Below are 57,671 nucleotides of genomic sequence, written 5' to 3'. Positions count from 1 at the left end.
GGCAGGAGAGGTTCTGCTCCATCTCCGGGGTGTGCCGGTGGACGCCGCCGACGCCGTACGCGCTGGCGGAGCCCATCACCTCGCTGCCCAGGAGGTTCGGCTTGGGCGCCCTGCCCGCCCCGCTGGTGCCGCTGGCGGCGACCACCACCACGTCGGGTTCGACGAGGCCGGCCGCGAAGGCGGGGAACATGGCCAGGGTGACGGCCGTGGGGTAGCACCCCGGCACGGCGATCCTCCGGGCGGCCCGCAGCTCCTCACGCCGTCCCGGCAGCTCGGGCAGCCCGTACGGCCAGGTGCCCGCGTGGACGCCGCCGTAGAAGTGCTCCCACGCGGCGGGGTCGGCGAGCCGGAAGTCGGCGCCGCAGTCGACCACGAGGGTGCCGTCGCCGAGCTGCTCGGCGACGGCGGCCGACTGGCCGTGCGGCAGGGCGAGGAAGACGAGGTCGTGGCCGCCGAGGGTCTCGGGTGTGGTCTCCAGCAGGATCCGGTCGGCCAGCGGGGCCAGGTGTGGCTGGTGGGCGCCGAGGGCGGTGCCCGCGCTCGAGGCCGCGGTCAGCGCGCCGATCTCGATGCCGGGGTGGGACAGCAGCAGGCGCAGGAGCTCACCTCCGGCATAGCCGCTGGCACCCGCGATCGCCGCTCTCATGCGTCCCCCCGATCTCTGCATGTTCATGCATTGCTACTCATGGACTTACTAGAAAGATTATGCATCTTGGAGGATTGCCATGCAAGCCGGTAACACGCGGCCCTGGCCGTCCGGAGGCACACGACGGGCAGGAGAAACCGCCGAGTCCGCGCTTTACCGGCCTGTGAACGCGGGCACGAGACCATCGGCCGCGTTTCGGCACTGTTGCACGTACCTACCGGTCGGTATCGTGACGTTTCCGGCCCCTCCACCTCCGGGAGTACGAACGCATGACTGTCACCCACGCCCAGGTCCAGGCCCAGCTCACCGCCCCGGGGCAGCTTTTCGAGACGGAAGAGGTCCCCAGCCACGGCGGGACCGTCAGAACCTGGAAGCACGCGCCCCGCGACTTCCGGGCCCTTCTGGAGACGAGCAGGTTCCATGGCGACAAGGTCTTCCTGACGTACGAGGACGAGCACATCACCTACGAGGAGCACTTCCGGCGGGCCGCCACGCTCGCGCGGCGCCTGGTGGACGAGTACGGCGTGGTCAAGGGCGACCGGGTGGCCATCGCCATGCGCAACTACCCCGAGTGGGTGATCGCCTTCTCGGCCGCGCTGGCCGCCGGGGCGATAGCCGTGCCGCTCAACGCGTGGTGGACGCCGCAGGAGCTGGAGTACGGCCTGTCGGACTCGGGAGCCAAGGTGCTGATCGCCGACGGCGAGCGGGCGGCCGGGCTCGCCGGCCTGGGCCCGGCGCTGATCGTGACCCGCGGCGCGGTGCCCGAGGGCGCCCGCTCCTACGCGGACGTGATGGGCGAGGTGGAGGCGGGCGTGACGCTGCCGCCGGTCGGCCTCTCCCCCGAGGACCCCGCGACGATCTTCTACACCTCCGGCACCACGGGCCGCCCCAAGGGCGCGCTCGGCAGCCACCGCAACCTCGGCCAGTCGCCGATGACTGTCGCCTACGGCCTGTACCGAAGCGTGATCATGGCGGGTAAGGACCCCGGCGACGCGGCCGGGCAGCGGCGGGTCACCCTGCTCACCGTGCCGCTCTTCCACGTCACCGGCTGCTTCGCGGTGATGACCACCACCATGTTCACCGGGGGCGGCCTGGTGCTGATGTACAAATGGGACCCGGGCCGCGCGCTGGAGCTGATCGAGCGCGAGAGGATCACCGGGCTCACCGGCGTGCCCACCAACGTGTGGCAGCTCCTGTCGCACCCCGATCTTGACAAGTACGACATCTCCAGCCTCAGCGGCCTCGGGTACGGCGGTGCCCCCGCCCCGCCGAAGCTGCTGGAGCGCATCACCGAACAGCTGCCCAACCGCGCCCCCTCCAACGGGTACGGCATGACCGAGACCACCGCGCTCGCCATCAGCAACGCCGGAGCCGACTACCTCGCCAAGCCCGACAGCATCGGCCTGCCGATGGCCGTGGTCGAGGTGAAGATCGCCGACCCCCTCGGCGGCGAGCTGCCGGTCGGCACGGTCGGCGAGCTCTGCCTGCGCGGCCCGAACGTCATCCTGGGCTACTGGAACCGGCCGGAGGCCACCGCGGAGACCTTCGTCGGCGGCTGGCTGCACACCGGCGACCTGGCCAGGGTGGACGAGGAGGGGTTCGTGTTCATCGTGGACCGGGCCAAGGACATGGTCATCCGCGGCGGCGAGAACGTCTACTGCGCCGAGGTCGAGGCCGCCCTGTTCGAACACCCGGCGGTCGAGGACGCCGCGGTGATCGGGATCCCCCACGACGAACTGGGCGAGGAGGTCGGCGCGGTGCTCCGGCTGTCGTCCCCGGTCACCGACGAGGAGCTGCAGGCCTTCCTGCGCGAGCGGATCGCCTCCTTCAAGGTGCCGGTCAGGTTCTGGACACGCGAGACGGAACTCCCCCGCAACCCCGGCGGCAAGATCCTCAAGACCCGGCTGCGCCAGGAGGTCCTGGGCCCCTGACGCCCGCCGGACGACGCCCCGCTCCGTCGCCGCCGTCGCCCTTTCATCGTCGCCGTCACCCCGCCCTGCCGCCCCGTCACCGTCCCCCGCGCCGGCGCCCGGTCACCCCCGCGGGCGCCCGGCACCGGGGGCGGCTTCCCGCGCCCGGCCCGGCCGTGACCTGCCGGAAAATGATTTGCCATCGCGAAGATCACCACCGAAACTAGCTGTTCGTGCCGGAAAACGCCGATCGACCGATCAAAACCCTGCTCCGCCGTCTGGCGATGGACCTCAGCCCTCTCCGCGACTCGCGCGACTTCCGGCTGCTCTTCGGCTCCGGCGTCATCACGATGTTCGGCACCTTCCTGACACTGGTCGCGGTGCCGCTGCAGATGAAGGAGCTCACCGGCTCCTACCTGGCGGTCGGCCTGGTCAGCGTGGCCGAGTTCGTCCCGATGGTGGTGTGCGGGCTCTGGGGCGGGGCGATCGCGGACGCCCTCGACCGGCGCAAGGTCATTCTTCTCACCGAGGTCGGCCTCTGCCTCACGGTCACGATCCTGACCGTCAACGCGCTGCTGCCGAAACCGCAGGTCTGGGTGCTCTACGTGGTCGGCGCCCTCTCGGCCGGGCTGGGCAGCCTGCAGCGGCCCAGCCTGGAGTCGCTGATGCCGCGCGTGGTCAGGCACGACCAGCTGACCGCGGCCGCCGCCCTCGGTGCCTTCCGGTGGAATCTGGGCGCCATCGTCGCCCCGGGCCTCAGCGGCCTGATCGCGGCCTGGTTCGGCGTCGCCGTCGCGTACGGCATCAACGTCGTGACCTTCCTGGCGTCCCTGGTCCTGCTCTGGATGGTCCGGGCCCAGCCGCGCTCGGAGGACACTCCCTCGGCCTCGATCAGATCCCTGGTCGAGGGGGTCCGCTACGCCGTGGGCCGTCCCGACCTGATGGGCACCTACCTGGTCGACATCGCTGCGATGATCTTCGCGTTCTCCACCGCGCTGTATCCGTTCCTCGCCGACGAGCTGGGCGCCCCCGAGGCCCTGGGACTTTTCTTCTCCGCCTCGGCCATCGGCTCGCTGATCGCCTCGGTCACCTCCGGCTGGACCGCGCACGTGCACCGGCACGGCCTCGGCGTGATCATCGCGGCGGCCGTCTGGGGAGTGGCGGTGGCGCTGGCGGCGCTGATGCCCAGCGTCTGGGGCATCTTCGCCTTCCTGGCCGTGGCCGGGGCCGCCGACATGATCAGCGGCGTCTTCCGCTCGACCATCTGGAACCAGACCATCCCCGACGAGTTCCGCGGCCGCCTGGCGGGCATCGAGCTGCTCTCCTACACCAGCGGTCCGATGCTCGGCAACGCCAGGGCCGGTCTGATGGCCGGCCTCGGCGGGACCCGCTTCTCCCTGGGCGCCGGCGGCCTGCTGTGCGTCGGCGCGGTGGCTGCGATGGCCGCGCTGCTGCCGAAGTTCCGCACCTACGACGCCCGCACCGACGAGCACGCGATCAGGGAGCGCGCCCGCCGCGAGGAGACCGCCCCCGCCTGACACCGGGCAGCGGCAAGTAACCTCACCGAACGGAATCCCATTGCTACTCTGAGGACATGACGGTCGACGTACGGAGCCCCGAGATGACGGAGTCCTCGCTGCCCGACTGGGCGTTTCCCCCGCCGGAGGGGTTCGTCGCGGAAGATCTCGATCGCATTCCGCAATTGCCCGCACACACAGAGTTAATCGATGGAAGCCTTGTCTTCGTGAGTCCTCAGGCTTCTTTTCACATGCGAGCGGTGGATCTACTGGTCGATGCTCTCCGCCATGCCGCGCCCGCCGATCTTCGAGCGCGCCGGGAGATGAGCGTCGTGCTGGGTACACGGCAGCGGCCCGAGCCCGACATAAGTGTCATCCACGCCTCTGCCGAGCACAGCCCGGAGCAGACCTTCTACCGGGCCGAGGACGTCGTGCTGGCCGTGGAGGTCATCTCCCCCGACTCCAGGACGCGCGACCGCGACCGCAAGCCGGTGCTGTACGCCGAAGCCGGCATCGCGCACTTCTGGCTGGTCGAGAACCAGTCGGGAAAGCCCGCGATCTACGTCTACGAGCTCGACCCGGTCGCCAAAACCTACGTTCTCACCGGCATCCACCACGACCGGCTCAAGATCTCGGCGCCGTTCGACATCGACATCGACCTGACGGGGATCGACCGGCTCTGAGGCCCGGTCTCGCGCGGCGCTCACCGCCCGGGCACCTCCAGACGCCCCGCCGCCCGTCACGGACCTCGCCTCCCCTCGCGGAAGTCCGCAGGACGAGGCCGCGTCTCACCCGTGCTCGCGCCAGCCGTCATACTCCTCGGCCAGCGCCTCCAGGCGGGCCACGCCCTCCGGCGGCAACATCCCGGAGGGATCCTCGACCACCACCAGCCACTGGGCGTCCTCGGCGTCGTCCTCGCCCGCGAGGGTCTCCCTGACCACCGCGGGCATGCCGATCACCGGAAACTCCCCGGCCACGGTCTCGGCGACCTCCTCGGCGTCGTCGCGCTCGGCGAACACCAGCAGATGCCTCATCGTCCCCTCCCGGGGAAAGGCTCTTCTCCGCTCCGGGCGAGCGATCCGCCCTGAGCGACCGGCGGGTACGTCATCGTCGCCTCCTGATGGAGAATCACCCGGGACGCGAACGATCCCGGCCCGGTACGGCGAAAAAAGGGGCCCGGGACGCGCCCCGGGCCCCTCGTGAACCGGTCAGACGCCGCGCTGCCGCGCCCCGGTGCGCTCCCCGGCCAGGGCCACGGCCGCGTCGCGGGCCGCGGTGGTCTCCTCCACGGTGAGCGTCCGGTCGGGCGCCCGGAAGCGCAGCGAGTAGGCGAGGGACTTCCCGCCTTCGCGGACCTGGGTGCCGGTGTAGACGTCGAACAGCCGGATCGACTCCAGCAGCGGGCCCGCGCCCTCGCGCAGCGCCGCCTCCACGGCGGCCACCGGGGTGGCCGCGTCGACGATGAGCGCGACGTCCTGGCCCGCGACGGGGTACGCGGAGATCGCCGGGGCCTGCGGCGGACCCGCGGTCAGCGGCTCCAGCCGGGTCAGCTCCAGCTCCATCGCGCAGGTGCGCGGGGGCAGGCCGTAGGCCTCGACGACGCGCGGGTGCAGCTCACCGGCGTGGCCGACGAGCACGTCACCGGCGTACAGCGCGGCGCAGCGGCCCGGATGCCAGGGCTCGTGCCGGTCCGCGCGGACATCGAGGGTGACTCCGGCCTCGGCGGCCACCACCCGGGCCGCTTCGACGGCGTCCGCCCAGCCGGCCGCCCGGCCCTTGCCCCACCAGCCGGACGGCTCGAGCTCCCCGGCCAGCACCGCCCCGACCCGGAGCGGCTGGGCGGGCAGCGCGGACTCGATCGAGGCGAGCTCCTCCGGGCTCGGCCTGCGGTCGACGCCCAGCACGGGAGCGACGGCGGGCGCGTCGGCCGAGGGCCGGTAGACCAGGCCCGCCTCGAACAGCGCCACGTCGCCGAAGCCCCGGCCCACGTTGCGGACCAGCGTCTTGAGCAGGCCGGGCAGCAGGGTCGTCCGCATCAGCGGCTCGTCCTCGCTGAGCGGGTTCGCCAGCCGTACGGCCAGGCGGCGCGCGTCGTCGGCGGGCAGCTGCAGGTTGTCGAAGTCGCGCTCCCCGTTGAACGGGTAGGCGAGGATCTCGACGTAGCCCGCGGCGGCCAGGGCGCGGCCGACCCGGCGGCGCAGGCGCTGGCTCTCGGTGAGACCGGCGCCCGCGGGGGCGGCCGGCAGGATCGAGGGCAGGTTCTCGTAGCCCTCCAGCCTGATGACCTCCTCGGCGAGGTCGTTCGGGTCGGTCAGGTCGGGCCGCCACGAGGGCGGGGTGACCGCCAGCATGTCGTCACCGGTGACCGTGAGCCTCGCGGCGATCCCGGCGGAGGCCGGGTCGCCGGTGGCCACAGTGCCGGTCGCGGTGCCGCCGGCCGTGCCGCCCGTCACCGGGCCGGTCGCGGTGGTGCTCTCGACCGTGCAGCCGACCTGCTCCAGGCGGCGGATCACCGTCTCGCGGTCGTAGGCGGTGCCCGCGACCCTGCCGGGGTAGCCGCTCGGGATGGCGACGCGGACCGGCTCGACCTCCACCTCGGCGTGGGTGACGCCCGGCTGGATCGTGCCGCCGCCGAGCTCGGCCAGCAACCGGGCCGCGCGCCAGGAGGCGTACAGGGGCAGCTCCCTGTCGACGCCCCGCTCGAAGCGCTTGGAGGCCTCGCTGACCAGGTTGTGCCGGCGCGACATGCGCGCGGTGCCGCTGGCGGAGAAGTGGGCCGCCTCGATCACGATGTCGGCGGAGGCGTCGGAGATCTCGGTGTGCAGGCCGCCCATGGTGCCGGCCATCGAGATCGCGCCCGACCCGTCGGTGATCAGGATGTCGTCCGGGTGGAGCTTGCGGACCACGTGGTCCAGCGTCTCCAGCGTCTCGCCCGGCTCGGCCCTGCGCACCACGATCTCGCCGGTCAGCTTGGCCGCGTCGAAGGCGTGCAGCGGCTGGCCGAGCTCCAGCATGACGTAGTTGGTGACGTCGACGGCGAGCGAGACCGGGCGCATGCCGGCGCGGGAGAGCCGCGCGCGCATCCACAGCGGGCTCGGCGCCGACGGGTCGAACCCGCGGATCTCACGGAGCACGAAGCGGTCGCAGGCCGACGGGTCGGCGATCGAGGCCGGGTAGGACGGGCCCGTCGCGGTGGGCGGGGAGACGTCGGCGGGGTCGATGAACGCCGAGCCGAAGGCGGTGGCGGCCTCGCGGGCCACCCCCCGGATGGAGAGGGCGTAGCCGATGTCCGGGGTGATCTCCAGCTCGATCACGTCGTCACGCAGGCCGAGAAGCTCGACCACGTCCGCGCCGATCGGGGTGCCGCCGGGCAGCACGAGGATGCCGGGCGACGACTCGGCCACGCCGAGCTCCGCCTCCGAGCAGATCATGCCGTCGGACAGCCGCCCGTAGGTCTTGCGCGAGGCGATCTCGAACCCGCCGGGCAGCACGGCGCCGGGCAGCGCGACCGGGACACGGTCGCCGGCCTCGAAGTTGGTCGCGCCGCAGACGATCTCGCGCGGCGCGGCCTCCCCCACCTCGACCTGGCAGTGGCGGATGGGCTTCTTGAACCCCTCCAGCGTCTCGATGGAGATCACCTCGCCCACGACGACGTTCTTGATGTCGTGGCCGTAGGAGGTGACGGACTCGAGCTTGAGCCCGGCGGCGGTGAGCTTCTCGGCGATCTCGTGCGCCGTGACGGCGGGGAGATCGACGTACTCCCGCAGCCATGAAAGCGGGACCTTCATCAGACCTCCATTCCGAAGGGAAGGGTGAAGCGGACGTCTCCCTCGACCATGTCGCGCATGTCCTCGGCGTTGTGACGGAACATCAGGGTGCGCTCGACGCCCATGCCGAAGGCGAAGCCGCTGTAGCGGGCGGGGTCGACGCCGCAGGCGATGAGCACCCGCGGATTGACCATGCCGCAGCCGCCCCACTCGATCCAGCCCTCCGACTTGCAGGTGCGGCAGGGCGGGTTGCCGGGCACCGCGGAGGCGCCGCGGCAGACGAAGCACTTCAGGTCCATCTCGGCGGAGGGCTCGGTGAACGGGAAGTAGTTGGGCCGGAACCGGGTGGTGATGCCCTCGCCGAACATGACCTCGGCGAACCGGTCGAGGGTGCCCTTGAGATGGGCCATGGTCAGGCCCTCGTCGATCGCCAGCCCCTCGACCTGGTGGAAGACGGGGGTGTGCGTGGCGTCGAGCTCGTCGGTGCGGAACACCTTGCCCGGCGAGATCACGTAGACCGGGAGCTCCCTGCTGAGCAGCGCCCGGATCTGGACCGGGGAGGTCTGGGTGCGCAGCACCTTGCCGGAGTCGACGGACTCCACGAAGAAGGTGTCGTGCTCCGAGCGCGCCGGGTGGTCGGCGGAGATGTTCAGCGCGTCGAAGTTGAACCACTCCCCCTCCAGCTCGGGGCCTTCCGCCACCTCGTAGCCCATCGCGACGAAGGCGTCGGCGATGCGCTCCTGGAGGGTGGTCAGCGGATGCCTGGCGCCGCGGGGGGTGCGGGCGGAGGGCAGCGTGACGTCGACGGTCTCCTCGACGAGGACCCGCTCGTCGCGCTCGGCCTCCAGCTGTGCCTGCCGCTCGGCGAGGGCGTCGGCGATCGCCTTGCGGGCGCCGCCGATGCGCTTGCCCGCCTCGGAGCGGGCCGCCGGGGGCAGAGCCCCGATCTCGCGGTTGGCCAGGGCGATCGGTGAGCGGTCACCGGCGTGCGCGAGGCGCACCTGCTTGAGTTCTTCGAGGTCGCGCGCCGCCTTGACGGCGTCGAGCGCTTCGGCCTGCATGCGCGCCATCTCGTCGGCGTGCAGCGGGGTCACCTCGACCGGGTCGTAGTTTGACAAGAGAGAGCTCCGAATCCAGGGCTTGAGCGGCCATGAGTCTAGTCGGATGAGCCCACCGGGCCGACATTCGCGATCAGACGAAGTCGGGGGTGCCGGTGGGCACCATAAATCGAAACTCGGCGCCGCCCTCGGGCCCGCGCTGCACGGAGATGGTGCCGCCGTGCGCCTCGATCAGCCCCTTGACGATGAACAGGCCGAGCCCGGTGCCGCCGCGGCGGCGGGCGTTGCCCCGCCAGAACTGCCGGAAGACGCGCGTGACCAGCTCGGGCGGGATGCCCTCCCCCTGGTCGCGGACGGACACGGTCACTCCCCATTCGCTCGGCTCGACGACTATTGTCACCGTACCGCGCCCGTGACGCACCGCGTTTTCCATCAGGTTGGCGAGCACCTGGTCGATCTTGTCCTGGTCGAGCCAGGTCTCGGGCAGCTCGCCGCGAACCTGGAGCACGAAGCGGTCCTCCGGCTCGCCCGCGGCCACCCGTCCCGCGATGATCCTTGCGACCCTGGCCGGGACGTCGACCACCTGGCGGTGGATCTCCAGCCGCCCCGACTCGATGCGCGAGACGTCGAGCAGCTCGGTGATCAGCCGGGTCACCCGGTCGGCGTCGGCGTTGACGGTCTCCAGCATGACGAGCTTCTGGTCGTCGGTGAAGCGGGTCCACTTGGCCAGCAGGGTCGCGGTGAAACCCTTGACGCTGGTCAGCGGGGAGCGGAGCTCATGGGCGACGGTGGAGACCAGGTCGGCGCGGCTGCGCTCCAGGCGGGCGCGGGCCCCGGCGTCGCGCAACGTGATGACCACCCGGACGACCTCTCCGCCCCGCCGCGGCTCGCGCACCAGCCGGGCGGCCACCAGCAGTTCCTGGCCGCCGGGGGTGCGCAGCGGCAGCTCGGGATGGCGGGCGCGGCTGGAAAGCCCGCCGTAGGTGTCGAGCCACTTCCACCAGTCGCGCCCGTCGTGGTCGCGGAAGGAGAACACGTCGCGCAGGTGCCGCCCGACGGCCCGCTCGCGGGTGACGCCGGTCAGCAGGGCCGCGGCCCGGTTGACGGTCAGCACGTGGCCGTCACCGTCGGTGACCACGAGGCCGTCGGGAAGCTCGTCGACGTCGATCACAGAAGCGGCATCGGTGCTCCGCTCGCCGGTGTGTTCGCCGTGCACGACCCCGCCTCCTCGACGCTACATGGCCGACAATAGCGGGTTTCCCGCACCGTACGGCAGCCTCGCCGGGCGGGGAGCCTCACCTGGAGCCGGGACCGGTGCGCTGAGAACGGGCAGATGCGTACAGACAGACCGCGGCGGCGGTCGCGAGGTTCAGGCTCTCGGCCCGTCCGTAGATGGGAACCCTGACGACCTCGTCGGCCAGCTTCAGGATCTCCTCGGGAAGCCCCCACGCCTCGTTGCCGAAGATCCAGGCCGTCGGCCCGGACAGGTCCACGTCGTCCAGGGTCTGCTTGCCCGCGCCGTCGGCGGCGAGCACCCGGAGCCCGGCCCCCTTCAGGTGCTCCACGGCCCGCGCCACCGGGACGCCCGTGCTGACCGGAAGGTGGAACAGGCTGCCCGCGCTGGCCCGCACGCACTTGCCGTTGTAGGGGTCGACCGAGGCGTCGGTGAAGACGACGGAGTCGGCGCCCGCGGCGTCGGCCGTACGCAGCACGGTGCCCGCGTTGCCGGGGTCGCGGACGTGGGCCAGCACCGCCACCAGCGCGGAGCCGGAGACGACGGAGGCGTCCAGGGGCACGTGCACGAAGCGGCACACGGCCAGCAGCCCCTGGGGGGTGACGGTCTGGGCCAGCTCGGCCATGACCTCGCCGCTGGCCCGGTGGACGGGTACTCCCGCGGCGGTGGCGGCGGCGACGACGTCGGCGTGACGCAGCTCGGCCTCGGCCGTGGCGAAAAGCTCCACCACGACGCCGTCCAGCGCCAGCGCCTCGCGGACCGCCTGCGGCCCCTCTGCCAGGAAGGAACGGTCGCGGTCCCTGAAGGCCCGCTTCGTCAGCCTCCGCGCGGCCTTGACCCGCGGCGACTTGATGTTGGTCAGCTCAGACCCGGCCATGCCCGTCCCCCAAGAATGCGAATGCGGCCCGCAGCGTGATCGCTGCGGGCCGCATGGTCGTCAGTGCCTCGCTCAGCCGGCGACCGGCGCGTTCACGTCGGCCGGGAGCGCCTTCTTGGCGGCCTCGACCAGCGTCGCGAACGTGGCGGCGTCGTTGACCGCGAGGTCGGCGAGGATCTTGCGGTCGACCTCGATGGAGGCGAGCCGCAGGCCCTGGATGAGCCTGTTGTAGGTGATGCCGTTCTGGCGGGCAGCGGCGTTGATGCGCTGGATCCAGAGACGGCGGAAGGTGCCCTTGCGGTCCTTGCGGTCGCGGTAGGCGTACGTCATCGAGTGGAGCATCTGCTCCTTGGCCTTGCGGTACAGCCTGGATCGCTGACCCCGGTAGCCCTTCGCCCGCTCGAGAACGACCTTGCGCTTCTTCTTGGCGTTGATCGCCCGCTTCACGCGTGCCATGTGTATCTATCTCCCCGGGGGCGGTTACTTAGCGAGCAGCTTCTTGATCTTCTTGGAGTCGGCGTCGGAGAGCACGACCTCGGGCTTGAGACGACGCGTCAAGGTGGACGGCTTGTGCTCGTTGTAGTGCGCACGGTTGGCGCGACGGCGCACAAGCTTGCCGGAACCCGTGAGCCTGAACCGCTTCTTCGCACCGCTGTGCGTCTTCATCTTCGGCATCTCAGCCGTCTCTCCCTCGATCGTGCCGATGTCCCGGGCCGGTAACCCAAGTCAAGGGCGTGCCTGACTACGAGACCGGACCCGGTCTCGGACTGATCTCGCGACTACCTGACGATCCAGGCTATGCGAGTTACTCCTGCGGAGCCGCCACCGCTCCGCTGACGGACACCTCGTCGTTGACGCGCGTCTCGTCGGCGGCCGGTGACCCGTCACCCGAAGGGTTCTCGTCATGCCGCGCCTTGGCCGCCGCCTTCTCGGCCTTGGCCTCGGCCTTCTTCTTGTGCGGGCCGATCACCATGATCATGTTTCGGCCGTCCTGCTTGGGCTGGGACTCGACGAAGCCGAGCTCCGTCACGTCCTCGGCCAGCCGCTGCAGGAGCCGGAAGCCCAGCTCGGGCCGGGACTGCTCCCGACCGCGGAACATGATGGTGACCTTGACCTTGTCGCCGGCCTTGAGGAACCGCACCACGTGACCCTTCTTGGTCTCGTAGTCGTGCGGGTCGATCTTCGGCCGAAGCTTGATCTCCTTGATGATGGTGTACGCCTGGTTACGACGCGCCTCACGTGCCTTCATCGCGGACTCGTACTTGAACTTGCCGTAGTCCATGAGCTTGCACACTGGCGGGCGGGCCGTTGCCGCGACCTCGACCAGGTCGAGGTCGGATTCTTGAGCCAGCTTCAAGGCATCGCCGATGGAGACGATGCCCACCTGCTCGCCGTTCGGGCCGACGAGGCGGACCTCGGGCACGCGAATGCGGTCATTGATGCGGGGCTCGGCGCTGATGGGGCCTCCTAGGTTGCGATCCGCGGCCTCCGGGAGGAGGCCGCAACATGCTCGATCGTGCCGGGAGGTCGTAGAACGCACACCCTGTTGAGGGCGTTCGAACGCAAGATGCCCCGCACGTCACGCATGCGGGGCCACATGAACTCGAAGGCTTCACGCCGTAAGCTCTCCGGGGATTCACCCCCGGTTGTGATCCTGACCTGTCAGCCTTGCGGCCGACGAGGTGGGAGGACGACCTCCGCTTGCGCGTCCAGCAGGCACGCCGGACCGATCGAGTCGTTACTCTACCACAACAGCGTGTTCACACAGAATCATCCCGGCCCCGGCGGCGGTCACCCCGCCGGGGCGGCACGCCTGACGATCTCGGCCTTTCCCGCCTCGCGCATCGCCTCCACCGGCACGTCCGCGCGGCCCGTCATCATCTCGACCTGCCGGACCGCCTGGTGCAGGAGCATCGGGAAGCCGCCGACGACGATCCCGCCCCGCTCTGCCACGGCCGCGGCCGGCCGGGTGGGCCAGGGCGCGTAGACCACGTCGAGGAGGGCGGGCACACCCGCCAGCGTCCCGGCGAAGGCGTCGGCCGCGCCGGAGGGCAGGGTCGAGACGACCAGGTCGACCTCCAACGCGGTCTCGAGCTTGTCGAGGGTCCGTACCGACAGGTCCATGCCCAGCCGCTCGGCGACCTCCGCGGTCTCCCACGCCCTGGCGGGGTCGCGGACCACGAGGATCGCCTCGCCGAGGCCGACTTCGCGCAGGGCCGCCAGCGCGGAGGCCGCCGTGGCGCCGCCGCCCAGGACGGTCGCCGCCCGCGGCGCGGCCACGCCCGCCTCGGCGAGCGCCTGGACGATGCCGTAGACGTCGGTGTTGTCCCCGTGCCTGGCGCCGTCGCGCAGGATCACCGTGTTGGCCCCGCCCACCTGGACCGCGAGCTCGGACACGGTGTCGAGCAGCGGCATCACCGCCCGCTTGAGCGGCATCGTGAGCGAGAGCCCCGCCCAGTCGCCGTCCAGCCCGTCGAGAAGGCCGGGGAGACCGGCCTCGTCGCACTCGATCGCCTCGTAGCGCCAGTCGTGCAGCCCCATGCCCTCGTGGGCGGCGCGGTGCAGGTGCGGGGAGAGCGAGTGGACGATCGGCGATCCCAGGACCGCCGCCCTCAGCACCCGTTCACCTTGTTCCTCTCGTATTCCTGCTTGAGCGCGAAGAAGTCCGACTCCACCGAGGCGAACTTGGTGATGCGCTTGCCCGGGCAGGTGGTGACGAAGTAGAGCCAGTCGCCCTTGGTGGGGTTGAGCGCCGCCTGGATGGCGTCGTCGCCCGGGTTGGCGATCGGCCCGGGGGGCAGGCCCGCGAACTTGTAGGTGTTGTAGCGCGAGGTGCTCTCGAGGTCCTTGTGGGAGGCCTCGATGCCGACCTTGTTCAGCGCGTACATCACCGTGCTGTCCATCGCCAGGTTGAGCGGCGGATCGCGGTCGAGCCGGTTGAAGATGACGCGGGCCACCTTGCCCATGTCCTCTTCGGTGCCCGACTCGGCCTGGACGATGCTGGCGATCGTCATGATCTCGTGCGGGGTGTGCCCGAGGGCCTTGGCCTTGCTCTTGAGGTCGTCCTTGGTGGCGGTCTCGTTGAAGCGGTCGACCATCTTGGTCAGGATCTCCGAGGCCGTCATCTTGGGCGTGAACTCGTAGGTGGCCGGGAAGGCGTACCCTTCCAGCTTGCCCCCGGCGTAGGAGGGCAGGCCGAGCTCGCGGACGTTCCTGGCGGCCTGCTGGAACTCCCGCAGCGGCTTGCCCGTCTGCTTGGCGAGCCGCTGGAGGGTGACGCTCAGGCGCAGCCCCTCCTCAAGGGTGATCTTCTCCCGCAGCCGCTTGTCCGGGTCGAGGAGCTTGACGGCCTCCGCAGCCGCCATCTGCTTGCGCATGGTGTACTCGCCCGGCTGCAGGGAGGCGCTCTTGCCCGCCGCGCCGACGGCGTTGACGAAGGCCTTGACGCTCTTCACCACGTCCTGCTCCTGCAGGGTCTGCGCGATGTCGGAGGCGCTCTGGCCGTCCTTGATCTCCACGACGATCTCGCCCGACCCCTGGCCGGTGTAGTCGTCGGGGGTCATCACGTCGCGGACCCAGGTGTAGCCGTAGAAGCCGGCGGCGCCGATGCCGCCGAGCAGGATGATGACCGCGAGCATGGGGGCGACGAAGCCGCCCCGGTTGCGGCGGCGCTTCCTGCGGCGTCCGCGCCGGCCGGAGTCACGGCCTGGGGACGTGTTGGATCCTCGGCGCGGCCGACCTTCGTCGTCGGAACCGACCAGGAAGTCCATATCGAGATCGTTCATAGCGTCGCTGGCCAATCTCCCGCTAGAGACGACCTGGCGTCAAGCGGGTGTGCCGAACCGAAGGAGGGCACCCGGCCGGACGTCCCGGTGCTCCGGGAGCCGTCGTCTGAACCGCGGGTGCGGGTCGCCGCCTGCGGCGGAACCGGGGGTATTCCGCCGGGCATCAACGCTTCCCGAGGTATCTGTTCAGCTCTTCCCGGTATCTCACAAACTCACTCTCTTTGTCAGTGAATTTCGTGATTCTATGCTCCGGATCGGTAGTGACAAACCAGAACCAATCACCTTGATCTGGCTGGAGTGCCGCGATCAACGCCTTCTCCCCGGGGTTCGCGATGGGCCCGGGCGGCAGGCCGGGCCTGAGGTAGGTGTTGTACGGAGACCTCACCTCTGTGTCCCTCTCCGAAACCTCCAGGGTCCTGCGCCCCTGTGCGTACAGCACCGTGGTGTCCAGCTGGAGCGGCGTCCGGGCCCTGATCCGGTTGTAGATTACCCTAGCGATCTTCGGGTAGTCCGGGTCCCGCCCGCCCTCCGCCTGGACGATGCTCGCCACCGTGACGGCCTCCCGGGGCGACAGGCCTTTCTTCGCGGCCCGTTTCCTGAGGTTTAGCTGGGCCGCCGCCTGCTTGTAACGTTCCACCATCGCGGCGAGCAGGGCCGGAGCGGTCGTGCCCGGCTCGATCTCGTAGGTGGCGGGGAACAGGAAGCCCTCGGCGTTCCCGGCGTACCGGGGCAGGCCCAGCGCCCGCCCGTCGGCCGCGGCCCTGACCAGGTCGGCCCGGCGCATGCCGGTCGCCTCGGCGAGCCGGTCGAGCAGCTCGGGCAGGCGGAGCCCTTCGGGAACGGTGACCGTGCGGACCACCCGCGACCCGGGCGCCACCAGCATGCCGAGCGCCGAGCGGGCGTCCATGCCCCTGCGGAGCCTGAAACGGCCGGGGGGCAGGGTGCCCGCCCTGGACTGCTCCTTCGCCGCCGTGACGAACGCCCCGGCACTGGCCACCACCCCGGCGTCGGCCAGCACCAGCCCGATCTGGCTCGCGCTCGCCCCCCGGGGGATCTCGACGACGACCGTGCCCGAACCCGGTCCCTCGAAGTCGGCGGGCATGAGATAGGGGCGGATCACGAGGAACCCGGCTGTCCCGGTGGCGGCGAGCACGGACGTCCCGGCCACCCACAGCCATACCGGCCGCAGGCGGCTCACCGAACGGTCCCGCCGCCCGGCCGCTCGGCGTTCCCCCCTCCCGGGGGAGGTCCGGCGGGAACCCCGGGAGGCCTGCCGGTGGCGCGTTCGGCGTCCAGCGCGGCTTGGAGCAGCACGATGGCGGCCGCCTGGTCCACCACGCCACGCTGGTTCTTCGCCTTCACCCCGCTGGCCCGCAGGCCCTGCTGGGCGGTGACGGTGGTCAGCCGCTCGTCGAACAGCCGCACCGGGACGGGTGCCAGCCGCAGCGAGATCCGGTTCGCGAAGTCGCGGGCGGCCTCCGCCGCCTGCCCCTCGCGCCCGGAGAGCGAGGTCGGCAGGCCGACCACCACCTCGACGACCTCGTACTCGGCCGCGATCTCCGCGAGCCGGTCGAGGTCGCCCTTACCGCGCCGGACGGTCTCCACCGGCGTGGCCAGCAACCCCGAGGGGTCGCTGCGGGCCACGCCGATGCGGACCGAGCCGACGTCGACGCCCAGCCGAATGCCGTTTCTCATCGTTCCCGTTTCCGCCCGCGCGCCGGACGCGGCGCGAGGGCGTCCTTCCTCGTCAGGTGAGCGTCTGCGCGATCGCCTGCTCGACGGCGGCGAGCGCCTCGCCGATCGCCTCGGGACGCACCCCGCCTCCCTGAGCGACGTCGTCCTTGCCGCCACCGCCACCTCCGAGAGCCTTCGCGGCGACACCGACCAGGCGGCCCGCCTTCAGGCCCCGGCCTCGCCCCGCCTCGTTGACCGCGGCCACCACGACCGGCCGGTCACCGGGGACACCGGCGACGACGACCACCGCGGCGCGATCACCCGGGAACCGGCCGCGCACGTCGAGCGCGAGCTTACGCAGGTCGTCGGGGGAGGTGCCATCAGGCGCGCGGTGCGTCACGACGGACACTCCGTGCAGGTCGACGGCACTTTCCGCCATCTGCCCCGCACCGGCGAGCACCTGGGCCGAGCGCAGCGCGCCCAGCTCCTTCTCCGCGGTGCGCAACCGGGTGACGATGCCCTCGATGCGCTCGGGCAGCTCCTCCCTGCGGGCCTTGAGCTGCTCCGACAGCTGGGCGACGAGCACGCTCTCCCTGGCCAGGAAGCGGAACGCGTCGAGGCCGACCAGGGCCTCCACGCGGCGCACGCCCGCGCCGATCGAGGCCTCGCCCAGCACCTTGACCAGGCCCAGCTGCCCGGAGCTGGCGACGTGGGTGCCGCCGCAGAGCTCGCGGGAGTACTCGCCGACCTCGACGATGCGGACGGTGTCGCCGTACTTCTCGCCGAACAGGGCGAGGGCGCCCATCGCGCGGGCCTCCGCCTGGGAGGTGTGGAAGGCGTTGACCCGCAGGTCGTTGATGAGGACGGCGTTGACCTCGTCCTCGACGTCGCGCAGCACGCTCGGCGGCACGGCGCCCGCGGCGGTGAAGTCGAAGCGGAAGCGACCCGGCGAGTTCTCGGAACCGGCCTGCGCCGCGGTCTCGCCCAGCGCGTTGCGGAAGCCCCGGTGCACCAGGTGGGTGGCGGTGTGGCTGCGGGAGATGGCCCGGCGCCGCTCGACGTCGATCTCGGCCTGGGCCTGGTCGCCCACCCTGATCTCCCCAGAGCGGACCTTGCCCCGGTGCACGACGACGCCGGGGACCGGGGACTGCACGTCCACGATCTCCACCTCGGCCCCGCCGGTGCGGATGACGCCCTGGTCGGAGAGCTGGCCGCCGCCCTCGGCGTAGAAGGGGGTGCGGCCCAGCACGACCTCGACCGAGGTGCCCGCGCCCGCCGCGGGCACGGAGGCGCCGTCGACGAGCAGGCCGACGACCTCGGCCTCGGCCGTCACGTGGTCGTAGCCGAGGAACTCGACCTTGCCGGTCTTCTCCAGGAGCGTGCCGAAGATCGAGATGTCGGCGTTGCCGGTCTTCTTGGAGGCGGCGTCGGCCTTGGCGAGGTCCTTCTGCTCCTTCATCAGCCGGCGGAAGCCCTCCTCGTCGACCTGCAGCCCCTGCTCGGAGGCCATCTCCAGGGTGAGGTCGATCGGGAAGCCGTAGGTGTCGTGGAGCTGGAAGGCCTGGGCGGCGGCGAGCGTGGCCCGCCCCTTGCGCTTGGTCTCCTCGGCCGCCACGTCGAAGATCGCACTGCCGGTGCGGAGGGTGCGCAGGAAGGACTCCTCCTCGGCGTCGATGACGCCGTGGATCTGCGGGGCGTCGGACCTGAGCTCGGCGTACTGCTCGCCCATCACGTCGACGGTCACGGCGGTGAGCTCGTGCATGTAGCGCTCCTCGCCCGCGCCCAGCAGGCGCAGGTTGCGGATGGCGCGGCGCAGGATGCGGCGCAGCACGTAGCCCCGGCCCTCGTTGGAGGGCAGCACCCCGTCGGCGACGAGCATCACGCCGGTCCTGACGTGGTCGGCGATCACCCGCAGCGACACGTCGGCGCGCTCGTCGCGGCCGTAGCGCGTCTTGGTGAGGTCGGCGGCCCGGTCGAGGATCTTGTACGTGGTGTCGATCTCGTAGATGTTGTCGACGCCCTGCAGGATCGCCGCCATGCGCTCCAGGCCCATGCCCGTGTCGACGCTCTTGGCGGGCAGCTCACCGGCGATGTCGAAGTCGATCTTGCTGCGTACCGCGCTGAGCTGGTACTGCATGAAGACGTTGTTCCACACCTCGAGGTAGCGGTTCTCGTCGGCGATCGGGCCGCCCTCGCGCCCGTACTCGGGGCCGCGGTCGTAGTAGATCTCGCTGCACGGGCCGCCGGGGCCCGGCACGCCCATGTGCCAGTAGTTGTCGGCCAGGTCGCGGCGCTGGATGCGCTCCTGCGGCACCCCGGCCTTGCGCCAGATGTCGGCGGCCTCGTCGTCGTCGAGGTAGACGGTGGCCCAGAGGCGCTCCTCGGGGAAGCCGAACCCACCCTCGGACTCGGGCCTGGTCAGCAACTCCCAGGCGAACGGGATCGCCTGCTCCTTGAAGTAGTCGCCGAAGGAGAAGTTGCCGAGCATCTGGAAGAAGCTGGCGTGCCTGGTCGTCTTGCCGACCTCGTCGATGTCGAGGGTCCGCACGACCTTCTGCGCGCTGGTGGCCCGCTTGTAGGGCGGCTTCTGCTGGCCCAGGAAGTAGGGCTTGAAGGGCACCATGCCCGCGTTGACCAGAAGCAGCGTCGGGTCCTCGGCGATGAGGCTGGCCGAGGGCACAACGGTGTGCCCACGCTCCTCGAAGAAGCGCAGGAAGCGGCGGGCGATCTCTGCCGACTCCATGTCAGCGGCCATCCTTTACGTTGGAGTGATAGGGGTTTTCCACGGTGTCGAGCCCGAACCTGGACCGCAACTCGATTTCCCGTTCGGCGGCGCCCCGCAGGGCGTCGGCGGCGAGGTCGCGTGCCTGCTCCAGGGCGCCGGCGGCGTTGTGCGCGGCCCTCCTGGCCAGGTGGTTCGGGTGCAGTGCCTGAAGCTTACGCATGACCCACACCGCGCCGAACGCGCCCAGCCCCATGTAGAACAGCCTGCGGATCATCGCGGACGCCTCTCCAGAGCCTGCGCGGCGGGCCTGGCCCGCCTGCGGGAGCCCAGGGCCCTGCGGACGCCGTGGGTGAGGGCCGCGACCTTGATCATCGGCCCGGTGACCAGGTTCTGGGTGACGTCGCTGACCTTGGCCACGTGCCCGCTGACCTGCTTGACGTCGCGGGTGATGGCCTCGATCGCGACCAGCTGCCGGTTGGTCTCGCCGACGGCGGCCGAGACGTCCTCCAGCAGCGGCACGACGCGGTCGCCCAGCTGGGAGACCATCTTGGTGGTCTCGGTGAGCAGCCGGGCCAGCCTGACCATGACGACGGCCGTGAAGGAGACCAGGATCGCCCAGGCCATCGCGGCGATCAGCCCCGCGACCTCTCCTGCGGTAAGCATCTGCGGACCCGCTCCCCTCATAGGTTCATAGGTGGCCCCGGCCATGGTCGGGCGGATTGCAAAACCCTATCGTGCCCGGTACCACTCATCCCCGCTTACCGCGCGCCCCCGGGCGCGGGGACCACTCGTACCGGGCCGGGATCGTTCGCGTCCCTGGTGACACGCGCCCCCGGGCGCGGGGACCACTCCCCGCGGCTACTCCCCGCGCAGGAACGCGCGGATCCTGGACCAGCGGTCGGCGATACCCGCCTCGGCGCCGTGCCGGGTGGGCTGGTAGTAGCGCCGCTCCCTGAGCTCCTCGGGGGCGTACTCCTGGCGTACCAGGCCGTGCTCGAACTCGTGGGGGTACTTGTAACCCCTGCCGTGGCCTAGCTGCTTGGCCCCGGCGTAGTGGGCGTCGCGCAGATGGTTGGGGACGTGACCGATGTTGCCGCGCCGCACGTCCTCGGCGGCCGCGCCGATGGCGTTGATCACCGCGTTGGACTTCGGCGCCAGCGCGCAGTGGATGACGGCCTGGGCCAGGTTGAGCCGCCCCTCGGGCAGGCCGATGAACTCCACCGCCTGGGCGGCGGCCACCGCGACCTGCAGGCAGGTGGGGTCGGCCATGCCGACGTCCTCCGAGGCGAAGATGACGATCCTGCGGGCGATGAACCGGGGGTCCTCCCCCGCCTCGATCATCCGGGCGAGGTAGTGCAGCGCGGCGTCGGCGTCGGATCCCCGCATGCTCTTGATGAAACCGCTGATCACGTCGTAGTGCTGGTCGCCCTGGCGGTCGTAGCGCACGGCCGCCTTGTCCACCGCCCGCTCCACCACCTCGACGGTGACCTCGCCGTCGGCGATCAGCGCGGCGGCCTCCAGGTAGGTGAGCGACCTGCGGGCGTCTCCACCGGCCAGCCGCACCAGGTGCTCGGCGGCCTCCGGCGCCAGGCTCACCCTCCCGTCCAGGCCGCGAGGGTCGGTGACGGCTCGCTCCAGCACCACCCGAATGTCGTCCTCCGACAGCGACTCCAGGGTCAGCAGCAGCGAGCGCGACAGCAGGGGCGAGATGACGGAGAAGAAGGGGTTCTCGGTGGTGGCGCCGATGAAGGTGACCCAGCGGTTCTCCACGGCGGGCAGCAGGGCGTCCTGCTGCGCCTTGTTGAAGCGGTGCACCTCGTCGACGAACAGGACGGTCTGGCGGCCGGACATGCCCAGCTCGCGCCGGGCCTGCTCGATGGCCGCGCGGACCTCCTTGACGCCCGCCGACACCGCGGAGACCTCCACGAACCGGCGCTTGGTGACGCCCGCCACCACGTAGGCGAGGGTGGTCTTACCGGTGCCCGGAGGGCCCCAGAGGAACAGCGACATCGGCGCCTCGGCCTCGACGAGGCGGCGCAACGGCGTGCCGGGGCCCAGCAGGTGCCGCTGGCCGATCACCTCGTCCAGGCTCCGGGGGCGCATCCGCACCGCCAGGGGCTCCTGGCCGCGATGGGCCTCCTCCGCCGCCGAGTCGAACAGGCTGTCCACGCCTGAGACAGTACCGCCGTCCGGCGGCGTGCCGGACGCCCGTGGCGTTCGGGCGCCGTGCGAGGAGCGGGGACCGCAGGGGCTCAGCTTCCCCAGACCGCGACGGCTCCGCTGTGCCCGCTCCGTACCACGTAGTAGAGCGCCACGACGGCAAGGACCACGGTCAGCGCCGAGACCGCCAGCCCGGCCGGGCGGCCGAACCTGTCGCCGCGGGTGACGTGGACGAGGGCCAGCGAGACCACTCCGAGGGCGAGGGTGACCAGCAGCAAAGGGGTGGCGAAGCCCGCGTGCTCGGCGATGCGCTCGCCGAGCTGTCCCTCGACGGAGGCGAAGCGGTCCTCCTCCAGCGCCTCCCCGCTCTGCCGCGCCGCGAAGACGCTCACCGGCACGACCGGGGCGAGCCCGACCACGGCCCAGGTGAGCACGGGCCGCGTGCGCGGCACCAGCGCGTACGTGGCGGCGAGCACCGCCAGGAGCGGCGCCAGGACCACGGCCGCGTGAACGATCAGGGGGTGAAGGGGGAGACCGAGGATCTCGTCGAACATGGGGGCGCTCCGGTGGTACGTGGTTCATCATCAGCAAGTACGGATCCCACCATGGGCGGGTTATGGGGAGTGTGAAGAGATCCCCCCTTCCTCTCTGTCCCCATCTGATGAATTCCTCCACTTACGTACAGCACATGTTGGGGCCGGTACTCTTTTCGCCAGCCCGTAACCATGGAACATCAATCTTGGAGGACATAGCGGTGAGCGCCGAGGACCGCCAGAGCCAGCTGGCTCGGGAACACAAAGAGCGGCAGGCGAAGCGTGCCGAGCAGGCGAGCGCGTCGAAGCGCAACGTCGTCATCGGAGCCGTCGCCGCGGTGGTCGTCGTCGCGGGGGGACTGTTCGCCGGGGTCACCCTCCTTGGAAACGACGGTGACAACGTGAAGGCCCAGAACGCCGCCACCAGTTCACCGGTTCCCTCGGAGACCGCGGCCGCGACGCCGGAGCCGACTTTCACGGCCGATCCGACCAGCACGAAGTGCTCCTATCGTAAGGACACCAGCGGCAGCCCGGCGAAGAACGTGGGCATGCCGCCCACCAAGCCCAACCTGAAGCTGAAGACCATGACGATCACCACCAACCACGGTGACGTCGTGATCGACCTGGCGACCGCGCAGGCCCCCTGCACGGTCAACTCCTTCGCGTTCCTGGCCAGGAAGAACTTCTTCGACAACACCAAGTGCCACCGCCTGGCCACCCCCGAGAACTCCGGCCTGAGCCTGCTGCAGTGCGGCGACCCCCAGGCCAAGGCCGACGGGAAGAACCGGACCGACGGCCAGGGCAGCTCGGGCTACGTCTACGACAGCGAGAACCTCGGCGGGATCCCGTACACCAAGGGCACGGTCGCGGTGGCCCAGGCCGTCGACGCCGTCAACCAGAACGGCAGCCAGTTCTGGATCTCGCTCGGGAACGAGACCGAGCAGGTGGAGAAGGCCTACACGCCTTTCGGCGTCGTCTCCCAGGGCATGGAGATCCTTGAGGAGATCTCCAAGGGCGGGTGGATCAGCAACCCCGAGGACATCACCGGTGACGGTGGTTCCAACGCCCCCAAGATCCCGGTGATCATCAAGAACGTGCGGCTCTCCTAGCCGGAACCGCGGCGGCCCGCCGCCGCAGGACGCCCCGCCGGTCGGACGACCGGCGGGGCGTTTTCGCGTCCGCGTCCCGGACACCCCGGACACCACCTCCGACACCCGGGACACGCCCGCGCCCCCACGCGCTCGCCCCTGCGCATTCGCACTCGCGCACTCGCGCCGGACCCCGGCCCCGCACATCTCAGAGGTCCCGCACGTCCCAGAGGCTTCGCACATCCCGGACGGGTCCCGCCTCACCCGCCCCGGACGATGCAGACCCCAGCGTGGCCGTGAGCGGGCCGCGACGCCTCCCCGCCCTTGTGGACCCGACGCCCACCGACGGTCGCCCAGGAGGCACGTGAGGGGCACTGAGAGGCACTGTGGGGCACTGCGGGGCACTGCGGGGCACTGCGGGGCACTGCGGGGCATCGAGGGCACTGAGGGCACTGAGGGCACTGAGGGGTACTGCGGGGCACCGCGGGGGTCATCGGCGGCTCACCTCCCGCGAAGCCGGGCCCCGGGCACGGCGAAGGCCCCCGGAACACCGTCCGGGGGCCCTCGTCGCACCTGGTTTACAGCCGGCTCACACCGCCTCACATCCGGGGAGGACCCGGGTCAGGCGTCGGCCTTGGGCCTGCCGTCGACGCCCGCCTCCTTGCGCTGTTCCACCGTGATCGGGGTGGGCGCGCCGGTCAGCGGGTCGAACCCGGAGGCCGTCTTCGGGAAGGCGATGACGTCGCGGATGGAGTCGGTGCCCGCCAGGAGCATGCAGATCCGGTCCCAGCCGTAGGCGATGCCGCCGTGCGGCGGGGGGCCGTACTTGAACGCCTCCAGCAGGAAGCCGAACTTGCTCTCCGCGTCCTCCTTGGAGATGCCCAGCACGTCGAAGACCCGCTGCTGCATCTCGGCCCGGTGGATACGGATCGAGCCGCCGCCGATCTCCATGCCGTTGCAGACCATGTCGTAGGCGTAGGCCAGGGCCTCGCCGGGGTGGTCCTGGAAGGTGTCGGCCCACTCGGGCTTGGGACCGGTGAAGGGGTGGTGGACCGCGGTCCAGCCGCCCTCGCCGTCCTCCTCGAACATGGGGGCGTCGACGACCCACAGGAAGTTCCAGGCCGACTCGTCGATCAGGCCGCAGCGACGGCCGATCTCCAGTCGGGCCGCACCGAGCAGGTCGCGGGAGGCGGAGGCGGCGCCGGCCGCGAAGAAGATCGCGTCACCGGGGGCCGCGCCGACCTTGGCGGCCAGGCCGGACGACTCGGTCTCCGACAGGTTCTTGGCGACCGGCCCGCCGAGCGTGCCGTCCTCGCCCACCAGCACGTAGGCCAGGCCCCTGGCGCCGCGCGACTTGGCCCACTCCTGCCAGCCGTCCAGCTCCTTGCGGGTCTGCGAGGCGCCGCCCGGCATGACCACGGCGCCCACGTACGGCGCCTGGAACACCCGGAAGGTGGTGTCGGCGAAGAAGTCCGTCATCTCGACGAGCTCCTGGCCGAAGCGCAGGTCGGGCTTGTCGGAGCCGTAGCGCGCCATGGCGTCCCGGTAGGTCATCCGGGGCAGGGGCGCCGGCAGCTCGTAGCCGACCGTCTCCTTCCAGATGCGGCCGATGAGCCTCTCGCCCAGCGCGATGACGTCGTCCTGGTCCACGAAGGACATCTCGACGTCGATCTGGGTGAACTCCGGCTGCCGGTCGGCGCGCAGGTCCTCGTCGCGGTAGCACTTGGCGAGCTGGTAGTAACGCTCGAGGCCGGCGACCTGGAGAAGCTGCTTGAACAGCTGGGGCGACTGGGGCAGGGCGTACCAGCTGCCCGGCTGGAGCCGGACCGGGACGAGGAAGTCGCGGGCGCCCTCCGGGGTGGAGCGGGTCAGCGTCGGGGTCTCGACGTAGGTGAACCCCTGCTCGTTCATCACCTCGTGGGCGAGGTAGGTGGCCCGGGAGCGGATGCGCATGGCGTGCGCGACCTGCTGGCGGCGGATGTCGAGGTAGCGGTACTTCAGCCGCGCCTCCTCCGAGATGCCCGCGGTGCCCTCGATCGGGAATGGCAGCGGCGCGGACTCGCTGAGCACCTCGACCTCGGAGGCGACGACCTCGATCGCGCCGGTCGGCAGCTCGGGGTTCTCGTTGCCCTCGGGGCGGACCCGCACCTCTCCGACGACCTTGACGCAGTATTCGGCGCGCAGGCCGTGGGCGTCGTCCTCCTCGCGGAAGACCACCTGGGCCGAGCCCGAGGCGTCACGCAGGTCGATGAAGACCACGCCGCCGTGGTCGCGGCGCCGCGCCACCCACCCGGCGAGCGTCACCCGCTGCCCGGTGTGCTCCTCGCGCAGTGATCCCGCTTCGTGCGTGCGGATCATTTGTCCAGTCTCTCCTTCAACATCGTGACGATCTCGGCGAGCGGTACGGCGCTCTGGTCCCCGCTGCCCAGGTCCTTGACCTGGGCGACCCCGGCGGCGATGTCCCGCTCGCCGAGGATCACCGCGTAGCCGGCACCCGAGCGGTCGGCGCCCTTCATGGCGCCCTTGACGCCCTTGCCGCCGAACGACATGTCGGCGGCCAGGCCCGCCCGGCGCAGCTCGGTGACGAGCTGGAACATCCGGCGGCGCGCCTCCTCGCCCAGCGGCACACCGTACACCTGCACGCGCGCCTCGGCGCTCTCGTCCCCGAACAGGCCCTCGGCCTCCATGGCCAGGACCGTGCGGTCGACGCCCAGCGCCCAGCCGACGCTGGGCAGGGCGGGCCCGCCGAGCATCTCGCTCAGCCCGTCGTAGCGGCCCCCGCCCCCCACCGCGGACTGCGAGCCGAGCCCGTCGTGGACGAACTCGAACGTGGTGCGCGTGTAGTAGTCGAGACCGCGGACCAGCCGGGGGTCGTCGGTGTAGGCGACGCCGGAGGCGGTCAGCAGCGCGCGGACCTCCTCGTGGAAGGCCTTGCACGCCTCGCACAGGTGGTCGACGACCAGCGGCGCCCCGGCCAGCTGCGCCTGCACCTCGGGGCGTTTGTCGTCGAGCACGCGCAACGGATTGATCTCGATTCGCTGCCGGGTGGGCTCGTCGAGGTCCAGGCCGCGCAGGAAGTCCTGGAGCGCGGCCCGGTAGACGGGACGGCACTCCCTGTCGCCCAGCGTGTTGATCAGCAGCCGGACCCCGGTGAGCCCCAGGGCGGCGTAGCCGTCGACGGCCAGCAGGATCAGCTCGGCGTCCAGCGCCGGGTCCTCGGAGCCCAGCGCCTCGGCGCCGACCTGCCAGAAGTGGCGGTAGCGGCCCTTCTGGGCCCGCTCGTAGCGGAACTGGCTGCCCGAGTACCAGAGCTTCACCGGCAGCTGCCCGTTGTGCAGGCCGTGCTGCAGGACCGCCCGCACCACCGACGCGGTGCCCTCGGGGCGCAGCGTGATGGAGCGCCCGCCCTTGTCCTCGAAGGTGTACATCTCCTTGGAGACGATGTCGGTCGACTCGCCGACACCGCGCACGAACAGCGCGGTGTCCTCGAAGACCGGGGTCTCGATGTAGCCGTAGCCCGCCCGGCGGGCGGGCGCGGTGAGCGCCTCGCGCACGGCGAGCGCCCGCTCGGAGCGCGGCGGAAGCCAGTCGAAGGTGCCCTTGGGCGCCTGCAAAGTCATTGTCTAAAGTCCCCTGCCGGGGCCGCGGTCGTGCCGGAGATCCGCAGGGCCCGCGCCCGCGGCCGCCTTCGCCTCCGCGAGGTACGGGTTGGTGGCACGCTCGTGACCGATCGTGGTCTGTGGTCCGTGGCCGGGCAGGACCACCGTGTCCTCCGGCAGCGGCAGGCACTTGGCCGCCAGGCTGCGCAGGATGGTCGGGTAGTCGCCGCCCGGAAGGTCTGTGCGGCCGATGGAGCCGGCGAACAGCAGGTCGCCCGAGAACAGCACGTCCGGGATCTCCTCGGTGCCGGGCAGCCTGAACGTCACCGACCCCCTGGTATGGCCGGGGGTGTGGTCGACGGTGAGCTCCAGGCCGGCCAGCCGCAGCACCTCGCCGTCGGCGAGCTCGCGCACGTCGTCGGGTTCGGTGAAGGTGAGACCGCCGAACATCTGCTGCTTCGTCGACAGCGACAGCCCCTTGCCCGGATCGGACAGCAGGTCGCGGTCCTCCGGGTGGATCCACGCGGGAACGTCACGCGCGCCGCAGACCGGGGCGACCGACCACATGTGGTCGATGTGCCCGTGGGTGACCAGCACCGCGACCGGCTTGAGCCGGTGCTCGCGCAGCAGGTCGTCGAGGTCGCCGACGGCGTTCTGACCGGGATCGACGACCACGCACTCCTCGCCCGCGGCGGGAGCGACGACGTAGCAGTTGGTCTGGAAGGACCCTGCGGGAAAGCCGGCGATGAGCATCTGCCTCAGCTGATCTCGTCAAGAATGCGGATGGGAATGTAACCGAAGGGTACCGGTGCGGGTCGGCGGGCTGCGAACCATTACCCATTGGCCGATACGATTCGCCCACCTCATTAAGTACTACTCGGCACTCGGGAGGGCGAAGCGGTGAGCGGCAAGGAGCGCCAGAAGCAGTTGGCGCGCGAGCACTACGAGCGGCAGACGCAGCGACGCGTCGAACGCGAGGCCAAGGCCAAGCGCAACGCGATCGTCGCCAGCACCTTCGCCGGTGTGGTCGTGGTGGCGGGTGTGATCGCCGCGACGACCCTGTGGGGGGGCTCCGACACGACGGCGACCGCGACCACCGACCCGGCCCCGTCGGACAACGCCTCGCCGGCCGCCTCGGAGGCCGCGGGCCCGCAGCCCAAGGCCTTCGACCCGGCGAGCGGCACCTGCGGCTACGTCGCGGAGGCGGGCGGCGGCCCGGCCAAGAACGTGGGCCTGCCCCCGGAGAAGGTCGACCTGACGCCCAAGAAGATGACCCTGAAGACCAACCTGGGCGACATCGTCATCAAGGTGGCGGCCGACAAGACCCCGTGCACGGTCAACTCCTTCGCCTTCCTGGCGCAGAAGAAGTACTTCAACGGCTCCAAGTGCCACCGGCTGGGTTCCGACCAGTTCCCGATGCTGCAGTGCGGCGACCCGCTGGCCAAGGCCGACGGAAAGAACCCCACCGACGGCCAGGGCGGACCCGGCTACCGCTTCGTGAACGAGAACCTGGAGGGCGCCAAGTACACCCGCGGCGTCGTGGCCATGGCCAACAGCGGTCCCGACACCAACGGCAGCCAGTTCTTCATGGTCTACGGCGACACCCAGCTGCCGGCGCAATACACGCCGTTCGGTACGGTCACCAAGGGCCTGGAGATCCTCGACAAGGTGAACAAGGCGGGCTTCATCCCCCCGGGGGACGGCGGCACCGGGGCGCCGAAGGAAACCGTCGAAATCAAAGACGTGACAATGTCCAGTTAGAGCTGACGTAATACATACAAGGGGCGGTAAGTCCCGAAAGGCTGATGAAAGTGCGGGAGGACACGGTGAGCACCGACCCGTGGGGCCGGGTAGACGACGACGGCACCGTCTACGTACGTACGGCTGAGGGAGAGCGGGCCGTCGGGTCCTGGAAGGCCGGCGAACCGGAGGAGGCGCTTGCCTACTTCCATCGCAAGTTCGACGAGCTGGCCGGGCAGGTCGCCCTGCTGGAACAGCGGGTCCGCGGCACCGACCTGCCACCCGCCCAGGCCGAGGCGACGATCGTCAAGCTTCGCGAGGCGATCACCGACGCGCACGCGGTCGGCGATCTCGACGCGCTGCTGAACCGCCTCAACACCCTCACGGAGCTGGTCGCCCAGCGCCGGGAGGAGGTCAAGGCGGCTCGCGACGTGGCCAGGGCCGAGGCCAAGGGCGTCAAGGAGCGGATCGTCGCCGAGGCCGAGCGCATCGCCGACGACACGACCCACTGGAAGACCGGTGGCGAGCGGCTGCGCCAGCTGATCGAGGAGTGGAAGGCCGCCGAGCGCATCGACCGGGTGACCGAGGCCGCGCTGTGGAAGCGCCTCTCGGCGGCCCGTACGGCCTTCGCCAAGCGGCGCAAGGCCTACTTCGCCGGGCTGGACGAGCAGCGTGAGGGCGTGCGTTCCACCAAGGAGCGCATCGTGGCCGAGGCCGAGACGCTGGCCTCGTCCACCGACTGGGGCGCCACCGCGTCCGCCTACCGCGAGCTGATGCAGGAGTGGAAGACGGCGGGCAGGGCCTCCCGCGAGGTCGAGGACGAGCTCTGGGGCCGCTTCAAGGGCGCCCAGGACCAGTTCTTCCAGGCACGGTCGGCCGTCTTCGCCGAGCGCGACGCCTCGCTGGCGGCCAACGCCGAGATCAAGGAACAGCTCCTGGTCGAGGCGGAGAAGATCCTCCCGGTCACCGACGCCCGCGCCGCCAGGGGCGCCCTGCGCAACCTCCTGGAGCGCTGGGAGGCCGCGGGCCCGGTCCCGCGCGAGCAGCGCGACCGCCTGGAGGGTGGCCTGCGCAAGATCGACGAGGCGGTCCGCAAGGCCGAGGAGACGGAGTGGAAGCGCTCCAACCCCGAGGCCCGCGCCCGCGCCCAGAACACGGTCGACCAGCTGCGCAAGTCGATCGCGCAGCTGGAGGGCCGCCTGGCCAAGGCCAGGGACGCGGGCAAGGACAAGGACGTCAAGGACTCCGAGGAGGCCCTGGCCGCCCGCCGTTCCTGGCTGGAGGAGGCGGAGCGCACGCTCGCCGAGTTCTCCTGACGCCCGGCGCCGTCACCGGCTGACGACGCGACCCCGGGGCCGCGGGGAGCACTCCCACCACGGGAGTGCTCCCCGCGGCCCCGCCGCCTGTGGCGGGCGGGCACGCCCGAGCCGGTCGCGGGACGGGCGAGGCCGCCGGAGAGGCCGCACGGGACGGGCGGGCGGGGAAGGCAGGCCGCGTGCGGGAGCCCCTCAGGCCCCTCAGGAACCGGCGCCGCTGACCCGGTAGACGTCGTAGACGCCCTGGATGTTGCGGACGGCCTTCAGGACGTGGCCTAGGTGCTTGGGATCGCCCATCTCGAAGGTGAACTTGCTGATCGCCACCCTGTCCCTGGACGTGGTCACCGACGCCGACAGGATGTTGACGTGCTGGTCGGAGAGGGTGCGGGTCACGTCGGAGAGCAGCCGGGGCCGGTCGAGCGCCTCGACCTGCAGCGCGACCAGGAACACCGAGTCGTCGGCGGCGGACCAGGCGACCTCGACCAGGCGGTCGGGCTCGGACTGGAGCTGGTCCATGTTGGGGCAGTTGGTGCGGTGCACCGACACGCCGTGCCCGCGGGTGACGAAGCCCACGATCTCGTCGCCGGGTACGGGGGTGCAACATCGCGACAGGCGTACCCAGACGTCGGAGTCGCCCGCGACGACCACTCCCGCGCCGCCACTGCCGCGGGGCCGCCCGCGCAGCTTGGTCGGTACGGAGGTCTCGGCGATGTCGTCCTCGGCGCCCTCGACTCCCCCGATGGACGTCACGAGCTTCTGCACGACCGTCTGCGCGGCCACGTGGCCCTCTCCGACGGCCGCGTAGAGCGCGGAGACGTCGGGGTAGCGCAGGTCCCTGGCGAGGGCCAGGAGGGACTCTCCGGACATCAGGCGCTGCAGCGGCAGGCCCTGCTTGCGCATGGCGCGGCCGATCGCCTCCTTGCCCGCCTCGATCGCGGTCTCGCGGCGCTCCTTGGAGAACCACTGCCGGATCTTGTTACGGGCCCGGCCGGACTTGACGAACTTCAGCCAGTCGCGCGAGGGGCCCGCGTCGGGCGACTTGGAGGTGAAGATCTCCACCGTGTCGCCGTTGCCCAGGCGCGACTCCAGGGGCACCAGGCGACCGTTGACCCTGGCCCCGATGCAGCGGTGGCCCACCTCGGTGTGCACGGCGTAGGCGAAGTCGACGGGCGTCGCGTTCTCCGGCAGGGCGATGACCTGGCCCCTGGGGGTGAAGACGTAGACCTCCGAGACCGACAGGTCGAACCTGAGCGACTCCAGGAACTCGCCCGGGTCAGCGGTCTCCTTCTGCCAGTCGAGGAGCTGGCGCAGCCACGCCATGTCGCTGGCGGGCTTCAGCTTCGTCCCGGGAGGACCTGAGACGGTCTCCTCCTTGTACTTCCAGTGCGCCGCCACGCCGTACTCGGCCCTGTGGTGCATGCCGTGGGTGCGGATCTGCAGCTCCACCGGCTTGCCCTCGGGACCGATGACCGTGGTGTGCAGCGACTGGTACATGTTGAACTTGGGCATCGCGATGTAGTCCTTGAACCGGCCGGGCACCGGGTTCCATCGCGCGTGGATCGTGCCGAGCGCCGCGTAGCAGTCGCGGACCGAGTCGACCAGCACCCGGATGCCGACCAGGTCGTAGATGTCGTCGAAGGCGACGTCCCTGGCGATCATCTTCTGGTAGACGGAGTAGTAGTGCTTGGGGCGGCCCTTGACGGCCGCTCGGATCTTGGCGTCGCGCAGGTCTCCGGAGACCTTCTCGATGACCTCCTGCAGGAACAGGTCCCTGCGCGGGGCCCGCTCCGACACCATCCGGGCGATCTCGTCGTACCGCTTGGGATAGAGCATGGCGAACGCGAGGTCCTCCAGCTCCCACTTGATGGTGTTCATGCCCAGCCGGTGGGCGAGCGGCGCGAAGATCTCCAGCGTCTCCCGCGACTTCTGGTGCCGCTTGTGCTCGGGCAGGTAACGCATGGTGCGCATGTTGTGCAGCCGGTCGGCGAGCTTGATCACCAGCACCCGGATGTCGCGGGACATCGCCACGACCATCTTGCGCACGGTCTCGGCCTCGGCCGCGGCGCCGAACTTGACCTTGTCGAGCTTGGTGACGCCGTCGACCAGCAGCGCGATGTTGTCGCCGAAGTCCGAGCGCAGCTCGTCGAGACCGTAGGCGGTGTCCTCGACCGTGTCGTGCAGCAGCGCCGCGCACAGCGTCTCGTCGTCGGTGCCGAGCTCGGCCAGGATCGTGGCCACCGCCAGCGGGTGGGTGATGTACGGGTCGCCGCTCTTACGCTTCTGGTCGCGGTGGTGGTAGGCGGCCACGTCGTAGGAACGCTCGATGAGCCGCAGGTCCGCCTTCGGGTGAGTCGCGCGGACCGTCCGGAACAGCGGCTCCAGGACCGGATTCATGCCGCCACCCCATTGCCCCCCAAAACGTGCGAGCCTTCGCCTTACCGCCGGCTTCTCCTCGGCGGCTCCGGACATGGCGGAACCGGCATCGCCTGCTGGGACGGCCGTCTCGGGACCGCCACCGCCGGCGGTCGCGTCGGGGACGACCACATCACGGGGCACTCAGACTCCTTACGTTCGAGTCCAGATCCCTCAGTGTATCCAGACAGGGTTGTGTGCATTTGTCCGCGGGGTCGATCAGACGACGACGAGGGGGTGCAGCTCCACGTCTGTCAGGCGCTCGCGGCCCTTGAGGAAGGCCAGCTCCATGAGCACGGCGATCGCGACGACGTCGGCGCCCGCCCTGCGGACCAGCTCCACCGCCGCGCGCGCCGTACCTCCGGTGGCGAGCACGTCATCGACGATGAGGACGCGCTCCCCGGGGGTGAAGGCGTCCCGGTGAACCTCGATGGTGGCGGAGCCGTACTCCAGATCGTAGGACGCCTCAAGCGTCTCAGAGGGCAGTTTGCCTTTCTTCCGTACCGGGACGAAGCCCGCGCCCGCCCGGATGGCCACCGGGGCGGCCAGGATGAACCCCCGCGCCTCGATTCCGACGATCTTGTCCACCTCGTACAGCCCGGCCAGTTCCTCGGTCACCGCGGTGAACGCCACCGGGTCGGCGAGCAGGGGGGTGATGTCCTTGAACAGCACTCCGGGCTGCGGGTAGTCGGCCACGTCGCGGATGCGGTCGAGGATCAGTCTGCTCAGCTCGGTCATGGTCAGCGCTCCTGTGGAGGTATCGGGACGAAGGACACCCGGGGGTGCCTGGAGAGCGAGGGGGTCGGAGAGTACGGGAGGGGCTCGGTGGCAGTGGTGACGAGGGCGGGAGGGCGCCGGGAGAAAAACCAGGGAGTCGGGAGAAAAGTAAGAAAGCCAGGAGGCCGGGAGAAAAGTAAGGAAAACGCCTCCGCTCCCTGTGCGGGGAGCGGAGGCGCGGACGTGCTCGTACTTACTTCTTCTTCCGCTTGTCGCCGACGGAGGTGGTCTCGCCGGTGATCGTGGCGGCGCCGTTGGAGGCTCCCGCGGTGACCGGCTGGCGCACCGTCTTGATGCCGGAGCCTCCCCCGTGGGCGGCGAGCCTGCGGGCGATCGCCTGGTAGCGCGGTTCGCGCTCCTTCAGCGTGACCAGCAGCGGCGTCGCGACGCACAGCGAGGAGTAGGTACCGACGATCATGCCGACGAACAGGGAGAGCGACAGGTCCTTCAGCGTTCCCGCGCCGAACAGCGTGGTGCCGATGAAGAGGATCGCCGCGACCGGCAGGATCGCCACCAGGGTGGTGTTCAGCGACCGGATCAGCGTGTGGTTCAGCGCGTTGTTGGCGGCCTCGGTGTAGGTGAGCTTGGAGGTCGTGCCGAGCTTGGCGGTGACCTCCTTGATCATGTCGAAGACGACGACGGCGTCGTACAGCGAGTATCCGAGGATCGTGAGGAAGCCCAGCAGGGTCGCCGGGGTGACCTCGAAGCCGGACCAGGCGTAGACGCCGGCGGTGATCACCAGGTCGTGCAGCAGCGCCACGACGGCGGCCAGCGCCATCTTCCACTCGAAGGCCATCGTCAGGTACAGGATGATCGCCAGCATGAAGACGATCAGTCCGATGACGGCCTTGTTGGCCACCTGGCCGCCCCACGAGGCACCGATGACCTGGAGGTTGACCTGGTCGGCCGGCATCTTGAACTCGGTGGCCACCGCCTTCTGGACCGCGGTGACCTGGTTGGCCGGGAGGCTCTCCGTGGTGACCCGCCAGCCGTTCTGGGTCGTCTGCGCGATGACCTGGTGCGCACCGGCGTCGGTGAACGTGGCGCGCACCTGCTCGATGTTGGCGGTCGGGGCCTTGAAGGAGAAGACGGACCCGCCCTTGAACTCCACGCCCAGGTTGAGCCCGTTGAAGACCAGACCGGCGATGGAGATCACCAGCAGAACTGCGGAAAGGGAGTACCAGAGCTTCTTGCGGCCGACGAAGTCGACGTCGACCTCGCCCCGGTACAGCCGGCGCGCGATGCCGGACATCAGGCCTCCTGCGGAACGGTCTTGGGCGTGACGGGGGCCTCGCTCATGCGCTCGGCGTCGAGCCCGGAGAGCTTGTGCCCCTTGGCGAAGAACTTCAGCTTGGCCAGCATCGCGACGAACGGCTTGGTGAACATGAACACCACGGCGATGTCGATGAGCGTGGTCAGGCCCATGGCGAAGGCGAATCCGGCCACGCCGCCGACCGCCAGGAAGTAGAGGACCACGGCGGCGATGAACATGACGGCGTCGGCGATGAGGATCGTCCGCCGGGCGCGGACCCAGGCGACCTCGATGGCCGTGCGCAGCGAGCGCCGGCCCTCCTTCATCTCGTCACGGATGCGTTCGAAGTAGACGATGAACGAGTCCGCGGTGATACCGATCGAGACGATCAGTCCGATGATGTGCGGCAGCGAGAGGCGGAAGCCCGCGAACGCGCCGAGCAGCACGACGGACTGGTAGGTCACGATCGTGGCCACCAGGAGGCTCAGCACCGACACGATGCCCAGACCCCGGTAGTAGAGCATCGAGTAGATGACGACCAGCAGGAGGCCGATCGCGCCCGCGATGAGGCCGCCGCGCAGCTGGTCGGCGCCCAGCGTGGAGGAGACCTCCTCGATGGAGCTCTTCTCGAACTTCAGCGGCAGCGCGCCGTACTTGAGCTGGTTGGCCAGCTCGTCGGCCGTCACCTGGGTGAAGCTGCCGGAGATCTGCGCCCGGCCGCCGGTGATGGGCTCCTGGATGACGGGTGCGGAGATGACCACGCCGTCGAGGACCATGGCGACCTGGTTGCGGGGAGCCTGCGAGTTGAAGGCGGTGGTGGTGACCTTCGACCACTGGTCGGGGCCCTGGCCCTTGAAGGCGAGCTGGACGAGCCACTCACCGGTTTGCGGCTCGACGCCGGAGGACGCGCTGTCGATCGAGGTGCCGGTCACGGCCGCCTTGTCCAGCACGAACTTGGTGCTGCCGTCCTGGCTGCAGCCGACGTACTGCTTGTCCGGCGCGTCCTGGGCGCCCACCCCCGCGTCCTTGGCGCAGTCGAGCGTCTGGAACCGCTTGAGCGCCGCGGGGTCGATCCCGGTGGGGTCGACGCCCGCCATGGGGTCGTCGGGCGCCGTCGGCGGGGCCGTCGGCGCGGCGCTGGCGTCCGGGGCCGCGCTCTTGCCCGGCTTGGCGGGCTTGTCACCCTTGTCACCGCTCGGCTCGGCGGAGGGCGCGGGAGTGGCGCCGGGACTCGGGTTGGTCAGCGCCGACGACAGGGCGCGGCCGGCCGGGGAGGCCCCCGTGTCGGGCGCGGCGGTCGCGCCGGGCTTCGGGGTCCCCGACTCGGCGGGCTTTGACTCCTTGTTGCCCTTGCGCCCGGAGGCGGTGGGCGAGGGAGTCGGCGTCGGCGCCTGGGTGGAGAGCTGACCCGGGGGCGGAGGCGACCCGGCCCCGATCGCCAGCACTTGGCGGAACCTCAGCTCCGCGGTGGTGCCGACCAGCTTGACGACTTCCTCCTGGCCGGCTCCGGGAACGGAGATGACGATGTTGTCGCCGGATTTGGCGACCTCGGCGTCGGAGATGCCGCTGCCGTTCACCCGCTCGCGGATGATGTTCACGGCGAGGTCGAGGCTCTCCTGCGAGGGAGCGCTCCCGTTCGGCGTGACGGGCTGCAGCGTCACGGTCGTGCCGCCGGCGAGGTCGAGGCCATACTCCGGCGTGTACGCCTTGTTGAGGAGCATCGCCCCGCCCATGGCGAGAATGATCGCCAGAAGCACCAGGAGCATGCGCCCCGGTCTGCTCTGGCCGCTGGTCGGTCGGGCCACTGGTCGTCAGTTCTTTCGGTTATAGGGGGTTGGAGGTGAGGCTACTCACGGCTTCTTGCTCGTCGTGTCGTGGTCTGCACCCTGCTGTTCCGCCGTCTCCACGACACCGTGGTCGACAGCCTTGACATTCTCCTCCTCCGCGTCGTCAACGGGAACCAGGACACGGCCGATGGCCGCCTTGACCCAGCGGGTCTCCACGCCGGGGGCGATCTCCAGGATCACGTCGTCGGCGTCGATGGCCACCACGGTCGCGAAAAGACCCGTCGTGGTCATGACACCGGTGCCCGGCGTGAGGCTGTTCTGCATCTTGACCTGCTCCTGCTGCCGCTTGCGCTGCGGCCGGATGAGCAGGAAGTAGAACACCACGACCATGAGAGCGATCATGATCAGGCTCGAATAGTTGCCGCCCACAGGGCCGCTCCCTCTCTTGAGATTGACCGGCGGAAGCCGGACGTCACATACGGCCACGCCGCTCAGCACGTCAGCCTACACAGCCAGCCAAGGCTCGGAGTTTAGGCGAGCTGTTAAGAGCGCGGCAACGAAGTCACGTTTTGGCGCGCAGGGAAGTTCCCATTTCGATACAGTTGTCATCGATCTGTGATCAATCCTGTACGTCTTCCCTACCGACTCCCAACGTTAGACGGCCCCGGGATCATCCTCAAGATCGATGAGAAACGAGGCTCCGAAGGCGTCCGGCGGGGGCACCAGCCCCATGTGGGTCCAGGCCGCAGCGGTCGCCACCCGGCCACGGGGGGTGCGGGCCAGCAGTCCCTGCCGCACCAGGAACGGCTCGGCGACCACCTCGACCGTCTCCGGCTCCTCCCCCACCGCGACCGCCAGCGTCGACAGTCCCACCGGCCCGCCGCCGAACTTGCGCAGCAGCGCCCCGAGCACCGCCCGGTCGAGCCGGTCGAGCCCCTCGGCGTCGACCTCGTAGAGGTTGAGCGCGGCGGAGGCGACATCCCTGGTGACGACGCCCTCGGCGCGCACCTCGGCGAAGTCGCGGACCCGGCGCAGCAGCCGGTTGGCGATGCGGGGGGTGCCCCGGGAGCGGCCGGCGATCTCGCGGGCGGCGTCGCCGGGGAGCGTGACGCCCAGCAGGCGGGAGGAGCGGTGCAGCACCTCCTCCAGCTCGGCGACCCCGTAGAAGTCCATGTGCGCGACGAAACCGAAGCGGTCGCGCAGCGGCGCGGGGAGCATGCCGGCCCGGGTGGTGGCGCCGACCAGGGTGAACGGGGCGATCTCCAGCGGGATCGCGGTCGCCCCCGGCCCCTTGCCCACCACGATGTCGACGCGGAAGTCCTCCATCGCGAGGTAGAGCATCTCCTCGGCGGGCCTGGCCATCCGGTGGATCTCGTCGATGAACAGGACCTCGCCCTCGGAGAGGGTCGACAGGATCGCCGCGAGGTCGCCGGCCCGCTCCAGCGCGGGCCCCGAGGTGATCCGGAGGGGCACGGAGAGCTCGGTCGCGATGATCATGGAGAGGGTCGTCTTGCCCAGCCCGGGTCCGCCGCTCATCAGCACGTGGTCCGGCGGCCGGTTGCGCCGCAGCGCGCTCTGCAGCACCAGCGACAGCTGCTCGCGCACCCGCGTCTGGCCGATGAACTCCTCCAGCCGCTTGGGCCGCAGCGCCGCCTCGATGTATCTCTCGTCGCCCTCGGCGTCCGGCGACACCAGATCACGGTCGGAACCCACGCCGCCCCTCCCCCTCTCGCCGTACGGCGGAACCGCCGGAGCCCTCCGGGGACCGCGCGGCCCCGCCCACCGTCTCGCGGCACACGTCCCGTACGGCGCGCCCGTCCCTCATCGCACGCTCAGCGCGCGGAGCGCGGCCTTGAGCAGGGCCGCCACCTGCGGGGTGCGGCCCTCGGCCAGCTCGGCGTCGGCCTGCGGCTCGACGACGGCGACCGCCTCGTCGGCGTCCCGCCCCGAGTAGCCCAGGCCGACCAGCCCGGAGTGGACCTGGGCGCGCCAGGCGGGCGCGGCGACGCGGCCGTCGAGGGCGGCGTTGACGGCCTCCTCCGGCGTGCCGAGCTTGTTCTTGAGGTCGACGATGATCCGCTGGGCACCCTTCGGGCCCACCCCGGGGACCCTGGTCAGCGCCTTGACGTCGGCGGAGGCCACCGCCACCCGGAGCGCGTTGGGGGTGTGCACGGCCAGCATCGCCAGGGCGACCTTGGGACCGACCCCGCTCGCCGTCTGCAGCATCTCGAAGATGCCGCGCTCGTCGTCGGTGACGAAGCCGAACAGGGTGAGCGACTCCTCGCGGACCACCAGCGAGGTGGCGAGCCTGGCCTCCTCGCCCGTCCTGAGCGTCGCCAGCGTGCCCGGCGTGCAGTGCACCAGGACTCCTACCCCGCCGACCTCGACGACCGCGCCGTCGGCGGCGATCGCGGTCACCTGCCCTCGCACCGAGGCGATCACTTCGCGGTTCCTCTCGGGTGTCCGGCCCTGCCACGGCCTCGGAAGTAGGCGGCGGGGGTGGTGGTGGCGCTCGCCGCCTTCGCGGCGGCCTCGGCCAGCCTGCTCTGGGCCCCGCCCCGCCACACGTGGCAGATCGCGAGGGCGAGCGCGTCGGCGGCGTCGGCGGGCTTGGGCATGGCGTCCAGCCGCAGCAGGCGGGTCACCATCGTGCCGACCTGCTGCTTGTCTGCCGTGCCGCTGCCGGTGATGGCGGCCTTGACCTCGGACGGCGTGTGCAGCGCGACCGGCAGGCCCCTGCGGGACGCGCACAGGATCGCCACGGCGGAGGCCTGCGCGGTGCCCATCACGGTCCTGAGGTTGTGCTGGGCGAAGACCCGCTCCACGGCCACCGCGTCGGGCCGGACCTCGTCGAGCCACCGCTCGATGCCCGCCTCGATCGCCACCAGCCGGGCGCCGATCTCGTCGTCGGCGGGGGTGCGGACGACCCCGACCTTGACCAGGCTCAGCGGCGCGCCGGGCCGCCCCTCGACGGCGCCGAGCCCGCATCGGGTAAGCCCGGGATCGACCCCCATCACCCGCAACTCGGGCAACCGCACCGACACGCCTCCGCTCGCCGAACACCTGTTCGGTGGCAGACTCTACCGCGTGGGAGCGGCCCGCGCACGGCTCTTCCCCGGCCCGCCGCGGGGGCCGGGCTCACAGGTGCTGGGCGGCGGGTTCCGCCTCCTCGTCGTCCTCGTCGCTCTTCCTGTCGCGCAGCCGGTCCAGGCGGTTCATCACCGGCGAGGCCGAGATGCCGTGGATCACCAGGGAGGCCAGCACGGTGAAGGCGACCACGGCCCAGAGTTCCTCGGCGGGCACGCCGAAGTCGGCCTGGCCGAGGGCGTAGGCGAGATAGAACAGCGAGCCGATGCCGCGGATGCCGAAGAACGCCGTCGCGACGCGCTCGCGCGGCCCGGCCCTGCCGCCCAGCTCGGCGAGCCAGCCGGCCAGCGGCCGGATGACCAGCAGCAGCAGGAGGCCGACCGCGGCGCCCTGCCAGGTGAGCGCGGACAGGCCGCCCATCGCGACGAAGCCGCCGAGCAGCACGATCAGCCAGGCGGTGAACAGCCGCTCGATCTGCTCTATGAAGCCGTGCAGCACCCCGTTGTAGCCGTGGCTGCGCTCGGCCGCCCTGATGGTGCAGGCGGTCACGAACACCGCGATGAAGCCGTAGCCGTGCACCAGCTCGGTGAGGCCGTAGGCCAGGAACGTCGCGGCCAGCGCCACGAAGCCGTCGCGGTGCTCGGCCAGCCGCAGGTCGGACTTCTGGGCGCGGAAGAACAGCCGCCCCAGCCCCTTGCCGATCAGCAGGCCGCACACCACGCCCGCGGCGCACCGGTAGAGCAGGTCCACCAGCGTCCACTCGGCGATCCAGCCGACACCCCCGGCAACGGCCAGCGTGATCGCCGCGTACACCAGGGGGAAGGCCAGGCCGTCGTTGAGGCCCGCCTCGGAGGTGAGGGTGAAGCGGACCTCGTCGTCGGCCTTCTCCGAGTCGACGGGCTCACCGACCTGCACGTCGGAGGCGAGCACCGGGTCGGTCGGCGCGAGCACCGCGCCCAGCAGCAGCGCCGCGGCCAGGGGCCAGCCGAGCAGGCCGTACGCGGCGGCGGCCACGGCCAGGACGGTCAGCGGGAGCGTCCACCCCAGCAGGCGCCAGGTCGAGGACCAGTCGCGCCGGCCGAAGGGCCGGTTGATGGCCAGCCCGGCGCCCATGAGCGAGATCAGCACGCAGATCTCGGTGGCGTGCTCGACCAGCGTCCGATGGGCCACCGGATCGGGATCGGGCAGCTCCAGCGGCAGGGCGTAGAGGAGGAGGCCGCCCAGCAGGCAGGCCAGGGGGAGCGAGAAGGGGCGGCGGTTGAGGAGCCGCGGGAGCGTGGCCGCGAGCAGCGCGGCGACGCCCGCCACGGCAAAAATCAGGTCAGGATTGCCCATTGTCCGCGTGATATGCCCTCGACCACGCGGACAAACCTCGCAGACCACACGAGATCACACCGAACAGCCCGAGCTACGCGTCGAGCTTCTCCATGACCTCGTCGGAGACGTCGAAGTTGGCCCAGACGTTCTGCACGTCGTCGCTGTCCTCGAGGGCGTCGATCAGCCTGAAGACCTTGCGGGCGCCGTCCTCGTCCAGCGGGACGTTCATCGTCGGCATGAAGCTGGACTCGGCCGAGTCGTAGTCGATCCCGGCCTCCTGCAGGGCCTTGCGGACCGGGACGAGGTCGGTGGCCTCGGAGACGACCTCGAACTGGTCGCCCAGGTCGTTGACCTCCTCGGCGCCCGCGTCGAGGACCGCGACCAGCACGTCGTCCTCGGCCAGCTCACCCTTGGGGACGAGCACGACGCCCTTGCGGTTGAACATGTAGGACACCGAGCCGGGGTCGGCCAGCGAGCCGCCGTTGCGGGTCAGCGCGACGCGGACCTCGGAGGCGGCGCGGTTGCGGTTGTCGGTGAGGCACTCGATCAGCACCGCGACGCCGCCGGGGGCGTAACCCTCGTACATGATGGTCTGCCAGTCGGCGCCGCCGGCCTCCAGGCCGCCGCCGCGCTTACGGGCACGCTCGATGTTGTCGATCGGGACCGAGCTCTTGCGCGCCTTGGTGATGGCGTCGTACAGCGTCGGGTTGCCGTCCGGATCGGGTCCGCCGGTCCGGGCCGCGACCTCGATGTTCTTGATGAGCTTGGCGAACAGCTTGCCGCGCTTGGAGTCGAGCGCGGCCTTCTTGTGCTTCGTCGTCGCCCATTTGGAGTGGCCGGACATCGCCTAGAGCTCCCTCACCATCTCAGCGAAATATGAATGCACACCGACATCCCCGGTAAGTTCCGGGTGGAAGGACGTGGCGAGCAGCGGTCCTTGGCGGACCGCGACGATCCTATCCCCAGGTTCGGCCAGCGCCAGCACTTCGACCCCCGAACCCACGGATTCCACCCAGGGCGCGCGGATGAAGACGGCCCGCATGCCGCCGCGGCCGGCGAAGTCGACGTCGGCCTCGAAGGAGTCGACCTGGCGGCCGAAGGCGTTGCGGCGGACGACCATGTCGATGCCGCCGATCGTCTGCTGACCTTCGATCCCGCCCTCGATCCGGTCGGCCAGCATGATCATTCCGGCGCAGGAGCCGTAGGCGGGCATGCCGGCCTTGATCCGCATGCGGAGCGGTTCGAGCAGCTCGAAGGTCTCGGCGAGCTTCCACATCGTGGTGGACTCGCCGCCGGGGATGACGAGGCCGTCGACCGCCTCCAGCTCACGGGGACGCCGTACGGTGACCGCTCTGGCGCCCACCGCCTCCAGGGAGCGCACGTGCTCGCGCACGTCTCCTTGCAGCGCGAAGACGCCGATCGTGGGGACGATGGTCACCGGTGGTCCTTCCCGTCCGGGTGAGATGCCCCTTCAGCGTATGGCCACCGCTCCTGCGGCCCCAAACCGGTTCACGCTCCGGCCCGGCGCGGGAATCCGGGCCGTGACGGCGTTCCGGGCGCCGCCGTTCTTCCCGGGAAAGACCCGGGTCTTCCCAGGAAAGATCCGCGCCTCTTTCTCAGGAAAGACCCGGGCCGGCCTCGGATCGGACCCGCCGGACCCGCCCGAACGCGGCGCGGGCGCCCCGGGGAACGTCCGGCGGGGCACCCGTGCCGGTGGGTGTCAGGTGACCTCCGGCGATCGCGACGAGGTCAGGGACGCTTGGTCTCCCGGTCCACGGTCTCCTGGATCCAGTCGATCCCGGGGGTCCTGGCGGCCGAGGGGTCGACCGGGCGCAGGTAGGTCCGCTGCACGCCGGGGACCCGGTCCTCGATCACGAAGGTCGCCTTGGTGTGCGCCGCCGCGCCCGGCTGCGTCACCTGCGGCAGCACCTTGAAGTCGGCGGTGAGCCGGTCGCGCTCGATCCTGGTCATCACGTAGCCGCGCTGGTTGTTGTAGAACTTCAGATGCGGGTTGATCGTCAGGTACGGGTGGGTCGCCGGGTCGGAGTCGAGGCCGTCGCCGCCCGTGGTGATGGACGAGGCGACCAGCTCGGAGCCGACCGTGCGGGTGGTGGGGTCGTCGTAGTCGAGCTTGAGGTCGCTCGCCCAGTGGGCGTGCACGTCGCCGGTGAGCACCACCGGGTTGCGCACCTTCGCGTCCACCCAGCCCTGGGTGATGCGCTGCCGCGAGGCGACGTAGCCGTCCCAGGCGTCCTGGCTGGTGATCTTGGCGGGCCCGGCGTTGTTGTCGCGCTGGGCGAAGAAGACCTGCTGGCCGATGACGTCCCAGCGCGCCTCCGAGCGCCGCATGCCGTCCAGCAGCCAGCGCTCCTGCGCCTCGCCGGTGATCGAGCGGGCGGGGTCGACCGCCGCCGGGCAGTCGCTGTAGCCGTCGCCGCAGCCCTGGTCGCTGCGGTACTGGCGGGTGTCGAGCATGTGGAAGGTGGCCGTCCTCCCCCACCGGACGCGCCGGTAGAGCTGCATGTCGACGCCCCGGGGGATGGAGGCGCGCCGCAGCGGCATGTTCTCGTAGTACGCCCTGAAGGCGGCCTCGCGCCGGGCGAGGAAGTTCGGCTGGGGCACCTCGGGCTTCTCGGGCACCTCGTCGGCCCAGTTGTTGTCCAGCTCGTGGTCGTCCCAGACGACCAGCCAGGGGGCGGCGGCGTGCGCGGCCTGCAGGTCGGGGTCGGTCTTGTACTGGGCGTGCCGCTGGCGGTAGTTCGCCAGGCTCTCGGTCTCCGGCCCCTCGTGGTGGCGGATGTTGCCGCCGGGGATGGTGTAGGTGTCGCGCCGGTACTCGTACTGGTAGTCGCCCAGGTGCAGGATCAGGTCGGGCCGCTCCTCCGCCAGGCGCCGGTAGGCGGTGAAGTAGCCGTGCTCGTACTGGGCGCAGGAGACGAATGCCATCGCCAGGGCCGAGCCGTGGGAGAGGGCGTGCGGGGCCGTCCTGGCCCTGCCCATCGGCGAGACGTACGGGCCGACCTTGAATCGGTACCAGTAGTCCCTGTCGGAGGGCAGCCCGTCCAGCTCGACGTGCACGCTGTGGCCCCACTCCGGAGCGGCCGTGGCCACGCCCCGGCGCAGCGGGCGGCGGCCCCTCTCGTCGCCGTAGACGTGCCACTCGACGGCGAAGGGCCGGGCGGGCATGCCGCCCAGGCCGTCCTCGGCGAGCGGCTGGGGCGCCAGGCGGGTCCAGATCACGAAACCGCCGGAGTCGGGGTCCCCGCAGGCGACACCGAGCGTGAAGGGGTCCGAGCGCAGGCCGCGGGAGGCCAGGGACGCCAGAGAGTCAGAGCCCTCCTGGACGGGCCCGGGATCGGCGTGCGCGGCGGCGGGGATGCCGGCCGCCGCGCCGGCCGCGATACCGGTGACGAGAAAGGACCGGCGGGTGAACTTCGACAAGGGAAACCTCCCGGGTGATCGGGCTCGAACGCCCGTCAGCCTCGCGGGGCACCATGACCGAGGAGTTAACTCCTCCTGTCAGGAAAAAGGCGATCTCCATGACGGAGATCGCCTTCTCCCGGTTTCCCGGAGTTCCCAGGGGGCCTCGGCGGCCCCGCCCGCTCTACCAGCCGCGCTCGGCGAGCCGGTGCGGGGCCGGGATGTCGTCGACGTTGATGCCGACCATGGCCTCACCCAGACCTCGGGAGACCTTCGCGATGACGTCGGGGTCATCGTAGAAGGTGGTGGCCTTGACGATCGCGGAGGCGCGCTCGGCGGGGTTGCCGGACTTGAAGATGCCCGAGCCGACGAACACGCCCTCGGCGCCGAGCTGCATCATCATCGCCGCGTCGGCCGGGGTGGCGATGCCGCCGGCGGTGAACAGCACGACCGGCAGCTTGCCGGTCCTGGCGACCTCGGCGACCAGCTCGTACGGCGCCTGGAGCTCCTTGGCCGCGACGTAGAGCTCGTCCTCGGGCAGCGAGCCCAGGCGCTTGATCTCGCCCCTGATCTTGCGCATGTGGGTGGTGGCGTTGGAGACGTCGCCGGTGCCGGCCTCGCCCTTGGAGCGGATCATCGCCGCGCCCTCGGTGAGGCGGCGCAGCGCCTCGCCCAGGTTGGTCGCGCCGCAGACGAAGGGCACCGTGAACTGCCACTTGTCGATGTGGTTGGCGTAGTCGGCCGGGGTGAGCACCTCGGACTCGTCGATGTAGTCGACGCCGAGCGACTGGAGCACCTGGGCCTCGACGAAGTGGCCGATGCGGGCCTTGGCCATGACCGGGATCGAGACGGCGGCGATGATGCCGTCGATCATGTCGGGGTCGCTCATCCGGGAGACGCCGCCCTGGGCGCGGATGTCGGCGGGCACCCGCTCGAGGGCCATGACGGCGACGGCGCCGGCGTCCTCGGCGATCTTGGCCTGCTCGGCGTTGACGACGTCCATGATGACGCCGCCCTTGAGCATCTCTGCCATGCCGCGCTTGACCCGGGCGGTTCCGGTGACGGTGGTCTCGCTGACTTCGGGCGTGCTGCTGGACACGGTCTCTACCTCACGACGGCTGGCTGCGGATCACGGGCCGTCCGCGGAGGACGGCCACTACGCTTCCATCGTAGGCGCTGGCGGCCCGCCCCCTTACACGACGCCTTGTCGCCGTCGGGGGATCTTCTTGGACAGGATGTAGGGCTCGCGCGTCAGGGAATGACGGGTTTCGCCGAGGCGAGCACGACCCAGACCTGTCCCGGGGCGAAGTTCATCGCCTCGCCCGCCTCCGTGGTGAAGACGGTGCCGTCCTTCTCCTCGGGCCGCGACCAGCGGGCCTTGAACGCCTGGCCGTCTCGGAGCACGATCGCCCTGCCCTTGCCGGTGCTGTGCACCAGCGGGGTGTAGCTCTGGTTCTTGTCGTGGAACTGCGAGCGCTCCGTCTTGGTGTACTGCACGACGATCGTGGGCGCGCCGAGCTGGCCGCCCTCGGCCGCCATGTCCTTCTTGCCGTCCTGCCAGATCAGCCACTTGCCCGCGGCCTCCGACCAGCCGAAGGTGAAGCGCGCCGCCGGGTACTTCACGCTGTACGTCTTGCGCGGCACGCCGCCCTCGGGCGGGTCGCCGAAGGTGAACCCGATGTCCTTGGCCCTGCTCGCCTTGGGCGCCCCGGCCAGCAGCCGCTTGGTGTCGGCGAACAGGTTGTATGGGGCGAAGCGTCCCGGCTGGCGGAAGTACGCGCCCGGCTGCCTGCTGTCGGAGACGTCGTGGAGCGGCGCCTCGGCGATGAAGGGGAGCATCTTGGTCTGCGCGCCCGAGTAGGCGAAGGCGGGCCTGCCGAACTGCGGGACGATGTGCAGGTCGGAGATGCGGGCACTGCGGACCGGGCCGACCTTGGCCGGGATCTTCGAGGAGAAGATCGCCATCAGGCGGGTCAGGCCCGCCTCGACCTGCTCGACGTAGACGACATCGGCGCTCTTCAGGCCGAGCTGCGGCTTGCCCGCCGAGGTGTTCTCGATCTTCACCGCGAGCACCGCCCTGCGGGCCGCGCCGGGCAGGCCGGTGAAGGGGTGCGTCGGCTCGGGCGTGGGCGTCGGGGCCGCGCTGGGCTCGTCGGCCGCGCCCGCGGGGCTGCCCGGGGCCGGATCGTCGGAGGAACAGGCGGCGGCGGGCGCCAGGACCGCGACTCCCGCCAGTGTGACGGCGATCATCCGGGACACCCGCACGGCTCATCTCCTCAAGTCGGCCACTCGGTCACTCGGCCACTCAGTCATGAATCGCCAAGAGCTTACCGGTGTCCGACTTGTCAGATACTCCGGTTTATATACGCCTTAATCATCCTTATTCGGCGGCCAGGGCCTTCGGGGGCGCGTCGTCGATCTCGAAGAAGGCCGGATACTCGGTGTGCCCGGCGAGCCGCAGCGTGCGGGCCAGCCAGCGGCGCTGCGCCGTCCGGGTGACGCCCACCGCGTTGTTGTAGAACCGGCGGGAGTAGAGGACCTTGGCCACCGCCGCGTCCAGCTCCTCCAGCAGGTCGGACCCCGCCGGGGTGTCGGCCAGCCGGTCGCGGAAGCGCTCCTGGTCGACGACGGCGCGCAGCGCGCGCGACAGGTCGCTCTCGGCGTGCTCGCGCTCCTCGGGACCCGCGGTACGGGCCTCGTGGGCGGCCGCGGCCAGCACCAGGCTCGTCGCCGGGTCCAGCAGCCGGGAGGCCGCCAGCTCCAGGCTGACGGCGGTCCGCCGCACCAGGGCGGCGTCCAGGGACTCCCGGGCCAGCTCCAGCCGGATGTGCATCCGGTCGAGCCGCCCGGCCCGCCAGGAGATGTAGACGGCGAGGAGCACGACGATCGCGCCCACCACCAGGATCAGCGTGGTCGTCACAGCGTGTCGCCCCTCACGGCCGTGCCCTCCCCGGCCCTCCCGGTCCCGGCGACGGCCCCCGCCGCGTCCGGCACCGTGCTCGCCGCGGAATCCGCCACGGAGTCCGCCACGGAGTCCGCCGCGGAGTCCTCCTCGACCCCGGCCGTGCTCGCCACGGTCTCGTAGACCCGCAGGACGTCGCGGGCGACCGTCGACCAGTCGTACTTGCGCACGGCGAGACGGGCCTCCTGCGACAAGCCGGCCCGGCGCCCGGGATCGTCGAGCAGCGCGGCGGCCTCGCGGGCGAGCGACCTGGCGTCGCCCGTCTCGAACAGGGCCCCCGCCCGGCCGTCGTCGAGCACCTTGCGGAAGGCCGGGATGTCGCTCGCCAGGACCGCCGCGCCGGCCGACATCGCCTCGGTCAGCACGATGCCGAAACTCTCACCGCCCAGGTTGGGCGCGCAGAAGACGTCGACCGTGTGGTAGGCGCGCACCTTGTCCTCCTCGCTGACCATGCCGAGCAGGCCGATCCGGTCGTGGAAGGCGGGCGGGACCCGCTCCAGCACCTCGTCGGCGTCACCGGGCCCGGCCAGGAGCAGGCGCAGCGCGGGCCGCTCGGCGGCCAGCAAGGCGAACGCCTCCAGCAGCACCGGCAGGCCCTTGCGCGGCTCGTCCATCCTGCCGAGGAAGCCGATCACCTCGCCCTCGTCCCAGCCGGGCAGCGGCTCGCCCTCGGCGTAGCGGCTCACCGTCACCCCGTTGGGGATGAGCACGGCGTCGCCGCCCATGAACTCGACCAGGGTCTTCCTGGCGGCGTCGGACACGGCGATCCTGCCGCCGATCTTCTCCAGCGCGCTCATGATCACCGGCACCCCGACCGAGAAGGAGCGGGAGTTGCCGTACGAGGCGTGGAAGGTGGCCACGATCGGCCCCCTGGCGACCCAGCAGGCGAGCAGCCCGAGCGAGGGGATGGCCGGCTCGTGCACGTGCAGCACGTCGAAGCGGCCCTCGCGCACCCAGCGGCGCACCCGGTTCGCCGACAGGAACCCGAACGACATCCTGGCCACCGACCCGTTGAACGGCACCGGGACGGCGCGGCCCGCCGAGGTCACGTACGGGGGCAGCGCGGCGTTCTCCGCGGCCGGGGAGATCACCGAGACGTGGTGGCCGTCGGCCATGAGCGCCTCGGCCAGGTCCTGAATGTGCACCTGGACGCCGCCCGGCACGTCCCACGTGTAGGGGCAGACGATGCCGATCCTCATGGCCTGGACTCCTGGGACTTCCGGGGCTCCAGGTCCTCGAGCCAGAGGCGCTGGAGCATGTGCCAGTCCTCGGGGTGCTCGGCGATGCCCTTCTCGAAGACGGTGGCGAGGCTCTGCATGACGACGGCCACCTTCTCCTTCCTGGTGCCCTCGGCCGGGATCGCGATCTCCTCGTGGAACTGCAGCCCCCAGCCGTCCGGCTCGAAGTAGGGGATCGCCGGGATGAGGGCGGCCCCGGTGTGCACGGCCAGCAGGCCCGGGCCGGCGGGCATCCGGGTGGCGGCGCCGAAGAACTGCACCTCGACCCCGTTCGCGGTCAGGTCGCGCTCGGCGGGCAGCGCGACCGGCAGGCCGGCGCGCAGGCGCTGCGCCAGGGTGCCGAAGGTGTGGCCGTCACCGCCGGTGAGCGGCAGCACCTCCATGCCGAGCCCCTCGCGGAAGGCGGTGTAGCGGTGGAACAGCGACTCGGGCTTGAGCCGCTCGGCGACCGTGGTGAACGGGTGGCCCGTACCGGCGAACCAGGCGCCCGCCTGGTCCCAGTTGCCCATGTGCGGCAGGGCCATGACGACGCCACGCCCCTTGGCGAGGTTGTCGTAGACGGGCTCGGCCCCGACCACCCGCATGCGGGAGACGATCTCCTCGATGGGGATCGAGGGCAGCCGGAACACCTCGTGGAAGTAGCGGAAGTAGGAGCGCATGCCGTCGCGGCTGAGCGCCCTGATCGCCGGATCGCCGGGCGAGGTGCCCTTCACCCTGGCGAGGTTGGCCTCCAGCCTGAGCACCGACTTCCCGCGGCGCTTCCACAGCCGGTCGGCGGCGGCGCGGAAGGCCCAGGCGGTGAGCCTCTCGGGCAGGCGGGGCACGACCGTCCAACCGGCGCCGAACGCCGCGGCGACGAGACGATCCTGGGGGGAGGGCTTGTCGGTCATCGATCTTTCCGATCAGCGGAGGGTCCGTGGCGGGTGGGAAACGGCCTGCCGGCGCACGTGCAGCAGGCGCTGGCCGACCGTGACCGCGCTGGCCGCGGCGAGCAGCCAGAGCCCCGCGGCCAGGATGTACGGCACGCCGAGGCCGCCGAGACCGGCGGAGACCAGGCCGACGACCAGGCGTTCCGGCCGCTCGGCGAGGCCGACGTCGCACGTCATGCCCAGCGCCTCGGCCCTGGCCTTGACGTAGGAGACCACGGCCCCAGCGACGAGGCAGAACAGGGCGACCCCCGCAAGCACCCGCTGCCCGCTCACGACGAACCAGAACACCAGCCCGGAGAAGATGCCCGCGTCGCCGACCCGGTCGAGGGTGGAGTCGAGGAAGGCGCCCCAGGTGCTTCCCGGGCCCGTCATCCTGGCCATGACCCCGTCGAGGAGGTCGGCCAGCACGAAGAAGGTGATCACCAACGTGCCCGCGAACAGCTGGCCCCGCGGGTAGAAGAACAGGGCCGCGGCGACGGTGCCGAGCGTGCCGGCGGCGGTGACCGCGTTGGGGCTGATCCCGCGGCGGGTCAGTGCCCTGCCCAGCGGGGTCAAGAGCCTGGTGACGGCGGGGCGCAGAAGTTTCAGCATGGCGCTCCGATCGTAGGCCACCGGGCCTGCGAGCGCGCAGCGGCGACGGGGAGCGGTGAGCCACGGGGGAACGGCGTTCGCGAGGGTCGCGCGGAGCCGCCGGGACGGCCCGAATGACTAGCGATCGGGTCCGCCTATCGCAAGAGGATCGTCACATCCCTCTTGTGATATTCGCCACATGGGTATTTGGTGAACAGACCGAGTCCGCGCGGTGCGCGAGCTCGGCAGCGGACCCCGGGGGTGTGGCCCCACCAGGCCGCGCCCCTTCGGCAACGACGCGGGAGGCGATGTGGCGGAAAGAGCAACCGGCGGAACAGCGGGAGCCGCGGGGAGGGCACCCGCGGCCGACCGGCCGGGCATGATACGGAACGTCGTGCTGGTCGGCCATTCCGGTGCCGGGAAGACAACACTTGTGGAGGCGCTGCTGGCCGCGACACGGACCGTCCAGCGGCCCGGCAGGGTCGAGGACGGCACGACCGTCAGCGACTTCGACGAGGTCGAGGTGCGCCAGCAGCGCTCGGTGAACCTGACCGTGGCCCCCGTGGTCCACAACGACATCAAGATCAATCTGCTGGACACCCCCGGTTACGCCGACTTCGTCGGCGACCTGCGCGCCGGGCTGCGCGGGGCCGACGCGGCGCTGTTCGTCGTCTCGGCCGTCGAGGGCGTGGACGGCCTGACGAGGATGCTCTGGGACGAGTGCGCGGCGGTCGGGATGCCCCGCGCGGTCGTGATCACCAAGATCGACCATCAGCGGGCGAACTTCGAGGACGCCCTCGCCGCCTGCCAGGACGCCTTCGGCGACGGCGTCTCGCCGCTGTACCTGCCGGTGGTGACCAACGGCAGGGTGAACGGCCTGATCGGCCTGCTGAGCCAGAAGTTCTACAACTACGCGACCGGCACCCGGAGCGAGAACTCCCCCGGCCCCGCCTACGCCGACCAGATCGAGGTCTACCGGGGCGCCCTGATCGAGGGCGTCATCCAGGAGAGCGAGGACGAGTCCCTGATGGACCGTTACCTCTCCGGCGAGGAGATCGACACCAAGGCCCTGATCGAGGACCTGGAGAAGGCCGTCGCGCGCGGCGGCTTCTACCCGGTGCTGGCCACGGGGACCGGCGTGGGCGCGCTGGAGGTCCTGGAGCTCGTCACCCAGGGGTTCCCCTCCCCGCCCGAGCACCCCATGCCGGAGATCATGTCGATCGACGGCCGGCCCGTCTCCGGCATCACCTGCGACCCCGACGGGCCACTGGTCGCCGAGGTCATCAAGACCACCAGCGACCCGTACGTGGGCAGGATCAGCCTGGTACGGGTCTTCTCCGGCACTCTGCGCCCGGACATGACGGTGCACGTCTCCGGACACGGTCTGTCCGACCGCGGGCACGAGGACCACGACGTGGACGAGCGCATCGGCGCGCTCTCCTCGCCGCTGGGCAAGCACCAGCGGACGACCGCCAAGTGCGTGGCCGGGGACATCGCGGCGGTGGCCAAGCTGTCTCGCGCGGAGACCGGCGACACCCTGTCGGACCGGGAGAACCCGCTGCTGATGACGGCCTGGACCATGCCGGAGCCGCTGCTGCCCGTGGCGATCCAGCCCCGGTCCAAGGCCGACGACGACAAGCTGGGCCAGGCGCTGCAGCGGCTGGTCGCCGAGGACCCGACGCTCCGGCTGGAGAACAACCCCGAGACCCGCCAGCTCGTGCTGTGGTGCATGGGCGAGGCCCACACCGACGTGCTGCTCGACCGGCTGAGCAGGCGGCACGGCGTGGAGGTGGAGAAGACCGAGCTGCGGGTGCCGCTCAGGGAGACCTTCGGCGGCAGCTGCCAGGCCCTGGGCCGCAACGTCAAGCAGACCGGCGGCCACGGCCAGTTCGCCGTCTGCCACCTGGAGGTCGAGCCCCTGCCGTCCGGCGGCGGCTTCGAGTTCGTGGACAAGATCGTCGGTGGCGTGGTGCCGCGCCAGTTCATCCCCTCGGTGGAGAAGGGGGTCCGCACCCAGATGCAGCGCGGGGTGCTCGCCGGGTACCCCATGGTGGACGTGCGGGTGACGCTGTACGACGGCAAGGCCCACTCGGTCGACTCCTCCGACATGGCGTTCCAGATCGCCGGGGCGCTCGCGCTGAAGGAGGCCGCGGCCAAGGTGCCCACGCTGCTGCTAGAACCGGTCGACGAGGTGTCCATCCTGGTCTCCGACGACCACGTCGGCGCGGTGATGTCCGACCTGTCCTCGCGCCGGGGCCGCGTGCTCGGCACGGAGCCGGTGGGCGTGGGGCGCACCCTGGTCAGGGCCGAGGTGCCCGAGCTGGAGATCACGCGATACTCGATCGATCTGAGATCCATGTCACACGGGACGGGGACGTTCCGGCGGGTCTTTCTGCGCTACGAGCCGCTTCCCTCTCATCTGATGGACAAAGTCACCGGCTGACGGGGCCGTGAGACGCGCGCCGGACGGAGCCCCGCCTCCCGGGGAACGCGCACCGTCCGGCGCATGCCTCCCAGCATGCACGCATGTAACAGAGTCATCACGAATGGATTTCGTTTTTCCGGTCAGAGCACACCGGCGCTGGTGCCACACTGGGGAACCATGCGATACGGACGCCCTCTCCTGGCCGCTGCCGCGCTCGCCGTCCTGACCACGGGAGCCGCCTACACCTTCGGTCCCGACGCCGCGCCCGCCCGGCCGAAGGCCGCGAAGAGCCCGGCGGTCTCGGCCGAGACGGTCGGCGCGACGACCGCCGCCTCCGCGTCGGCCCGGTGCGAGGTGGACGCGAGGTATCCCAAGCGGCAGCTGCGCGGGGTGTGGATCGCCACCGTCAAGAACATCGACTGGCCCTCGCGGACCGGCCTGTCCCCGGCCCGCCAGCGAGCCGAGTACGTCAAGATCCTCGACAACGCGGTCAAGCGGCGGTTCAACGCGGTGTTCGTCCAGGTCCGCCCCGCGTCCGACGCGCTGTACAAGTCGGACCTGGAGCCGTGGTCGCAGTATCTGACCGGCACGGCGGGCAAGGACCCCGGCTGGGACCCGATGCCCTTCCTCGTCGCCGAGGCCCACCGGCGGGGCCTGGAGTTCCACGCGTGGTTCAACCCCTACCGCGCGTCCGCCGACGGCGACCTGTCCAAGCTGCCCGCCAGGCACCCCGCCCGGCTGCACCCCGAGTGGATCGTGAAATACGGGGATCTGGCCTACTACAACCCCGGCCTTCCCGCGGTCCGCGACTACGTCACCAAGGTCGTCAAGGACGTGGTGACCCGCTACGACGTCGACGGGGTCCACTTCGACGACTACTTCTACCCCTACCCCGTCGCGGGCGCGAAGTTCGCCGACGGCGCCGCCTTCGCCAAGTACGGCAAGGGCACCAAACTCGCCGACTGGCGCCGCGCCAACGTCGACAAGCTGATCGCGCAGGTCGACAAGACCGTGCACGAGGTCAGGAACAGCGTGAAGTTCGGCGTCAGCCCGTTCGGGATCTGGCGCAACAAGTCCGACGACCCCACCGGCTCGGCCACCGGCGGCATGTCCGCGTACGACTCCATCTACGCCGACGCCCGCCACTGGATCAAGAAGGGCACGGTCGACTACGTCATCCCGCAGCTGTACTGGCCGCGCGGGTTCAAGATCGCCGACTACGACGTGCTGACGCGCTGGTGGGCGAACGAGGTCAAGGGCACCGGGGTGCAGCTCTACATCGGCCAGGGCCTGTACCGGGTCGGCGCCACCGACACCGCCGCCTGGACCAGGCCCGGCGAGATGTCCTCCCACCTCACGCTCAACCGTAAGTACGGGCAGGTCTCCGGCGACGTCTACTTCAGCGCCAAGCAGCTCTCCACCAACCCGCTGGGCGCGCTCGACCGCGTCGTGAAGGACCACTACGGCCGCCCGGCTCTGCTGCCGCTGATGAGGGACCGCGGCGGCCAGGCTCCGGCCAAGCCCGCCGACGTGCGGCTCCAGGGCACCTCGCTGAGCTGGAAGAGCTCCCCGGACGCCCGCTCGTACGCGGTCTACCGCATCGCCTCGGGCAAGCCGGGAGAGTGCGCCACCGCCGACGCCCGCAACCTGGTCGCGATCGTGCCCGCGGTGGCCGGCGACCGCCAGGCCTTCACCGCGGCGGGCGGCGGCACCTACCTGGTCACCGCCCTCGACCGCCTGCAGAACGAGAGCGCGCCCGCCGGGACCTGAGCCCCGCCCCGGGCGCCCCCGCGCGGACGAGGGCGCGCCGCGAGGACCCGGGCCCCGGGCGCGGCGACCCGCCGGTCCCCTGGACGGCTGGACCCGTGGCACGATCTTCCCCTACGGTGCCAGCACTTGGCAGGAGCTGAAGGGGAGGTCGTTCGTGAAGCGGACGCTTGTCGCGTTTGCGATGGTGCTGGGCCTGCTGTGGCCGGGGGCCGCGCACTCCGCCACGCAGGCGGACGGGCGGGTGATGCTGATCGGCGTTCCCGGCCTGCGGTGGAGTGACCTCAGCCCCACCGGCACCCCGAACCTGTGGCGGCTGGCCGGGCTGAGCGCGGTCGGATCCCTGTCGGTCCGCGCGGTGGGCAGGGTGACCTGCCCCTACGACGGATGGCTGACGGTGTCGGCCGGGGTGAGGTCCGCGGTCGGCTACGGCTGCGGGCTGCCCCCGCTGCCCGAGTCCGACCGGGCGGGCGCGATCATCCCCGACTACGGGTACCTGCACGACGTCGCCGGCCAGCGCAACGCGGGCGCCCTCGGCGAGGCCGTCCACGCCGCCGGCGACTGCACGCTGGCGATCGGCCCCGGAGCCGCGCTGGCGCTGGCCGACCGCTCGGGCAGGGTCGACGTGTACGCCCCCTCCCCCGCGCAGATCCGCTCCGACGTGCTCACCAGGTGCCGGGTGATGGCCGTCGACGTCGACGACCTGATCCGGCCGTACGTGACCGGCGAGCGGCTGTCGCCGGACGAGGACGCGCTCACCGCGCAGGAGCGGGCCGCGGCGCTGCGCCTGGCCGACGCCAAGGCGGGGGCGGTGCTGACCATGCTGGCCGTGCTGCCGGGGGACGTCGGCGTGCTGCTGGCGGGCCTGTCCGACCACGGCGGCAACCCGCACCTGCGGGTGGCCATGATGCGCGACGGAGACGTCTCCGGCCGCTTCCTGGGGGCGGCCTCCACCCACCGCGACGACACCACGATCCTGCCGGACATCACCGCGACGATGCTCTCCCTGACGGGGATCGCGACGCCGCCGGGCGTGATCGGGGTGCCCTGGCAGGCGAGCGAGAGGCGCACCGGCGGCACCGAGGCGGCGCGCGCCGAGCTGGAGCGGGCCGACGTGGCCGGGGAGACGATCAGGAACGTGGGCGGGATCTTCTTCACCGCGGTCGCGGTGCTGCAGGTCGCCTTCTACCTGACCGCGTTCCTGCTGCTGCGCCGCAGGCGGGGGCTGACCGGCATCCGGGTGGCCGCGGTGGTGCTGGCCTCGGTGCCCGTGTCGACGTACCTGGTGAACCTCACCCCCTGGCACCACGCGGGATCGCCGGTGCTCGCGCTGGTCGGCGGGATCGCCGGCTGCGCGCTGCTGCTGGCCGCGGCGGCGCTGGCGGGGCCCTGGCGCCGCGCGCCGCTCGGGCCGCTGGCGGCGGTGGCCGGGGTGACCGCGACGGTGCTGGCGGGCGACCTGCTGACCGGGACGACCCTGCAGCTCAACAGCGTGATGGGCTACAGCGCCGTGGTCGGGGCCCGCTACTACGGCCTGGGCAACATCCCGTTCGCGCTCTTCGCCACCTCGGTGCTGCTGCTGGCCGCCACGATCGCGCACCGGCTGACGCGCGGGGACCGCGCGGGCGCGCCGGCCGCCACCCCGGCGGATCAGCCTGCGTCCGGCGGCCAGGCGGGCGGCGCCGCGGCGGATCGGACGGTGCCCGGCGACCGCGCGGGTTCGGCGGGCGGCGCCGCGGCCGCCGCCGTCGTGGCGGTGCTGGGCGGTTTCGCGATGATCCTGGGCGGCTGGCCCGGCGTGGGCAGCGACTTCGGCGGGGTGATCGCTTTCGTGCCGGGCATCGCGGTGACCGCGCTGCTGATCGCGGGCAGGCGGGTCTCGATCGTCAAGCTGGGCGCGTTCTGCGTGGCGGGCGGCGTCATCGTGATGTCCATCGCCTACCTCGACTACCTGCGCCCGCCGGGCTCGCAGACACACCTGGGCCGCTTCGTCGGCCAGGTGTTCACCGGCGAGGCCATGGAGGTGATCGGCCGCAAGCTCGGCGCGATGCTGGGCACGCTGCTCAGCCCCAACCTGATGCCGGTCGTGGTCGCCGCGGTGGCGTTCCTCGTCTACGCGCTGCTGCGCCCCGATCAGGCGACCGCGGGGGTGCTGCCCGCCGCGTTCGCGCACTCCCCCGCGCTGAGGGCCGGGCTGATCGGCACCCTGGTCAGCGGGGTGGTCGGCATGCTGGTCAACGACTCGGGCGCCGCGGTGCTGTCCATGGCGCTGGCGCTCGCCGTGCCGCTGACGCTGTCGGCGGGCATCCGGGCCCTGGACGACGGCGCCCCGCGCTACGACGACCCGGGCCAGGAGCCGGCGAGCAACTCCCTGGTGTCGCGCAGCAGCTGAGGAAGCACCCTGGTCTGGCCGACGACGGGCATGAAGTTGGTGTCGCCGCCCCACCGGGGCACCACGTGCTGGTGCAGGTGGGCGGCGATCCCGGCGCCCGCCACGCCGCCCAGGTTCATGCCCACGTTGAAGCCCTGCGCGCCGCTGGCCTTGCGCAGGGCGACCAGCGCCCGCCGGGTGAAGTCGGCGAGCTCGAAGGTCTCGGCCTCGTCCAGGTCCGTGTAGTCCGGCACGTGCCGGTAGGGGCAGACCATCAGGTGGCCGGAGTTGTACGGGTACAGGTTGAGCAGCGCGAAGACCGTCTCACCCCGGGCGACGATCAGGCCGTCCTCGTCGCTCATGCGGGGGATCTCGCAGAACGGGCAGCCGTCCTCGGGGCCGGAACCGGTGGGTTTGCTGGCCCCCTTGATGTAGGCCATCCGGTGAGGAGTCCAGAGTCTCTGGAACGCGTCCGGTGTCCCCGCTCCGTGCTGCGCCTCCGGCTCGTTGCTCATGGTCGCCAGCATATTGCCACGCCGATCCCCGCGTTCTTGCGCCTCCCCCGGCGCCGCCCCGCCGCCCCGCCCGCGCCTTCCCCCCCGCCCGGGCCCGCGCCGCCGCTCGGGACCCCGCCCGAGCCCGCGCCCGCGCCGCCGCTCGGGGCCCGGACGGCCCGGATCCGCCGCCGGTACGGAACGGGCGGCGTATGTCACACGGCATTGACGGACGAATGCGGCGAATTTCCGGCAGAATCCCCCAAGCACGATCATCGACTGCCGAGGAGTACCCCATGACCGACGTCTCCGTCGAGGAGCCGACCGAGGAGACCGCGTCCCCCGGGTCCCCCGCGTCCTCCATGTCTTCCGCCGAGACGGGCGGCAGGCCCGCTCGCCCGTTCTCCCTGTCCCTGTCCGCCGCCACGGAGCCGCCGGAGCCGCCGGCGCCGCTTCCGTCGGTCCCGTCCCCCGGCGAGCCGGTCTCCTCCGCGGGGGAGCCCTTCCTGGCCGTGGTCGAGGCGCTCCCCGAGCCCTCACCCGTGTCCGAGGCGCCGGACGACACGCCCCGCCCTGCCCTCGCCCGGGCGGTACCGGCCACCACGACCGGGACGACATCCCCGTCGTCCCCGGTGTCTCCCGTCTCCCCGGTGTCCTCGGCCGTGGTGAAGGGCCGGATCAAGGTGGCCGACGAGGTGGTGGAGAAGGTCGCGGCCCTCGCCACGCTGGAGGTCACGGGCGTCGCCGAGCTGGGAGGCGACGCCGCCCACGCGGTGGAGCCGATGCGCGAGCGCGCGGGCATCGCCAGGCGCGGTCCCCGGGGCGTCAACGCCCACGTGCAGGACCGTACGGCGGCCGTGGACGTGACGATCGTGGCGGAGTACGGGCACGTGGTGATGGACGTGGCCAACGAGGTCAAGACCAACGTGGCCCGGACCATCAGCCGGATGCTGGGCATGCGGGTCGTGGAGGTCAACGTCGACGTGGAGGACGTCCGCATGCCGGGCGAGACCGGCCCCGGGGCTCCCGCCGGACCGGGAGACGACGCGTAGAACGCCGAGGGCCCCGGCGGAAGGGACCCCGGAACGACGTACGGGGGGCCGTGAAGCCCCCCGTACGCACCCGTGGGCGGCCGCAGCCGCCCCCCGGGCGGGTACGACCACGACCCCGCCCACCATCCCGGCGGCGATGACGGGGAGCGCCGCCGCGACCCGCACCCCCCTGGAAAGGTCGC

At 71.2% G+C, this 57,671-nt stretch carries 50 protein-coding genes (1 of these 50 running past the window's edge); 10 read left to right on the top strand and 40 right to left on the bottom strand.

The features are described from left to right. Positions 1-646: the 5' portion of an N-acetyl-gamma-glutamyl-phosphate reductase gene (gene argC / locus AB0G15_RS31455; protein ID WP_362846717.1), read on the bottom strand. 377 nt of this gene lie to the left of the window's left edge; only the first 646 of its 1,023 coding nucleotides appear in the window; it begins with the start codon at positions 644-646; the stop codon falls past the left edge of the window. 269 nt (positions 647-915) lie between these two features. Between argC and AB0G15_RS31450 the strand changes: the two genes are divergently transcribed. The 3 genes from AB0G15_RS31450 to AB0G15_RS31440 all read left to right on the top strand — a co-directional run bounded on the left by AB0G15_RS31450 (position 916) and on the right by AB0G15_RS31440 (position 4,756). Further along, positions 916-2,577 carry a class I adenylate-forming enzyme family protein gene (locus AB0G15_RS31450; protein ID WP_362846715.1) on the top strand — a complete coding sequence of 554 codons (1,662 nt, stop codon included), beginning with the start codon at positions 916-918 and terminating at the stop codon, positions 2,575-2,577. Between the two features lie 212 nt (positions 2,578-2,789). Then, complete coding sequence (locus AB0G15_RS31445) at positions 2,790-4,094, top strand: MFS transporter (RefSeq protein ID WP_362846713.1); 1,305 nt, start codon at positions 2,790-2,792, stop codon at positions 4,092-4,094. A 56-nt stretch (positions 4,095-4,150) separates the two neighbouring features. Beyond that, the gene (locus tag AB0G15_RS31440; RefSeq protein WP_362846711.1) at positions 4,151-4,756 is read left to right on the top strand and encodes a Uma2 family endonuclease; all 606 of its coding nucleotides are present in this window, start codon (positions 4,151-4,153) and stop codon (positions 4,754-4,756) included. A gap of 105 nt (positions 4,757-4,861) precedes the next feature. Here AB0G15_RS31440 and AB0G15_RS31435 read toward each other — a convergent pair whose 3' ends face one another. From AB0G15_RS31435 to AB0G15_RS31355, 17 genes are all read right to left on the bottom strand, one after another. Further along, the gene (locus AB0G15_RS31435; protein WP_362846709.1) at positions 4,862-5,107 is read right to left on the bottom strand and encodes a hypothetical protein; all 246 of its coding nucleotides are present in this window, start codon (positions 5,105-5,107) and stop codon (positions 4,862-4,864) included. 174 nt (positions 5,108-5,281) lie between these two features. Further along, positions 5,282-7,861, bottom strand: coding sequence for a phenylalanine--tRNA ligase subunit beta (locus AB0G15_RS31430; protein WP_362846707.1), 2,580 nt, complete (start codon positions 7,859-7,861; stop codon positions 5,282-5,284). Next, positions 7,861-8,910 carry a phenylalanine--tRNA ligase subunit alpha gene (pheS, locus tag AB0G15_RS31425; RefSeq protein ID WP_362846735.1) on the bottom strand — a complete coding sequence of 350 codons (1,050 nt, stop codon included), beginning with the start codon at positions 8,908-8,910 and terminating at the stop codon, positions 7,861-7,863. The genes AB0G15_RS31430 and pheS overlap by 1 nt, the downstream gene beginning before the upstream one ends. A 121-nt stretch (positions 8,911-9,031) precedes the next feature. After that, complete coding sequence (locus AB0G15_RS31420; protein ID WP_362675531.1) at positions 9,032-10,114, bottom strand: ATP-binding protein; 1,083 nt, start codon at positions 10,112-10,114, stop codon at positions 9,032-9,034. 79 nt (positions 10,115-10,193) lie between these two features. Continuing rightward, complete coding sequence (locus AB0G15_RS31415; protein ID WP_362846705.1) at positions 10,194-11,009, bottom strand: RNA methyltransferase; 816 nt, start codon at positions 11,007-11,009, stop codon at positions 10,194-10,196. A 72-nt stretch (positions 11,010-11,081) separates the two neighbouring features. Beyond that, positions 11,082-11,465 carry a 50S ribosomal protein L20 gene (gene rplT / locus AB0G15_RS31410; RefSeq protein WP_012892552.1) on the bottom strand — a complete coding sequence of 128 codons (384 nt, stop codon included), beginning with the start codon at positions 11,463-11,465 and terminating at the stop codon, positions 11,082-11,084. Between the two features lie 24 nt (positions 11,466-11,489). Continuing rightward, positions 11,490-11,684, bottom strand: coding sequence for a 50S ribosomal protein L35 (rpmI, locus tag AB0G15_RS31405; RefSeq protein WP_030920046.1), 195 nt, complete (start codon positions 11,682-11,684; stop codon positions 11,490-11,492). 130 nt (positions 11,685-11,814) lie between these two features. Further along, the gene (gene infC, locus AB0G15_RS31400) at positions 11,815-12,468 is read right to left on the bottom strand and encodes a translation initiation factor IF-3 (protein ID WP_362677869.1); all 654 of its coding nucleotides are present in this window, start codon (positions 12,466-12,468) and stop codon (positions 11,815-11,817) included. A gap of 332 nt (positions 12,469-12,800) precedes the next feature. Beyond that, positions 12,801-13,625: a shikimate dehydrogenase gene (locus AB0G15_RS31395; protein ID WP_362846733.1), complete on the bottom strand. Its 825-nt coding sequence runs from the start codon at positions 13,623-13,625 to the stop codon at positions 12,801-12,803. Further along, complete coding sequence (mltG, locus tag AB0G15_RS31390) at positions 13,622-14,794, bottom strand: endolytic transglycosylase MltG (protein ID WP_362846703.1); 1,173 nt, start codon at positions 14,792-14,794, stop codon at positions 13,622-13,624. Before mltG (AB0G15_RS31390) ends, AB0G15_RS31395 begins: the two co-directional genes overlap by 4 nt. 163 nt (positions 14,795-14,957) lie before the next feature. Beyond that, complete coding sequence (gene mltG / locus AB0G15_RS31385; RefSeq protein ID WP_362846701.1) at positions 14,958-15,992, bottom strand: endolytic transglycosylase MltG; 1,035 nt, start codon at positions 15,990-15,992, stop codon at positions 14,958-14,960. Beyond that, complete coding sequence (gene ruvX / locus AB0G15_RS31380) at positions 15,989-16,489, bottom strand: Holliday junction resolvase RuvX (protein ID WP_362846699.1); 501 nt, start codon at positions 16,487-16,489, stop codon at positions 15,989-15,991. The genes mltG (AB0G15_RS31385) and ruvX overlap by 4 nt, the downstream gene beginning before the upstream one ends. A 52-nt stretch (positions 16,490-16,541) precedes the next feature. After that, on the bottom strand, positions 16,542-19,211 hold the full coding sequence (alaS, locus tag AB0G15_RS31375) for an alanine--tRNA ligase (protein WP_362846697.1): 2,670 nt from the start codon (positions 19,209-19,211) through the stop codon (positions 16,542-16,544). Position 19,212: 1 nt separating this feature from the next. Next, positions 19,213-19,467, bottom strand: a complete 255-nt coding sequence (locus AB0G15_RS31370) for a hypothetical protein (RefSeq protein WP_362846695.1) — start codon at positions 19,465-19,467, stop codon at positions 19,213-19,215. Next, positions 19,464-19,856: a DUF948 domain-containing protein gene (locus AB0G15_RS31365; RefSeq protein ID WP_362846693.1), complete on the bottom strand. Its 393-nt coding sequence runs from the start codon at positions 19,854-19,856 to the stop codon at positions 19,464-19,466. Before AB0G15_RS31365 ends, AB0G15_RS31370 begins: the two co-directional genes overlap by 4 nt. 195 nt (positions 19,857-20,051) lie before the next feature. Beyond that, a complete protein-coding gene (locus AB0G15_RS31360) occupies positions 20,052-21,362 on the bottom strand; it encodes a replication-associated recombination protein A (protein ID WP_362846691.1) in 1,311 nt (436 codons plus the stop codon). An 83-nt stretch (positions 21,363-21,445) separates the two neighbouring features. Further along, complete coding sequence (locus tag AB0G15_RS31355; protein WP_362846690.1) at positions 21,446-21,907, bottom strand: hypothetical protein; 462 nt, start codon at positions 21,905-21,907, stop codon at positions 21,446-21,448. A gap of 200 nt (positions 21,908-22,107) precedes the next feature. On the opposite strand from AB0G15_RS31355, the gene AB0G15_RS31350 reads away from it, so the two are divergent. Continuing rightward, complete coding sequence (locus AB0G15_RS31350) at positions 22,108-22,995, top strand: peptidylprolyl isomerase (RefSeq protein ID WP_362846688.1); 888 nt, start codon at positions 22,108-22,110, stop codon at positions 22,993-22,995. 600 nt (positions 22,996-23,595) lie between these two features. On the opposite strand, the gene aspS is transcribed toward AB0G15_RS31350, so the two are convergent. From aspS to AB0G15_RS31335, 3 genes are read right to left on the bottom strand one after another with little or no spacing between them, the layout of a single operon-like run. Beyond that, on the bottom strand, positions 23,596-25,332 hold the full coding sequence (gene aspS / locus AB0G15_RS31345; RefSeq protein ID WP_362846686.1) for an aspartate--tRNA ligase: 1,737 nt from the start codon (positions 25,330-25,332) through the stop codon (positions 23,596-23,598). Further along, positions 25,329-26,594 (bottom strand): histidine--tRNA ligase, encoded by a 1,266-nt coding sequence (hisS, locus tag AB0G15_RS31340; RefSeq protein ID WP_362846684.1) that lies wholly within the window; start codon positions 26,592-26,594, stop codon positions 25,329-25,331. The genes aspS and hisS overlap by 4 nt, the downstream gene beginning before the upstream one ends. A 3-nt stretch (positions 26,595-26,597) precedes the next feature. After that, positions 26,598-27,326, bottom strand: coding sequence for an MBL fold metallo-hydrolase (locus AB0G15_RS31335; RefSeq protein ID WP_362846682.1), 729 nt, complete (start codon positions 27,324-27,326; stop codon positions 26,598-26,600). Between the two features lie 147 nt (positions 27,327-27,473). Between AB0G15_RS31335 and AB0G15_RS31330 the strand changes: the two genes are divergently transcribed. Together AB0G15_RS31330 and AB0G15_RS31325 are read left to right on the top strand one after the other, a co-directional pair. Next, positions 27,474-28,334 carry a peptidylprolyl isomerase gene (locus tag AB0G15_RS31330; protein WP_362846680.1) on the top strand — a complete coding sequence of 287 codons (861 nt, stop codon included), beginning with the start codon at positions 27,474-27,476 and terminating at the stop codon, positions 28,332-28,334. 65 nt (positions 28,335-28,399) lie between these two features. Beyond that, complete coding sequence (locus tag AB0G15_RS31325) at positions 28,400-29,629, top strand: DUF349 domain-containing protein (RefSeq protein WP_362846678.1); 1,230 nt, start codon at positions 28,400-28,402, stop codon at positions 29,627-29,629. A 201-nt stretch (positions 29,630-29,830) separates the two neighbouring features. Here the strand turns inward: AB0G15_RS31325 and AB0G15_RS31320 are convergent, their stop codons facing one another. The 18 genes from AB0G15_RS31320 to pgsA all read right to left on the bottom strand — a co-directional run bounded on the left by AB0G15_RS31320 (position 29,831) and on the right by pgsA (position 49,401). Beyond that, the gene (locus AB0G15_RS31320) at positions 29,831-32,023 is read right to left on the bottom strand and encodes a bifunctional (p)ppGpp synthetase/guanosine-3',5'-bis(diphosphate) 3'-pyrophosphohydrolase (protein ID WP_362846677.1); all 2,193 of its coding nucleotides are present in this window, start codon (positions 32,021-32,023) and stop codon (positions 29,831-29,833) included. A 237-nt stretch (positions 32,024-32,260) separates the two neighbouring features. After that, the gene (locus tag AB0G15_RS31315; RefSeq protein WP_362675583.1) at positions 32,261-32,779 is read right to left on the bottom strand and encodes an adenine phosphoribosyltransferase; all 519 of its coding nucleotides are present in this window, start codon (positions 32,777-32,779) and stop codon (positions 32,261-32,263) included. Between the two features lie 232 nt (positions 32,780-33,011). Then, positions 33,012-34,070, bottom strand: a complete 1,059-nt coding sequence (secF, locus tag AB0G15_RS31310) for a protein translocase subunit SecF (protein ID WP_362846676.1) — start codon at positions 34,068-34,070, stop codon at positions 33,012-33,014. Beyond that, a complete protein-coding gene (gene secD, locus AB0G15_RS31305) occupies positions 34,070-35,836 on the bottom strand; it encodes a protein translocase subunit SecD (protein WP_362846675.1) in 1,767 nt (588 codons plus the stop codon). The genes secF and secD overlap by 1 nt, the downstream gene beginning before the upstream one ends. Before the next feature lie 84 nt (positions 35,837-35,920). Further along, on the bottom strand, positions 35,921-36,286 hold the full coding sequence (gene yajC / locus AB0G15_RS31300; protein ID WP_362846673.1) for a preprotein translocase subunit YajC: 366 nt from the start codon (positions 36,284-36,286) through the stop codon (positions 35,921-35,923). 225 nt (positions 36,287-36,511) lie between these two features. Continuing rightward, entirely contained in the window at positions 36,512-37,570 is a 1,059-nt protein-coding gene (ruvB, locus tag AB0G15_RS31295; RefSeq protein ID WP_362846671.1) for a Holliday junction branch migration DNA helicase RuvB, read from the bottom strand. A gap of 108 nt (positions 37,571-37,678) precedes the next feature. After that, positions 37,679-38,299, bottom strand: a complete 621-nt coding sequence (gene ruvA / locus AB0G15_RS31290; RefSeq protein WP_362846669.1) for a Holliday junction branch migration protein RuvA — start codon at positions 38,297-38,299, stop codon at positions 37,679-37,681. Next, a complete protein-coding gene (gene ruvC, locus AB0G15_RS31285) occupies positions 38,296-38,880 on the bottom strand; it encodes a crossover junction endodeoxyribonuclease RuvC (protein ID WP_362677873.1) in 585 nt (194 codons plus the stop codon). The genes ruvA and ruvC overlap by 4 nt, the downstream gene beginning before the upstream one ends. Before the next feature lie 115 nt (positions 38,881-38,995). Next, complete coding sequence (locus AB0G15_RS31280) at positions 38,996-40,279, bottom strand: cation:proton antiporter (protein WP_362846667.1); 1,284 nt, start codon at positions 40,277-40,279, stop codon at positions 38,996-38,998. 73 nt (positions 40,280-40,352) lie between these two features. Beyond that, on the bottom strand, positions 40,353-41,105 hold the full coding sequence (locus tag AB0G15_RS31275; RefSeq protein WP_329078906.1) for a YebC/PmpR family DNA-binding transcriptional regulator: 753 nt from the start codon (positions 41,103-41,105) through the stop codon (positions 40,353-40,355). Positions 41,106-41,108: 3 nt separating this feature from the next. Continuing rightward, complete coding sequence (pdxT, locus tag AB0G15_RS31270) at positions 41,109-41,699, bottom strand: pyridoxal 5'-phosphate synthase glutaminase subunit PdxT (RefSeq protein ID WP_344915700.1); 591 nt, start codon at positions 41,697-41,699, stop codon at positions 41,109-41,111. A gap of 311 nt (positions 41,700-42,010) precedes the next feature. Beyond that, complete coding sequence (locus AB0G15_RS31265; RefSeq protein ID WP_362846665.1) at positions 42,011-43,702, bottom strand: alkaline phosphatase D family protein; 1,692 nt, start codon at positions 43,700-43,702, stop codon at positions 42,011-42,013. 163 nt (positions 43,703-43,865) lie between these two features. Next, positions 43,866-44,780, bottom strand: a complete 915-nt coding sequence (gene pdxS / locus AB0G15_RS31260; protein WP_344749964.1) for a pyridoxal 5'-phosphate synthase lyase subunit PdxS — start codon at positions 44,778-44,780, stop codon at positions 43,866-43,868. A 152-nt stretch (positions 44,781-44,932) separates the two neighbouring features. After that, positions 44,933-45,931 carry a DUF3048 domain-containing protein gene (locus AB0G15_RS31255; RefSeq protein WP_362846662.1) on the bottom strand — a complete coding sequence of 333 codons (999 nt, stop codon included), beginning with the start codon at positions 45,929-45,931 and terminating at the stop codon, positions 44,933-44,935. Between the two features lie 130 nt (positions 45,932-46,061). Further along, positions 46,062-46,601 carry a hypothetical protein gene (locus tag AB0G15_RS31250; RefSeq protein ID WP_362675618.1) on the bottom strand — a complete coding sequence of 180 codons (540 nt, stop codon included), beginning with the start codon at positions 46,599-46,601 and terminating at the stop codon, positions 46,062-46,064. Then, positions 46,598-47,842 carry a glycosyltransferase family 4 protein gene (locus tag AB0G15_RS31245; protein ID WP_362846660.1) on the bottom strand — a complete coding sequence of 415 codons (1,245 nt, stop codon included), beginning with the start codon at positions 47,840-47,842 and terminating at the stop codon, positions 46,598-46,600. The genes AB0G15_RS31250 and AB0G15_RS31245 overlap by 4 nt, the downstream gene beginning before the upstream one ends. Continuing rightward, positions 47,839-48,771, bottom strand: coding sequence for a phosphatidylinositol mannoside acyltransferase (locus AB0G15_RS31240; protein ID WP_362846658.1), 933 nt, complete (start codon positions 48,769-48,771; stop codon positions 47,839-47,841). Before AB0G15_RS31240 ends, AB0G15_RS31245 begins: the two co-directional genes overlap by 4 nt. 12 nt (positions 48,772-48,783) lie before the next feature. Continuing rightward, positions 48,784-49,401, bottom strand: coding sequence for a phosphatidylinositol phosphate synthase (gene pgsA / locus AB0G15_RS31235; protein ID WP_362846656.1), 618 nt, complete (start codon positions 49,399-49,401; stop codon positions 48,784-48,786). A gap of 289 nt (positions 49,402-49,690) precedes the next feature. On the opposite strand from pgsA, the gene AB0G15_RS31230 reads away from it, so the two are divergent. The 3 genes from AB0G15_RS31230 to AB0G15_RS31220 all read left to right on the top strand — a co-directional run bounded on the left by AB0G15_RS31230 (position 49,691) and on the right by AB0G15_RS31220 (position 55,964). Then, positions 49,691-51,823: an elongation factor G-like protein EF-G2 gene (locus AB0G15_RS31230; protein ID WP_362846654.1), complete on the top strand. Its 2,133-nt coding sequence runs from the start codon at positions 49,691-49,693 to the stop codon at positions 51,821-51,823. Positions 51,824-51,982: 159 nt separating this feature from the next. Further along, entirely contained in the window at positions 51,983-53,575 is a 1,593-nt protein-coding gene (locus AB0G15_RS31225) for a family 10 glycosylhydrolase (RefSeq protein WP_362846652.1), read from the top strand. Between the two features lie 154 nt (positions 53,576-53,729). Then, positions 53,730-55,964: a hypothetical protein gene (locus AB0G15_RS31220; RefSeq protein ID WP_362846650.1), complete on the top strand. Its 2,235-nt coding sequence runs from the start codon at positions 53,730-53,732 to the stop codon at positions 55,962-55,964. Here the strand turns inward: AB0G15_RS31220 and AB0G15_RS31215 are convergent. Next, a complete protein-coding gene (locus tag AB0G15_RS31215) occupies positions 55,907-56,458 on the bottom strand; it encodes an HIT domain-containing protein (protein ID WP_362846648.1) in 552 nt (183 codons plus the stop codon). The genes AB0G15_RS31220 and AB0G15_RS31215 overlap by 58 nt on opposite strands. 275 nt (positions 56,459-56,733) lie before the next feature. Between AB0G15_RS31215 and AB0G15_RS31210 the strand changes: the two genes are divergently transcribed. Then, positions 56,734-57,489: an Asp23/Gls24 family envelope stress response protein gene (locus AB0G15_RS31210; RefSeq protein WP_362846646.1), complete on the top strand. Its 756-nt coding sequence runs from the start codon at positions 56,734-56,736 to the stop codon at positions 57,487-57,489. The last annotated feature ends 182 nt before the right edge of the window (positions 57,490-57,671 follow it).

Origin of the sequence: Streptosporangium sp. NPDC023825, assembly GCF_040639575.1 — a bacterium.
In the GTDB taxonomy this organism is placed as follows: Bacteria; Actinomycetota; Actinomycetes; order Streptosporangiales; family Streptosporangiaceae; genus Streptosporangium.
Note: the sequence above shows the minus strand (reverse complement) of the source record. Positions and strands in the feature narration are given on the sequence as shown.

What these genes read in the sequence shown, in the direction of transcription:
- AB0G15_RS31240 (WP_362846658.1), bottom strand. Translation starts at nt 48,771, where the DNA reads ATGACCGACAAGCCCTCCCCCCAGGATCGTCTCGTCGCCGCGGCGTTC.
- AB0G15_RS31370 (WP_362846695.1), bottom strand. Translation starts at nt 19,467, where the DNA reads ATGATCCGCAGGCTGTTCTACATGGGGCTGGGCGCGTTCGGCGCGGTG.
- AB0G15_RS31245 (WP_362846660.1), bottom strand. Translation starts at nt 47,842, where the DNA reads ATGAGGATCGGCATCGTCTGCCCCTACACGTGGGACGTGCCGGGCGGC.
- AB0G15_RS31320 (WP_362846677.1), bottom strand. Translation starts at nt 32,023, where the DNA reads ATGAATCCGGTCCTGGAGCCGCTGTTCCGGACGGTCCGCGCGACTCAC.
- AB0G15_RS31275 (WP_329078906.1), bottom strand. Translation starts at nt 41,105, where the DNA reads ATGTCCGGCCACTCCAAATGGGCGACGACGAAGCACAAGAAGGCCGCG.
- secD (WP_362846675.1), bottom strand. Translation starts at nt 35,836, where the DNA reads ATGCTCCTGGTGCTTCTGGCGATCATTCTCGCCATGGGCGGGGCGATG.
- hisS (WP_362846684.1), bottom strand. Translation starts at nt 26,594, where the DNA reads ATGACTTTGCAGGCGCCCAAGGGCACCTTCGACTGGCTTCCGCCGCGC.
- AB0G15_RS31415 (WP_362846705.1), bottom strand. Translation starts at nt 11,009, where the DNA reads ATGGCCGGGTCTGAGCTGACCAACATCAAGTCGCCGCGGGTCAAGGCC.
- pheS (WP_362846735.1), bottom strand. Translation starts at nt 8,910, where the DNA reads ATGGCGCGCATGCAGGCCGAAGCGCTCGACGCCGTCAAGGCGGCGCGC.
- AB0G15_RS31440 (WP_362846711.1), top strand. Translation starts at nt 4,151, where the DNA reads ATGACGGTCGACGTACGGAGCCCCGAGATGACGGAGTCCTCGCTGCCC.
- pgsA (WP_362846656.1), bottom strand. Translation starts at nt 49,401, where the DNA reads ATGCTGAAACTTCTGCGCCCCGCCGTCACCAGGCTCTTGACCCCGCTG.
- alaS (WP_362846697.1), bottom strand. Translation starts at nt 19,211, where the DNA reads ATGGAGTCGGCAGAGATCGCCCGCCGCTTCCTGCGCTTCTTCGAGGAG.
- secF (WP_362846676.1), bottom strand. Translation starts at nt 34,070, where the DNA reads ATGTCCGGCATCGCGCGCCGGCTGTACCGGGGCGAGGTCGACGTCGAC.
- AB0G15_RS31225 (WP_362846652.1), top strand. Translation starts at nt 51,983, where the DNA reads ATGCGATACGGACGCCCTCTCCTGGCCGCTGCCGCGCTCGCCGTCCTG.
- AB0G15_RS31450 (WP_362846715.1), top strand. Translation starts at nt 916, where the DNA reads ATGACTGTCACCCACGCCCAGGTCCAGGCCCAGCTCACCGCCCCGGGG.
- AB0G15_RS31280 (WP_362846667.1), bottom strand. Translation starts at nt 40,279, where the DNA reads ATGGGCAATCCTGACCTGATTTTTGCCGTGGCGGGCGTCGCCGCGCTG.
- aspS (WP_362846686.1), bottom strand. Translation starts at nt 25,332, where the DNA reads ATGATCCGCACGCACGAAGCGGGATCACTGCGCGAGGAGCACACCGGG.
- ruvX (WP_362846699.1), bottom strand. Translation starts at nt 16,489, where the DNA reads ATGAGAAACGGCATTCGGCTGGGCGTCGACGTCGGCTCGGTCCGCATC.
- AB0G15_RS31215 (WP_362846648.1), bottom strand. Translation starts at nt 56,458, where the DNA reads ATGAGCAACGAGCCGGAGGCGCAGCACGGAGCGGGGACACCGGACGCG.
- AB0G15_RS31210 (WP_362846646.1), top strand. Translation starts at nt 56,734, where the DNA reads ATGACCGACGTCTCCGTCGAGGAGCCGACCGAGGAGACCGCGTCCCCC.
- AB0G15_RS31435 (WP_362846709.1), bottom strand. Translation starts at nt 5,107, where the DNA reads ATGAGGCATCTGCTGGTGTTCGCCGAGCGCGACGACGCCGAGGAGGTC.
- rplT (WP_012892552.1), bottom strand. Translation starts at nt 11,465, where the DNA reads ATGGCACGCGTGAAGCGGGCGATCAACGCCAAGAAGAAGCGCAAGGTC.
- AB0G15_RS31335 (WP_362846682.1), bottom strand. Translation starts at nt 27,326, where the DNA reads ATGCTCATCGCCGGCTTTCCCGCAGGGTCCTTCCAGACCAACTGCTAC.
- mltG (WP_362846703.1), bottom strand. Translation starts at nt 14,794, where the DNA reads ATGAACGATCTCGATATGGACTTCCTGGTCGGTTCCGACGACGAAGGT.
- AB0G15_RS31365 (WP_362846693.1), bottom strand. Translation starts at nt 19,856, where the DNA reads ATGCTTACCGCAGGAGAGGTCGCGGGGCTGATCGCCGCGATGGCCTGG.
- AB0G15_RS31255 (WP_362846662.1), bottom strand. Translation starts at nt 45,931, where the DNA reads ATGATCGCCGTCACACTGGCGGGAGTCGCGGTCCTGGCGCCCGCCGCC.
- rpmI (WP_030920046.1), bottom strand. Translation starts at nt 11,684, where the DNA reads ATGCCGAAGATGAAGACGCACAGCGGTGCGAAGAAGCGGTTCAGGCTC.
- AB0G15_RS31430 (WP_362846707.1), bottom strand. Translation starts at nt 7,861, where the DNA reads ATGAAGGTCCCGCTTTCATGGCTGCGGGAGTACGTCGATCTCCCCGCC.
- AB0G15_RS31355 (WP_362846690.1), bottom strand. Translation starts at nt 21,907, where the DNA reads ATGTTCGACGAGATCCTCGGTCTCCCCCTTCACCCCCTGATCGTTCAC.
- AB0G15_RS31315 (WP_362675583.1), bottom strand. Translation starts at nt 32,779, where the DNA reads ATGACCGAGCTGAGCAGACTGATCCTCGACCGCATCCGCGACGTGGCC.